Source organism: Clavibacter davisi (assembly GCF_052751415.1).
This window is the reverse complement of the sequence record NZ_CP199882.1, coordinates 775794-833464: the sequence shown is the minus strand read 5'-3', so window position 1 is coordinate 833464 and position 57671 is coordinate 775794. Positions and strand designations below refer to the sequence as shown.

At 73.0% G+C, this 57671-nt stretch carries 51 protein-coding genes (1 of these 51 only partly in view); 19 read left to right on the top strand and 32 right to left on the bottom strand.

Translation table 11 applies throughout. The features are described from left to right. The first annotated feature begins 520 nt into the window (after positions 1-520). The 3 genes from ACU4ZT_RS04115 (at position 521) to ACU4ZT_RS04105 (ending at position 4861) form a co-directional block, all read left to right on the top strand. The gene (locus ACU4ZT_RS04115; RefSeq protein WP_445338039.1) at positions 521-3034 is read left to right on the top strand and encodes a right-handed parallel beta-helix repeat-containing protein; all 2514 of its coding nucleotides are present in this window, start codon (positions 521-523) and stop codon (positions 3032-3034) included. A 227-nt stretch (positions 3035-3261) separates the two neighbouring features. Next, entirely contained in the window at positions 3262-3744 is a 483-nt protein-coding gene (locus ACU4ZT_RS04110) for an FAD synthase family protein (RefSeq protein ID WP_270979915.1), read from the top strand. Between the two features lie 10 nt (positions 3745-3754). Continuing rightward, on the top strand, positions 3755-4861 hold the full coding sequence (locus tag ACU4ZT_RS04105) for an acyltransferase family protein (RefSeq protein WP_414748291.1): 1107 nt from the start codon (positions 3755-3757) through the stop codon (positions 4859-4861). Positions 4862-4939: 78 nt separating this feature from the next. Here the strand turns inward: ACU4ZT_RS04105 and pip are convergent, their stop codons facing one another. After that, positions 4940-5914: a prolyl aminopeptidase gene (gene pip, locus ACU4ZT_RS04100; protein WP_063070247.1), complete on the bottom strand. Its 975-nt coding sequence runs from the start codon at positions 5912-5914 to the stop codon at positions 4940-4942. Between the two features lie 114 nt (positions 5915-6028). Here pip and ACU4ZT_RS04095 point away from each other — a divergent pair, with 114 nt between their 5' ends. From ACU4ZT_RS04095 to ACU4ZT_RS04085, 3 genes are read left to right on the top strand one after another with little or no spacing between them, the layout of a single operon-like run. Further along, a complete protein-coding gene (locus ACU4ZT_RS04095; RefSeq protein ID WP_063070246.1) occupies positions 6029-6817 on the top strand; it encodes a GDSL-type esterase/lipase family protein in 789 nt (262 codons plus the stop codon). A 45-nt stretch (positions 6818-6862) separates the two neighbouring features. Further along, a complete protein-coding gene (locus tag ACU4ZT_RS04090; protein WP_063070245.1) occupies positions 6863-7114 on the top strand; it encodes a ribbon-helix-helix domain-containing protein in 252 nt (83 codons plus the stop codon). Next, positions 7108-7455 carry a type II toxin-antitoxin system PemK/MazF family toxin gene (locus ACU4ZT_RS04085; protein WP_445338036.1) on the top strand — a complete coding sequence of 116 codons (348 nt, stop codon included), beginning with the start codon at positions 7108-7110 and terminating at the stop codon, positions 7453-7455. Before ACU4ZT_RS04090 ends, ACU4ZT_RS04085 begins: the two co-directional genes overlap by 7 nt. A 28-nt stretch (positions 7456-7483) precedes the next feature. On the opposite strand, the gene ACU4ZT_RS04080 is transcribed toward ACU4ZT_RS04085, so the two are convergent. The 27 genes from ACU4ZT_RS04080 to ACU4ZT_RS03950 form a co-directional block, all read right to left on the bottom strand. Then, a complete protein-coding gene (locus tag ACU4ZT_RS04080) occupies positions 7484-7657 on the bottom strand; it encodes a hypothetical protein (protein WP_445338034.1) in 174 nt (57 codons plus the stop codon). A 169-nt stretch (positions 7658-7826) separates the two neighbouring features. Continuing rightward, positions 7827-8228 (bottom strand): hypothetical protein, encoded by a 402-nt coding sequence (locus ACU4ZT_RS04075; RefSeq protein WP_445338032.1) that lies wholly within the window; start codon positions 8226-8228, stop codon positions 7827-7829. A gap of 104 nt (positions 8229-8332) precedes the next feature. Beyond that, positions 8333-9985 carry a DNA/RNA non-specific endonuclease gene (locus tag ACU4ZT_RS04070; RefSeq protein ID WP_445338030.1) on the bottom strand — a complete coding sequence of 551 codons (1653 nt, stop codon included), beginning with the start codon at positions 9983-9985 and terminating at the stop codon, positions 8333-8335. Between the two features lie 214 nt (positions 9986-10199). Next, on the bottom strand, positions 10200-10670 hold the full coding sequence (locus ACU4ZT_RS04065) for a hypothetical protein (RefSeq protein WP_445338028.1): 471 nt from the start codon (positions 10668-10670) through the stop codon (positions 10200-10202). 59 nt (positions 10671-10729) lie between these two features. Then, complete coding sequence (locus tag ACU4ZT_RS04060) at positions 10730-12073, bottom strand: hypothetical protein (RefSeq protein ID WP_445338027.1); 1344 nt, start codon at positions 12071-12073, stop codon at positions 10730-10732. 97 nt (positions 12074-12170) lie between these two features. Next, a complete protein-coding gene (locus ACU4ZT_RS04055) occupies positions 12171-12686 on the bottom strand; it encodes a hypothetical protein (protein ID WP_194665832.1) in 516 nt (171 codons plus the stop codon). 6 nt (positions 12687-12692) lie between these two features. Next, entirely contained in the window at positions 12693-14846 is a 2154-nt protein-coding gene (locus ACU4ZT_RS04050; protein ID WP_445338024.1) for a hypothetical protein, read from the bottom strand. Next, positions 14843-15235, bottom strand: a complete 393-nt coding sequence (locus ACU4ZT_RS04045) for a DUF6507 family protein (RefSeq protein WP_063070239.1) — start codon at positions 15233-15235, stop codon at positions 14843-14845. Before ACU4ZT_RS04045 ends, ACU4ZT_RS04050 begins: the two co-directional genes overlap by 4 nt. Before the next feature lie 214 nt (positions 15236-15449). Further along, positions 15450-17630 carry an acyl-CoA dehydrogenase family protein gene (locus ACU4ZT_RS04040; RefSeq protein WP_445338022.1) on the bottom strand — a complete coding sequence of 727 codons (2181 nt, stop codon included), beginning with the start codon at positions 17628-17630 and terminating at the stop codon, positions 15450-15452. A 182-nt stretch (positions 17631-17812) separates the two neighbouring features. Next, a complete protein-coding gene (locus ACU4ZT_RS04035; protein ID WP_414748294.1) occupies positions 17813-19327 on the bottom strand; it encodes an aldehyde dehydrogenase (NADP(+)) in 1515 nt (504 codons plus the stop codon). A gap of 28 nt (positions 19328-19355) precedes the next feature. Next, positions 19356-20357, bottom strand: coding sequence for a proline racemase family protein (locus ACU4ZT_RS04030; RefSeq protein ID WP_445338019.1), 1002 nt, complete (start codon positions 20355-20357; stop codon positions 19356-19358). A 7-nt stretch (positions 20358-20364) separates the two neighbouring features. Beyond that, on the bottom strand, positions 20365-21282 hold the full coding sequence (locus ACU4ZT_RS04025; RefSeq protein ID WP_270979935.1) for a dihydrodipicolinate synthase family protein: 918 nt from the start codon (positions 21280-21282) through the stop codon (positions 20365-20367). Beyond that, a complete protein-coding gene (locus tag ACU4ZT_RS04020; protein WP_445338017.1) occupies positions 21279-22949 on the bottom strand; it encodes an FAD-dependent oxidoreductase in 1671 nt (556 codons plus the stop codon). The genes ACU4ZT_RS04025 and ACU4ZT_RS04020 overlap by 4 nt, the downstream gene beginning before the upstream one ends. Beyond that, entirely contained in the window at positions 22946-23347 is a 402-nt protein-coding gene (locus ACU4ZT_RS04015; protein ID WP_270979938.1) for a (2Fe-2S)-binding protein, read from the bottom strand. The genes ACU4ZT_RS04020 and ACU4ZT_RS04015 overlap by 4 nt, the downstream gene beginning before the upstream one ends. Continuing rightward, a complete protein-coding gene (locus ACU4ZT_RS04010) occupies positions 23344-24570 on the bottom strand; it encodes an NAD(P)/FAD-dependent oxidoreductase (RefSeq protein WP_445338015.1) in 1227 nt (408 codons plus the stop codon). The genes ACU4ZT_RS04015 and ACU4ZT_RS04010 overlap by 4 nt, the downstream gene beginning before the upstream one ends. 153 nt (positions 24571-24723) lie before the next feature. Beyond that, positions 24724-25494 carry a GntR family transcriptional regulator gene (locus tag ACU4ZT_RS04005; RefSeq protein WP_414763811.1) on the bottom strand — a complete coding sequence of 257 codons (771 nt, stop codon included), beginning with the start codon at positions 25492-25494 and terminating at the stop codon, positions 24724-24726. 19 nt (positions 25495-25513) lie between these two features. Then, on the bottom strand, positions 25514-26959 hold the full coding sequence (locus ACU4ZT_RS04000; RefSeq protein ID WP_445338012.1) for an aminopeptidase P family protein: 1446 nt from the start codon (positions 26957-26959) through the stop codon (positions 25514-25516). Next, entirely contained in the window at positions 26956-28263 is a 1308-nt protein-coding gene (locus ACU4ZT_RS03995) for an alpha/beta fold hydrolase (protein ID WP_445338011.1), read from the bottom strand. The genes ACU4ZT_RS04000 and ACU4ZT_RS03995 overlap by 4 nt, the downstream gene beginning before the upstream one ends. After that, positions 28260-29237: an ATP-binding cassette domain-containing protein gene (locus tag ACU4ZT_RS03990; protein ID WP_414748301.1), complete on the bottom strand. Its 978-nt coding sequence runs from the start codon at positions 29235-29237 to the stop codon at positions 28260-28262. The genes ACU4ZT_RS03995 and ACU4ZT_RS03990 overlap by 4 nt, the downstream gene beginning before the upstream one ends. Next, complete coding sequence (locus ACU4ZT_RS03985) at positions 29234-30100, bottom strand: ABC transporter ATP-binding protein (protein ID WP_445338009.1); 867 nt, start codon at positions 30098-30100, stop codon at positions 29234-29236. The genes ACU4ZT_RS03990 and ACU4ZT_RS03985 overlap by 4 nt, the downstream gene beginning before the upstream one ends. After that, entirely contained in the window at positions 30097-31089 is a 993-nt protein-coding gene (locus ACU4ZT_RS03980) for an ABC transporter permease (protein ID WP_270979946.1), read from the bottom strand. Before ACU4ZT_RS03980 ends, ACU4ZT_RS03985 begins: the two co-directional genes overlap by 4 nt. Beyond that, complete coding sequence (locus tag ACU4ZT_RS03975) at positions 31086-32048, bottom strand: ABC transporter permease (RefSeq protein WP_063070229.1); 963 nt, start codon at positions 32046-32048, stop codon at positions 31086-31088. Before ACU4ZT_RS03975 ends, ACU4ZT_RS03980 begins: the two co-directional genes overlap by 4 nt. Positions 32049-32051: 3 nt before the next feature. Then, positions 32052-33731: an ABC transporter substrate-binding protein gene (locus ACU4ZT_RS03970; RefSeq protein ID WP_063070228.1), complete on the bottom strand. Its 1680-nt coding sequence runs from the start codon at positions 33729-33731 to the stop codon at positions 32052-32054. Positions 33732-33887: 156 nt separating this feature from the next. Continuing rightward, positions 33888-35852, bottom strand: a complete 1965-nt coding sequence (locus tag ACU4ZT_RS03965; protein ID WP_254654416.1) for a glycoside hydrolase family 127 protein — start codon at positions 35850-35852, stop codon at positions 33888-33890. A 402-nt stretch (positions 35853-36254) separates the two neighbouring features. Further along, positions 36255-38141 carry a DNA helicase RecQ gene (recQ, locus tag ACU4ZT_RS03960; protein ID WP_414763807.1) on the bottom strand — a complete coding sequence of 629 codons (1887 nt, stop codon included), beginning with the start codon at positions 38139-38141 and terminating at the stop codon, positions 36255-36257. Positions 38142-38251: 110 nt separating this feature from the next. Then, a complete protein-coding gene (gene trxA, locus ACU4ZT_RS03955) occupies positions 38252-38653 on the bottom strand; it encodes a thioredoxin (protein ID WP_191148364.1) in 402 nt (133 codons plus the stop codon). Between the two features lie 92 nt (positions 38654-38745). Next, positions 38746-40923: an ExeM/NucH family extracellular endonuclease gene (locus ACU4ZT_RS03950; protein WP_445338005.1), complete on the bottom strand. Its 2178-nt coding sequence runs from the start codon at positions 40921-40923 to the stop codon at positions 38746-38748. A gap of 286 nt (positions 40924-41209) precedes the next feature. On the opposite strand from ACU4ZT_RS03950, the gene ACU4ZT_RS03945 reads away from it, so the two are divergent. From ACU4ZT_RS03945 to ACU4ZT_RS03885, 13 genes are all read left to right on the top strand, one after another. Then, positions 41210-42127 carry a sugar phosphate isomerase/epimerase family protein gene (locus ACU4ZT_RS03945; RefSeq protein WP_445338003.1) on the top strand — a complete coding sequence of 306 codons (918 nt, stop codon included), beginning with the start codon at positions 41210-41212 and terminating at the stop codon, positions 42125-42127. A 65-nt stretch (positions 42128-42192) separates the two neighbouring features. Continuing rightward, positions 42193-43200, top strand: a complete 1008-nt coding sequence (gene iolG, locus ACU4ZT_RS03940; RefSeq protein ID WP_063070223.1) for an inositol 2-dehydrogenase — start codon at positions 42193-42195, stop codon at positions 43198-43200. A gap of 183 nt (positions 43201-43383) precedes the next feature. Next, complete coding sequence (locus ACU4ZT_RS03935) at positions 43384-44364, top strand: sugar ABC transporter substrate-binding protein (RefSeq protein WP_063070222.1); 981 nt, start codon at positions 43384-43386, stop codon at positions 44362-44364. A gap of 79 nt (positions 44365-44443) precedes the next feature. After that, a complete protein-coding gene (locus ACU4ZT_RS03930) occupies positions 44444-45487 on the top strand; it encodes an ABC transporter permease (RefSeq protein WP_445338001.1) in 1044 nt (347 codons plus the stop codon). Next, complete coding sequence (locus tag ACU4ZT_RS03925; RefSeq protein ID WP_445337999.1) at positions 45484-46293, top strand: ATP-binding cassette domain-containing protein; 810 nt, start codon at positions 45484-45486, stop codon at positions 46291-46293. Before ACU4ZT_RS03930 ends, ACU4ZT_RS03925 begins: the two co-directional genes overlap by 4 nt. Before the next feature lie 52 nt (positions 46294-46345). Then, the gene (locus ACU4ZT_RS03920) at positions 46346-47107 is read left to right on the top strand and encodes a GntR family transcriptional regulator (RefSeq protein ID WP_445337997.1); all 762 of its coding nucleotides are present in this window, start codon (positions 46346-46348) and stop codon (positions 47105-47107) included. Positions 47108-47607: 500 nt separating this feature from the next. Then, positions 47608-47931 (top strand): DUF7882 family protein, encoded by a 324-nt coding sequence (locus ACU4ZT_RS03915; RefSeq protein WP_414763800.1) that lies wholly within the window; start codon positions 47608-47610, stop codon positions 47929-47931. Between the two features lie 44 nt (positions 47932-47975). Continuing rightward, the gene (locus ACU4ZT_RS03910; RefSeq protein WP_254654414.1) at positions 47976-48254 is read left to right on the top strand and encodes a hypothetical protein; all 279 of its coding nucleotides are present in this window, start codon (positions 47976-47978) and stop codon (positions 48252-48254) included. A 48-nt stretch (positions 48255-48302) separates the two neighbouring features. Then, a complete protein-coding gene (locus ACU4ZT_RS03905; protein WP_063070217.1) occupies positions 48303-48998 on the top strand; it encodes a GAF and ANTAR domain-containing protein in 696 nt (231 codons plus the stop codon). Between the two features lie 79 nt (positions 48999-49077). Further along, the gene (locus tag ACU4ZT_RS03900; RefSeq protein WP_445337994.1) at positions 49078-50814 is read left to right on the top strand and encodes a dihydroxyacetone kinase family protein; all 1737 of its coding nucleotides are present in this window, start codon (positions 49078-49080) and stop codon (positions 50812-50814) included. 85 nt (positions 50815-50899) lie between these two features. After that, positions 50900-51361, top strand: coding sequence for a ribose-5-phosphate isomerase (locus tag ACU4ZT_RS03895; RefSeq protein WP_063070215.1), 462 nt, complete (start codon positions 50900-50902; stop codon positions 51359-51361). Between the two features lie 43 nt (positions 51362-51404). After that, positions 51405-52232: a triose-phosphate isomerase family protein gene (locus tag ACU4ZT_RS03890; protein WP_445337992.1), complete on the top strand. Its 828-nt coding sequence runs from the start codon at positions 51405-51407 to the stop codon at positions 52230-52232. Next, positions 52229-52951 carry a GntR family transcriptional regulator gene (locus tag ACU4ZT_RS03885; protein ID WP_254654412.1) on the top strand — a complete coding sequence of 241 codons (723 nt, stop codon included), beginning with the start codon at positions 52229-52231 and terminating at the stop codon, positions 52949-52951. The genes ACU4ZT_RS03890 and ACU4ZT_RS03885 overlap by 4 nt, the downstream gene beginning before the upstream one ends. 63 nt (positions 52952-53014) lie before the next feature. Here the strand turns inward: ACU4ZT_RS03885 and ACU4ZT_RS03880 are convergent, their stop codons facing one another. The 4 genes from ACU4ZT_RS03880 to iolB form a co-directional block, all read right to left on the bottom strand. Then, positions 53015-53983 (bottom strand): 3-hydroxyacyl-CoA dehydrogenase family protein, encoded by a 969-nt coding sequence (locus ACU4ZT_RS03880; RefSeq protein ID WP_445337990.1) that lies wholly within the window; start codon positions 53981-53983, stop codon positions 53015-53017. Further along, positions 53980-54975 (bottom strand): sugar phosphate isomerase/epimerase family protein, encoded by a 996-nt coding sequence (locus tag ACU4ZT_RS03875; RefSeq protein ID WP_414748316.1) that lies wholly within the window; start codon positions 54973-54975, stop codon positions 53980-53982. The genes ACU4ZT_RS03880 and ACU4ZT_RS03875 overlap by 4 nt, the downstream gene beginning before the upstream one ends. Before the next feature lie 100 nt (positions 54976-55075). Further along, positions 55076-56992 (bottom strand): 3D-(3,5/4)-trihydroxycyclohexane-1,2-dione acylhydrolase (decyclizing), encoded by a 1917-nt coding sequence (iolD, locus tag ACU4ZT_RS03870; protein WP_445337988.1) that lies wholly within the window; start codon positions 56990-56992, stop codon positions 55076-55078. After that, a protein-coding gene (iolB, locus tag ACU4ZT_RS03865; protein ID WP_414763795.1) for a 5-deoxy-glucuronate isomerase crosses the window boundary here: on the bottom strand, positions 56989-57671 show its 3' portion. Its footprint extends 265 nt past the window's final position; 683 of the gene's 948 nt are visible here — the last part of the coding sequence; the start codon falls outside the window, past its right edge — the gene reads right to left on this strand; it ends in the stop codon at positions 56989-56991. Before iolB ends, iolD begins: the two co-directional genes overlap by 4 nt.

The following is a 57671-nucleotide window of genomic DNA, read 5'->3' as shown; positions in this document are numbered from 1 at the left end:
GCCGGCGAGCGGCCCGCGGCACGCGGATCCGTCGCGGTCCTCCCGTCGTCCGGTGCGAGCGGCGACCGGTCCCCCGACCGGGCGCCCGTTGCCCGCCTGCCGTCTGATCCTCCGCGCTCCCGCGCGGACGGGGTCGGTCGCGATGACACCCGAGGACCTCTTGATCCCCCTGGCCGAGTCCCCCGTCCCCCTGCCCGCCCCCGCACCGCGCGGCCTCCTCGGGCTGCTGGCGCCACCGCCCTACTGGTGATGCGCGCGCCCGGTACTGATCGGCACCGGGCGACCCCGATCGCGCCCCGACGCGGACGTAGTGTCCTGCACATCGCGTCGCCACCCGCCGGACGCGGATGACCGATCCGCTCCGCGCCGCGCACCCGGGAGGGCCCGGGACGCCTGCGCGGGCGATCGCCCGTCTCGGGCCACCACGGGCCCCGACCATCCGGTCGGCCGCGCCCGCTCATCCCCCACGCCTGCCGGCTCGCCGGCGGGTCCCCGCTTTCCGAAGCAGAGGAAGAACGTCATGACCGCCTCCACCCCCCTCCCCCGCGCCCCGCGGGACCGCGCGCCGCGTCGCCGGCTGCGCGGCATCGCCGCCGCCGCCACCGTCGTCGCGGTCGCGCTCGGCGCCGTCGTCGCGTCCGAGACCGCACCGGCCGTCGCCGCCGCGACGAGCGACTCCTTCAGCCGCCAGAGCACGGGCGGCTGGGGCACCGCCGAGACGGGCGGCGCGTACACGTCGTACGGCCCGGCCGGCGCCGCCTTCTCCGTCGACGGCGGCCGCGCCCGCATCGCCGGGATCCCGGCGGGCACGTCCGCGGGCGCCTGGTCCGCCGGCACCGCGATGCTCGACGGCACCGCCGGAGCGACCGTCGCCCTCGTCGGCACGACGCCGCTCGGCCTGTACCAGGCGGTCGAGATCCGCCGCCAGGCCGACGGCAGCTCCTACCGCGGCAAGGTGGAGCTCGGCCGGTCCGGCGCCCTCCGCGTGAGCCTCTCCCGCACGGCGTCGAGCGGGGCGTCCACCGCGCTCGGCAGCGTCGTCGCGGCCGGCACCGCGGAGGCCGGGACGGACGTGAACGTGCGCGTGCGCGCCACCGGCACCGCGCCCGTCGCCCTCGCGGCGAAGGCGTGGGTCGCCGGCACGGACGAGCCCGACTGGCAGGCGACCGCGACCGACGCCTCGAGCGCCCGCATCGCGAAGGCCGGCGCCACGGGCGTGTGGTCCTACGCATCCGGCAGCAACAGCCGCACCACGACGGTCGCGTTCGACGACCTCTCGCGCGTCCCCGCCGGATCCACGGCGACGCCCGCGCCGAGCCCGACCCCGACGCCCACCGCATCGGCCGCGCCGTCTCCCGCCCCGACGCCCACGCCGTCGACGCCCGTCGCCGTCCCCGCGACCGGCGCGCGCGGCTCGGCCGCCGTCGGCTCCGCCGCCTACCCGGTGCCGTCCGGTGCGCTCTTCGTGAGCAGCGGCTCCGGGGACGACGGGGCCGCGGGCACGCAGGGCGCACCGCTCCGGACGATCGTCGCGGCGGTCGGGAAGGCACGCTCGGGCCAGACGATCGTGCTCCGCGGCGGCACCTACCACGAGGCCGTCGTGGTGCCCTACGCGAAGCAGCTCACCATCCAGGCGTACCCGCGCGAGGCCGTCTGGCTCGACGGATCCCGCACGTTCTCCGGCTTCGCGAAGAGCGGCAGCTCCTGGGTCGTGTCGGGCTACACGCCGAAGCACCCGACGACCATCGCCGGCATCCGCGACAACCCGCGCTTCGTCCGGCCGGAGGCGCCGCTCGCGGCCCGCCTCGACCAGGTGTTCGTGGGCGGCACGCAGCTGCGCCAGGTGGCGTCCGCGTCCCAGGTCGTGCCCGGCACCTTCCACGTCGACACCGCGGCGAAGACCCTCCGCATCGGCACGGACCCGACCGGCAAGGAGGTGCGCGCGAGCGACCTCCGGCAGGCGCTGCAGGTCCAGTCGGCCGGCACGACGCTCCGGGGCTTCGGCGTGCGCCGCTACGCGACCGCCTACGAGGACCGCGGCACGATCCGCTTCGACAACGTGCGCGCGACCGTCCGCGACCTGGTCGTGCAGGACAACGCCATGACCGGCATCACCATCGGCAACGACGGCGCCCTGCTCTCCCGCGTCACGGTGCAGCGCAGCGGCATGCTCGGCATCAGCGCCGCGTACGCCTACGGGATGGTCGTCGAGGACAGCGTCATCACGGGCAACAACTCCGAGCGCTTCAAGGCGGCGCCCGTCTCCGGCGGCATCAAGATCGGCCGCTCGCGCGACGTCACCGTCCGCGACAGCGACACCAGCCGCAACAACGGCAGTGGGATCTGGTTCGACGAGTCCTGCTACGACATCACCGTCACGGGCAACACGTCGAACGACAACGAGTACACGGGCATCCAGCTCGAGCTCTCCGACACCGCGGTCATCGCCGGCAACAGCACCACGGGCGGCCAGACGGGCATCAACGTCTTCGACACCGGCAACGTGAGGATCTTCAACAACACGCTCGGCGGCAACTCGAAGTTCGGCATGACGCTGCTCCAGGACGAGCGGCGCCAGTCGGTCGCGTCCTTCGAGGGGCAGGATCCGCGCCGTCCCGCGATCGACCCCACCGTGCCGTGGCTGACGCGCAACATCCAGATCAGCAACAACGTCTTCGCGACGGGCGGCAGCTTCCTCATCTACGCCCTCGACAAGAAGACGGGCATCGCCGTGGACCGGTGGAACCTGACGATCACGGGCAACCTGTTCGCGAAGCGCGTGGCGACGACCGACCCGGCCATGGTCGCGTGGGGCCAGGGCGACAACAGGACCCTCGTGCGCTACGAGACGCCCGCCGCGCTCGCGGCCGCGAAGGGCAGCGGCTGGCGGAACACGCAGACGACCGGCGCCACCACGGTGTCGGGCATGTCCGCGTACCTCGGCCAGGCGGCGTCCCTCGCGGTCGCGCTCCCGTCGGCGATCGCCTCGCTCCTCGGGCAGGCGACGGGCGTCAAGCGGGTCGGCATCTTCTAGGCCGCCCCCCCCCGTTCGCGGGCTCCCGCTTCCCCCGGCGGGAGCCCGCGACCTATGCTCGGGGTCAGATCCACCCGCTCCACGCCGCCCCCACCCAGGGCGGCCGACGTACCCGCGTCGCGCGAGCGGGTCGGCCTCCGCCCGGCGTACCCGCTCCGGGCTGCACCCGATCCCGCATCCGCGCGTACCCGCGCCCGGTCGCGGTCCACCCGGAAGAACGACGAGCCATGACCCGAATCGGCTACGCCGCTGGAGCATTCGACCTGTTCCACGTCGGCCACCTCAACATCCTCAAGCACGCGAAGAGCCAGTGCGACCTCCTCATCGCGGGCGTCGTCTCCGACGAGATGCTCGAGCTCACCAAGGGCATCACGCCCGTGGTGCCGCTCGCCGAGCGCCTCGAGATCGTGAGCCACATCAGCTACGTCGACCAGGCCCGCGCGGAGACGCTGCCCGACAAGCTCGACACCTGGCGCGAGGTCGGCTTCGACGTCTTCTTCAAGGGCGACGACTGGCGCGGCACCGCGAAGGGCGAGCGCCTCGAGGCGGAGTTCGCCGCCGTGGGCGTGGAGGTCGTGTACTTCCCGTACACGATGCACACCTCCAGCACCCGGCTCCGGCGCGCGCTCGACATCCTCAGCGGCATGGGCGCCCCCGCGGCGGCACCGCTCGCCGTGCCGGCCGCCGCGCCCGCGCTCGCCACGCCGTGACCCCGGGCCGATGACGCGCACGACTCCCCCGACGGCCGGCGCAGTGCCCGGCGCCGCGCCCGCGGCATCGCCGTCGATGGCCTACATGCCGCAGCTCGACGGCCTGCGCGGCATCGCGGTCGCGCTGGTGATCGTCCACCACGTCACGCCCCCGGTGGAGACCGGCGGCTGGATCGGCGTGCACGTCTTCTTCGTGCTGTCCGGGTTCCTCATCACGTCCCTCCTCCTGCGCGAGCACGCCCGCACCGGGCGCATCGACCTCGTGCGCTTCTCGCTGCGCCGGGCGCTGCGGCTGTACCCGCCGCTGCTCACCGCGCTGCTCGTGCTCGCGCCCCTCGGCATCGCCGTATCCGGCGTCGTGGGCTACGCGAAGGCGTCCGGCCTGTCGGCGCTCTACCTGATGAACCTCTACGCGACCGTCACCGGGAGCGGCGTGCAGGGCTGGGCCCACACGTGGACGCTCGCGCTCGAGGAGCAGTTCTACCTCGTGTGGCCCGTCGTGTTCCTGCTCGCGTTCGCGGGCGCCCGGCGGTCGCCGCGGATCGCGGTGGGCGTGCTCACGGCGCTCGCCCTGGCGTCGATCGTCGTCGGCAGCCTGCCCGGGACCGGGATCTCCAGCGTCAACCCGCTGGTGAGCGCGGGCGGCCTCGCGATCGGCTGCGTGCTGGCGCTGACCCGGTCGTCGTGGGCGGCCGCCGCCCGGCACGCGCTGGTCGCGCCGGCCGGCATCGCCGCGCTCGCCGCCGCCGTCGTGGTCGGCGGCGTGACCCCCAAGGCCGGCCCCGGCCTCGCCCTGGCGGCGCTCGGATCCGTCCTCCTGCTCGCCGCGCTGGTCGAGGGCGGCGGGCGCGTCACCCGCGCTCTCTCCTGGTCGCCCCTCGTGGCGGTCGGCGCCATCAGCTACGAGCTGTACCTGTGGCACTACCCGCTGCTGCAGTACCTGACGGCGATCACCGGGGGCACGCCCGCCTCCGTCGCGTGGATCGCCATCCCGGCGACCGTGCTCGCGTCCGTCCTCAGCCACCGCTTCGTGAGCGCGCCGCTGGATGCGCGGTTCAAGGCGCGGCTGGCCGCCAGAGAGGGCGCGCGGGTCGACGCGGGGGCTGCGCGGCGCTGATCGGCGCCGCCGGTCGATCGGCCGCTGATCAGCCCGCCGCCGTGGCCGCAGAGCCCGTGGCCGGGGGCCCGCCGCGGGTCAGCCCGCCGCCCCCAGCCGGTCCGCCGCGCGCTCGGTCGCCTCGAGGAGCGCCGCGAGGATCCCCGGCTCGTCGAACGCGTGCCCCGCATCCGGCACCATCGTGAAGCGCGCCTCCGGCAGCGCCCGGTGCAGGTCCCACGCGGTCGCGGGCGGCGTGCACATGTCGTAGCGGCCCTGCACGATCTCGGTGGGGATGCCGCGCAGGAGGTGCGCGTCGCGGATCAGCTGGCCGTCCTCCATCCACCCGCCGTGCATGAAGTAGTGGTTCTCGATGCGGGCGAACGCGAGCGCGTACGTCGGCTCGGCGAAGCGCGCCACCACCTCGGGCTTCGGGAGCAGCGTGATGCCCGACGCCTCCCACGTGCTCCACGCGACCGCGGCCGGCCCGTGCACCGCGGGATCCGGATCCGCGAGCAGCCGCGCGTACGCCGCGATGATGCCGCCGCGCTCCACCCCGGGCACGGGCGCCGTGAACGCCTCCCAGCCGTCCGGGTAGACCATGCCCGCCGGGCCCTCGTAGAACCAGTCGAGCTCGCTGGCGCGCAGCGTGAAGATGCCGCGGAGGATCAGCCCGGTCACGCGCTCGGGGTGCGTCTCGGCGTAGGCGAGCGCGAGGGTCGAGCCCCAGGATCCGCCGAAGACGAGCCAGCGCTCGACCCCCAGGTGCTCCCGCAGCCGCTCGAGGTCGGCGACGAGGTGCCAGGTCGTGTTGACGGACAGGTCGGCCGACGGGTCGGAGACGTGCGGCGTGCTCCGGCCGCAGCCGCGCTGGTCGACGAGGACGATGCGGTAGCGCGCCGGGTCGAACAGGCGCCGATGCGTCGGGCTGGTGCCGCCGCCGGGGCCGCCGTGCAGGAACACGACGGGGATCCCGTACGGGTTCCCCGAGGTCTCCCAGTGGAGGAGCTGCCCGTCGCCCACGTCGAGCATGCCGGTGTCGTACGGGTCGATCTCGGGGAAGAGGGTCTGCATGCGACGAGCCTAGGCGGCGGCGCGCCCCCGATCCGGGGCGGCGAGGGACGCGGGCGCCGGACGCCGCGTACCCTTCCCAAGACACCACCCTCCCCGCCGAGAGACGAGGACCCCTTGCCCGCCCTGCCCGAGAGGCGCCCGTCGACGCGGACCACACCGCGGGCGACGCTGCGGCCGCTGCTGCCGCTGGCCTCGTTCGCCGCCCTGGCCGTCGCGCGTCCCACGCTCCGCCTGCACCTGGCGCTGTACATGCGCGACATGGAGGCGGCGATCTTCCCCCCGCACGACGACGCCTCCGCCATCGCCGGGCCGGATCCGGAGCGCGTGCTCTTCGTGGGCGACATCGGCGTGGCCGGGTACGGCGTGCTCCTCGCGGGCATGGCGATGCCCGCCCAGGTGGCCGGCAGGCGGGCGGCCCGCACGGGTCGCGGCGTGGAGTGGGAGACGGTCGCGTCGTACGACATGACGGCGCGCAAGGCCGCCGCGGCGGTCGCCACCCGGACCGGCGGCCTCGATCTCGCCGTCGTGGCGCTCGGCATCCCCGACGTGCTCGTCGCGACCTCGGCCGCCGAGTGGACCGACCGGCTCACGGCCATCGTCCGGAGCATCCGCGCGCAGGCGGGCGACCGGTGCCGGATCGTGCTCTCGGGCATCCCGCCCATGGACCGCTTCCAGCCGATCCCGATGCTCGGACGGAAGCTCCTGCTCGCCCAGGTGACCCGGCTGAACCGGGCCACGAGCCTGCTCGACGACCCCGCCCGCGGGATCGTCTTCGCGCCGTACCCCGACATCTCCGGCACGCGCATGCACGTGCGCGACCGCTTCTCGTACCGCGTGATGCACGCGCACTGGGCGGACGCGACGATGCCGTTCCTGGGGGATCCGCGGTCACCGCGCGACTGACGCGCTCCAAACCCGCAAGCGGTATGACCGGTTATACTCGCCGCCATGAAGACCGCCATTTCCGTCCCGGACGCCGACTTCGAGAGATTCGATCGCCTCGCCAAGCGCCACGGCATGACCCGCTCCGAGTTCTACCGGGTCGCGGGCCAGAAGCTCGCCGACGAGCTGGAGGGGGCGGGCAAGGCCGAGCTGACCCGCCTCGCGGACGCGGCCATCGCCGAGGTCGGGCAACCCACCGCGGGCGAGGACTTCCTGCGCGAGTCGGAGCGCATCGCGCGGACCGGCTCGGAGTGGTGATCTCGCGAGGCGACGTCGTGTGGGTCGACTTCGGCGCTCCGCGCGGGTCGGAGCCCGCGAAGATCCGACCGTCCCTCGTCATCCAGGACGACTGGCTCACCGAGAGCGCCAACGCCACGATCGTGCTCATCCCGTTCACCTCGCAGGTGCGCCTCCAGGTCTTCCCCGGGAACGTGTTCATCCCGGCGGCGGCGTCGGGGCTGGGCAAGGACTCCGTGGCGGTGATCCCCCAGCTCGGGCCGGTCGGTCGTGAGTTCATCGACCCCTACCCCGTGGGCCATCTCCCGGGCTACCTGATGGCGGAGGTGTCGGCCGCGGTGCGGCTGCTCCTCGCGGTGTGACGTCCGGCCCGCGGCGCGGCTGTCGTGACTACCCCCGGTGCCGGGCGATCGCATCCCACTGCTCGAACTCCGGGACAGGATCCCAGTTGCCGGAGAGGTCGACGTCGTGGTGCTCCCACTGCTGGACGTCGGGGCGGGACTTCGATTTCAGCCGGCGCGTCATCGAGCCGTCCAGCTTGTAGAGGATGGTCTCGACTGCCAACCATGCGTGCCGTCACCGAGAAATAGACTCGTTACCCTGCACCAAGACTTCCTCTCGTCAGGTGCCATCCCCTGTACTTGCCGAGAGCCGCCAATTGCCCGAATTCGGGAACGGGCTCCCAGTTGTCAGACATGTCCACATTGCCGTACTCCCACTCCTCAAATCCTGGCTAGATCTTTCGCTTTCGTCGGTACTTTGGCCATTCCTCTTCAGGAGGCAGCAGCTTGCCGAATACTTTTTCCAGTCGACCATCCAGCCAGTCCTCCGGACCGTTCTGCAACGTCTTCACTGGATGATCCGTGTACTTGATCTCGCGAGAGAGCTGAACATCCAATCTTCCCGGACCCGGCTCATAGATGATGCGGTACTCCGTCGGATGCCCTGCGCCTTGCAGCGCAAGCCGCTTTTCCACTTCTCGCAGGTCTGCGACCATGTGATGCTGCATGCGGAGCACTCGTGAAGAACTGACATCGACACCAGACAGGTCATCCGGGTAGACAACTCGGCCGTCCTGCTCGAAGAAAATATTCGCATATCGCTGCCCGGGTTCCGATGCCGCGTAGATGTACATCGCGCTCACCCCTTCGGCCCCGTCTGCGTACTCGACACCAAGTGGTATCCAACTGTTGATGAGACCCTGTATGGCTTCTCGCTCAATGCTTGACACTCTCGCCCCTATTGATAGAATTCCGCGAATACAGACTTCCCGTTGACCACAGAATCAACATGGAAACTATTTGGTCGGCCCGTGAGGGCGTTGGTATCGATTCGTATGTCGACGCCGACGTGGCCGGGAGGAGTAGATTTCAGCGCTCTCGCCCATTGCCGTTCGATGTTCGCATAACCGCGCCTGTTTATATCCCCGAATTGGGAGACGAGATTATCGAGCTGGGGTGACCCGCCGAACCAGTCCGCGATCAGGTGTCCCGCGTGGTCGCCGAAGAGCTTGCCGATCGTGCGTCGCACGTATCGTAGTCGGCCGATGTGCGTCTTGAGTTGCAGGTTCTCCGCGATCACCCGGTCGATGTGGCCGTGCTCGTTGGTGCGATACAGGTAGTCGTGCTCGCCCGTCTGATACCAGATGTTCGGCCGCAGGGAGCCATCCGCATTGAGGTGGCTCCCGTCCCTAACCACGGGAAGATCCTGGATCTCCTCGTGACTGAGCGGCCGCCAGTAATCATCGGCCTCCGGGCCCCGCGGCGCGCCGGGCTGGTCCACGTCCGGGATCGAGTACTCAGACTTCGGCTGCGCATCCTCAGGGACACCGTCATGGCCAGGCTCATGCCCGTCAGGATGCATGACCTCGTCGGAAGCATGCTCGCCTCCACCAGCCGCGCGCCCGCCATCGTGCGCAGGCGACGCGCCTCCGTGGTCACCGTGGTCACCGTGGTCACCGTGACCGGCATCGTGCTCGCCCTGCGCGCCCTCGTGTGCCGCACCTCCGCGAGCATCCTCCCCACCATGCACCCCGCCAGGACGCTCCACCACATCCGTCGACGCCGCATGACGCCCACCCGCGTCGGTCGCATGATGCTCGACCCCGCGCACCGCGTCGACCACCGCACCACGCCCGACCGCAGACGCGCCCGCCGAAGCGGACTCACCACCCACATGCGCACCCGCCGCACCACGCTCCAGAGCACCCCGCTCGGCCACGTCCGCCGAATTCGACATCGTGCGGGTACGCGCGCCGTCCCCGAATTCCACATGCAACGTCGGGATCCGGAACCCGTCCGGCGTCACCATGTGACGCACCACGACCGACGGCACCCGATCCACCGCATCCCGCAGCGCATTCATCACCGGAGCCGTCGCCGCGTGACCCAGCGCATCGGCCCGCGCCGCCACCTGCGTCATCAGATCCCCGACCCGCACCAGCCCCGACCCCGCCACCACGCTCGCCCGCGCACCGGCACCCACCACACGCCCCGCGATCGACGCCGCATCCGCCGCCTCCGCCACACGACCACCGACCGACGCGACCCGCGCCCCGACCGACACCACCTTCGCCCCCGCCGCGACCTCACCGGCCCCGGGGATGAACAACGACCCCACGTTCACGAACAACGACCCCGCCGCCCGCGCCGGATCCGTCTGCCACTGCTCCTTGCTGCCGACGAACCCGTCCACCATCTGCTGCTGCTTCTCCAACGTCGACTTCGAGAAGTCCCGCATCCACCCCGGCGTCACACCACTGGAATCATCCGCGAGCACCTGGAACAACGGCGTCGGCGCGATCAGGGAACCGAGCCCCTCCACCACGCCCAACGCCGCCTTGCCCGCGTGATCCCAGTCGCCCCACTGCCCCGTCTCCGGGTTGTACGACACGAGGCTCCCCAGCCCCTCACGTCCGTAAATCCGGGGATAATTGCTTGCACGCCCGCTGTGGCACCTCAGGCTCGGGCTGTTGCATCCGAAATGCAGTTCAGTTTGTTCACATGAAGGAATTCACCTGGACTCACCCCGGCAATCGCATTGCCATAAATCAACAAGCTATTTGCAACATTCGACAAGATAACCGTATCGTGCCTATTTCTACCGTCTAACGCTCGAAACGACCGAATCCCTCCCAATCACCAAAAACGGGCACCTTCTCCCAATTTCCGGACACATCGACGCCGCGATATTCGGAGATATGCGTCTCGTTAGTTGTATAATCGTTGACAAACTGCTTAACATACCCGTCAGGACGTATGACCATCTCCTCGACGAGCCGTGATTCATTCATGCGGTGGAAGCTCGTATCGTCGGCGTAGCGATGCTCAACGACACTCTCCATGAACATCCGGGAGTCGCTCTTTCTGAACCCGTAAGAGAAACGCTTCGAATGGTGCTGGTCTAGGAACTGGACACCAATGAACTCTGCGTGCGGTAGCACCTCCAAAACGAACTCAGGCGCAGCATGCGGACCGGCACCATCTCGCATGGCGGCGACGGAGAACCAATGATGTGGCTGCTCCACCAGCCCATCGAATCGCTGGCGCGCCTCATCTTCCGTCAACGACTTGAGCATGCCGCGCTTGTTCCCGCTCCACCGCGTACCGTAGATGTAAAGCAAATCGATCGTCTCCCTCAGTTATATATGCGACCGGCGCTGTCCCGAATAATGACATCATTATCCCGGGCGTAATCAAGCACCTCCTGGGGTATCTTATTCAGCTGCGGCGGCACCTCTAGAATCATTTCACCCTGCAGGGTGCGGCCACCTAGAATGCGGTTCGCGTCACTGAACATCGTAGGTGCTCCGTATCGCTTGGGTACTTCAGCGATGACTGTGCCAGGGGAGTACTTCAATATGAACTCGTCAACGTAATCTTTACCCGTTTTCGCCAGAATCTCACTGAATTGCGTAAATTTACGTGAGACAATTTCGTGGTTAGGTATATACGAGTCCACCCGGGACCCGTCCGCGAGCCGCACTTCGTTGTGCGGAAAGAATCGATGACGCTCGTAGTTGAAGCGAATGCCCTCAAAGAGCCTTCGGGTCTTCCACGAGATATCGGGCCTGTCCAGCAGCTTGTTGAGCCACTGCGGAACGTCGTCGACATTACCAGCGTGGGCACTCGACCCTTCGTGATGCTCGTGACCATGCGCGTCACCGGCATCGTGGGCACTCGGCTCGTGGGTCGGGTCCGCTCCCGGATGGCTGCTCTCGTGCACGGCCCCCGGATCGTGGTCGGCATGGCCGACGCCTCCGTGGCCGTCCTGGACGGTTCCCGGCTCCACACGATGGGAAGCTGCGTCGCCTGCGTCCGCCGCGTTGGACATCGCGCGTGCACGCGCGCTGTCCCCGACCTCCACATGCAACGTCGGGATCCGGTACCCGTCCGGAGTCACCACGTGACGCACCGCCACTTCCACGTGCGGCACACGAGCCACCGCATCCCGCAGCGCATTCATCACCGGGGCCGTCGCCGCGTGACCCAGCGCATCCGCCCGCGCCGCCACCTGCGTCATCAGATCCCCGACCCGCACCAGCCCCGACCCCGCCACCACGCTCGCCCGCGCACCAGCACCCACCACACGCCCCGCGATCGACGCCGCATCCGCCGCCTCCGCCACACGACCACCGACCGACGCGACCCGCGCCCCGACCGACACCACCTTCGCCCCCGCCGCGACCTCACCGGCCCCCGGGATGAACAACGACCCCACATTCACGAACAACGACCCCGCCGCCCGCGCCGGATCCGTCTCCCACTGCTCCTTGCTGCCGACGAACCCGTCCACCATCTGCTGCTGCTTCTCCAACGTCGACTTCGAGAAGTCCCGCATCCACCCCGGCGTCACACCACTGGAATCATCCGCGAGCACCTGGAACAACGGCGTCGGCGCGATCAACGCACCCAACCCCTCCACCACGCTCAGCGCCGCGTACGACAGATGTAATGCCGGACCGGAGACGCCCGGGCTCATAATTAGGACGCGAAGCTACTACCACACAAGACACCGCATCTACGCGGTTGAGGTATTCACCCTGTCCACGCGGTACCCGCGCCTACGTGCAACACATTCACCTGTCGAACTTACCGAAACGCTCCCAGTCTCCGAACTCGGGGACGTCCTCCCAGTTCGGACTTACATCAACACCCCGATACTCCGACAGGTGGCGCTCTTTCTCGACCAGATCGTAAGCGACCTCTTTGACGTATCCCGTCGGCTCAATGACGATTGACTCCGACCACACGGATTCATTAAGCGGATGGAAGCGCTCTGCGTCAGGGTAGCGATTCTCTTTGACATTTGTCATAAACATGCGCCCACTCAGATTCCTAAACCCGTATGCGAATCGCTGCGTATGGTGCTGATCCACGAATATGACTTTCACGTACTCAGCATGAGGCAAGACCTCGAGGATGAACTCGGGTGCAGCCAACTCACTCGCTCCGTCGCGCTTGACACCGACAGTGAACCAATGATCTGGTTCGGCGACTAAACCCTCGAATCTCCGGCGAGCCTCCGATTCGGCAATAGACTCAAGTGGACCTTTCTTTCGCCCACTCCACCTCGTGCCATATACGTACTTCAAAATTATTCACTCCAGCGGGTTGTAAATATGACCAGTAGCGTCTCTGATGACTACGTCATGCTCAGTCGCGTATTTAAGAACGTCTTCAGGAATGGGCTTGACCTGAGGTGGAATCTCAAGAACACTGGCACCCTGCAACTCGTCACCTCCGAGAATTTTATTAGCATCAGCGAATATCCTCGGGGGGCCGTGACGATCCGAGACGTGAGCGATCTGTTTTCCTGGCGCGTACTTGATACGCAACTCGTCTATGTAGTCTTTTGCGGTTCTGTCCAAAATGTCTGAGAGTTGCGTGTATTTACGTGAGACGATCTCCACGTCAGGGATATACGAGTCGACGCGAGAACCATCCGCGAGCCGCACTTCGTTGTGCGGAAAGAATCGATGACGCTCGTAGTTGAAGCGAATGCCCTCGAAGAGCCTTCGGGTCTTCCACGAGATGTCGGGCCTGTCCAGCAGCTTGTTGAGCCACTGCGGAACGTCGTCGACATTACCAGCGTGGGCACTCGACCCTTCGTGATGCTCGTGACCATGCGCGCCACCGGCATCGTGGGCACTCGGCTCGTGGGTCGGGTCCGCTCCCGGATGGCTGCTCTCGTGCACAGCCCCCGGATCGTGGTCGGCATGGCCGACGCCTCCGTGGCCGTCCTGAACGGTTCCCGGCTCCGCACGATGGGAAGCTGCGTCGCCTGCGTCCGCCGCGTTGGACATCGCGCGGGTACGCGCGCTGTCCCCGACCTCCACATGCAACGTCGGGATCCGGTACCCGTCCGGAGTCACCACGTGACGCACCGCCACTTCCACGTGCGGCACCCGATCCACCGCATCCCGCAGCGCATTCATCACCGGGGCCGTCGCCGCGTGACCCAGCGCATCCGCCCGAGCCGCCACCTGCGTCATCAGATCCCCGACCCGCACCAGCCCCGACCCCGCCACCACGCTCGCCCGCGCACCAGCACCCACCACACGCCCCGCGATCGACGCCGCATCCGCCGCCTCCGCCACACGACCACCGACCGACGCGACCCGCGCCCCGACCGACACCACCTTCGCCCCCGCCGCGACCTCACCGGCCCCGGGGATGAACAACGACCCCACGTTCACGAACAACGACCCCGCCGCCCGCGCCGGATCCGTCTCCCACTGCTCCTTGCTGCCGACGAACCCGTCCACCATCTGCTGCTGCTTGTCCAACGTCGACTTCGAGAAGTCCCGCATCCACCCCGGCGTCACACCACTGGAATCATCCGCGAGCACCTGGAACAACGGCGTCGGCGCGATCAGGGAACCGAGCCCCTCCACCACGCCCAGGGCCGCCTTGCCCGCGTGATCCCAGTCGCCCCACTGCCTCGTCTCCGGGTTGTACGACACGAGGCTCCCCAGCCCCTCGACCATCCCCTTCGCCGCATCGCCCACGCCGCCGCCGAACGACGTCACGCAGTTGGGCCGCCCCGCCGCCGTCTGCCCGAACGGCAGCGGCTTGCCCTCCTTCGCGGCGGTCGTGAAGTCCGTGCCGTGCACGGTCTGGGGGCACGAATTCGCCGGCGGATGCGCCGCCGCGATCTTGTTCACGCAGTCGGCCTGCGCCTCGTCCAACGCCGTCGCGAGCGTCGCGACCGCCATGATCAGCTTGTCGTTGCGCTGACTGTAGGGCGCGTACTCCGTCCATTCCACGTGATGCGCCGGTGCCGAGTACATGCCGCCGGGCGAGGATTGCACCGAGCCGTAGTCGGTGAGCTGCGTCGTGGGCTGCGGCCCGATCGCCGGCATGTCGTACCCCTGCTCCGCCTGCGCGACGAAGGCGACCGCCTCGGCCTTCAGCTCGACCAGCTTCGCGACGATGGGCGCCACGGTGTCGGCGAAGTCCGTGAGAGCCTTCCCCACCTTCGTGAACCCGTCCGCGAGAGCCGTGGTCTCCTGGCCGACCGGCCCCATCACGGCCAGCAGCGCCTCCGACTCCGGCGCCTCGTAGACCGTCGACATCGTCTGCCACTTGGTCACGGCCGTGGCGCCGTGCTGCGAGACGCCCGCCGACGCGGACGCGAGCGTCCAGGCGGCGCTGCGGATGAGCTCCGGCGCCATGTCGACGCCGGGGATGCCGTCGGGATCGATGAGTCCGTCCGCGCGGCGTGTGCCGCCGCCCGCGACCGCGGCCATCACCGGCCCCCGGCTCGGGAGGTGAACCAGCTGAAGTCGCCCGCCGCGCGCCCCTCGCCACCCACGGCCGCGTCGACCGCGGCCGTCTGCGCCTGCGTCACGTCGGACGCCATCGTGTCGTCGGCCTCCACGTAGTCCGTGGTCGCTGTGGCGGCGCCGAAGATGCATGCGGTGATGCGGTTCGTGACGTCCGTGACCGACGCGGTCTGCGCGTCGAGGAACGCCGACAGCGCCGCGGGCACCGCCGAGCAGGTGGACGACGCCCCGGTCTCCACGTCGGTCTGAGCACCGCCGATGCCGCTGATCGCCGCCGACAGATCCTGCGATGCCTGCTGCACCGCGGTCAGGACGTCCTGGACGCCCTGCGGATCGATGCGGTAGCCCTCCGCCACGGACGTCTCCTCCCGGTCGTCCGTCGGCCGCCGCGCGATCGCGCTCGGGGCTCCCGCTCCGGCGCTCGCGCACCCGGTTCCCCATGGCATGCCGAGCACCCCCGCTCGGGGGCGCTGCTCGGACGAGATCAGTCTCCGGGCGTCCCGCAGGCGCTGTCAAACGGTGCGGGAGACGCCGCCGCGTGGTGTATGCGCGGCGGCGCCTCAGCTGCTGCTACTTCTTCGCGGTCTTCTCCATGCGCGGCGCCGAGCCGTCCGCGATCCGGGCGTCGCGGTACGCGCGCGCCTCGTCCTGGCGGTCCCTCTCCTCGCCCGACGCCACGGGGGCGCGCACGTGCGCCTGCGTGTAGCCGAACGCGTCCACGAGGTCCTGCGCGTGCGGGCGCAGGCGCGCGACGAGCCGGTCGATGTAGGCCGTCACGGCGCGGGCGCGCGGCGAGCTGATGCGGCCGTGGATCAGGTACCAGGCCAGGTCGTCCTCGATGAGGCGGAGGCCGAACAGGTCGCGGGTCCAGGTGAGGATCCGGCGCGTGCCGTCGTCCATGGCGCGGCCGGTCTCCGACGCGGGGTCGAGCGCCTCGGTGAACGCCTCCCACTGCAGCAGCTGCGCGTGCGCGCGGGCCGCCTCGATGAGCGCGTCCTGGTGCCGGTTGAACAGCGCGGCGGCCTCGGCGGGCGGCATCGTGCGGGTGGCCCGCAGCGCCGTCGCGATCTCGGCGACCATCGTCTCCACGCGGCCGGTCAGGAGCGCGCGCTGCGTCTCCGGCTCGCGGAGCTGGCCGACCGAGCGGGCGGTGGATCCGCGGTCCGCGAGCGCCTGCCCGATCCGGCGGAGGCCCGTCGAGCGGAGCGTGCGGTCGGTGGCCTGCTCCACGGCGTAGCGCGCGAGCACCCCGAAGTCGGCCTTCGCGAACCGGCGGTTGACGTCGGTGAGCAGGCGCTTGGCGACGAGCTGGAGGAGCACGGTGTTGTCGCCCTCGAAGGTCGCGTAGACGTCGAGGTCGGCGCGGAGCCCGACGAGCCGGTTCTCCGCGAGGAAGCCCTGGCCGCCGCACGCCTCGCGCGCCTCCTGGATGGTGTCGAGCGCGTGCCAGGTGCTGAGCGGCTTGAGCGCGGCGGCGAGGGTCTCGAGGTCCTGCCGGTCCTGGTCGGTGTCGGTCTTCCCGGAGAACACCGAGTCGAACTGCGCGAGCAGCTTCTCGTGCGCGAACGAGGCCGCGTAGGTGGTCGCGATGCGCGGGATCAGCCGGCGCTGGTGCCGCTGGTAGTCGAGCAGCACCTCCTCGTCGGTGCCGCCCGCGACGAACTGGCGGCGCTCGTTGCCGTACGTGACCGCGATCTGCAGCGCGATCTTCGCGGCGCTCGTGGCGGCGCCGTCGAGCGAGACGCGGCCCTGCACGAGCGTGCCGAGCATCGTGAAGAAGCGGCGGCCGGGGCTCGTGATCTCGGACGTGTACGTGCCGTCCTCGGCCACGTCCCCGTAGCGGTTGAGGAGGTTCGCGCGCGGCACGCGCACGTGGTCGAAGTGGAGCCGGCCGTTGTCGATGCCGTTGAGGCCGCCCTTGAGGCCGTCGTCCTCGCCGCCGACGCCGGGGAGGAACGCACCGGTCTCGTCGCGGAGCGGCACGAAGAAGCAGTGCACGCCGTGGTTCACGCCCTGGGTCACGAGCTGCGCGAACACCGTGGCGGCGCGGCCGTCGACCGCCGCGTTGCCGAGGTAGTCCTTCCACGCCGCGCGGAACGGGGTGTGCAGGTCGAACTCGCCGGTCTCGGGGTCGTACGTCGCGGTGGTGCCGATGCTCGCGACGTCGGAGCCGTGCCCGGTCTCCGTCATCGCGAACGCGCCGGGCGTCTCGAGCGTCATGATCCCCGGCAGGAGGTCGCGGTGGTGGCGCTCGGTGCCGAGGTGCATCACCGCGGAGCCGAAGAGGCCCCACTGCACGCCGGCCTTGATCTGGAGCGACGGATCCGCGGCCACGAGCTCCTCGAAGCCCGCGATGTTGCCGCCGTGGTCCTCGAGCCCGCCGACGGACACGGGGTAGGCGCGGTGCACGCCGCCGTGCTCGACGAGGATCTTCAGCTGCTCGCTCACGCGCGCCCGGTGCTGGTGCATGTCGAGGCCCTCGACGCGGTGCAGCTCGGGGCGGCTCGTCAGCTCGCGGGACGAGCGGCGGACGTCGGCCCAGCGCCCGAGGAGGACGCGGCCGAGGGCCTCGACGTCGATGCGCGGCCCGCGGCCCGGGGCGTCCTGGCGGCCGTCGGTGCGGTCGAGGTCCTGCGCGACCTCGGCGTCGACGTCGCCCGCGACCGGGACGGGGGTCCCCCGGAGCGCGCCCGCAGCGGGACCCCGCCCCCTCGTGCCGCGGGTGGTGCTTCGTGCCGCCGTGTCGACCATGGATCCTCCGTGCCGTCGTCTCGGCCGGCGTCCCTGCCGGCATCGGCCACGCTACGTTCGGATCCTCCACCTGCCGAAAAACACGTGCCGGGCCTCCAACGCGCTCCCGCGGGGATGCCCGCGGCTTGTGGGAACCCTCAGCCGCGGGCGCCCGCGCGGTCTCGGCGCGCGCTGCCCGGCCCCTAGGCGCGGTGCCCGCGGGCGCTCACCCGCTGCGGCACGCCCCACGGGTTCGCGGTGCGCAGCGGCTCGGGCAGGAGCGCGTCGGGCACGCCCTGGAACGCGACGCCGCGGAGCAGCCGGTCGAGCGAGGCGGTGCCGACGCTCGTGCCGCGGTCGAGCGTGGTGGCGGGCCAGGGCCCGCCGTGCTGCTGCGCGTCGGTGACGGAGACGCCCGTGGGCCAGGCGTCGACGAGCACGCGGCCGGCGCGGGCGGCGAGCACGCGGATGAGGTCGGCTGCCGCATCGGCCGCGTCGCCCGCCTCGGACTCGTCGGCGCCGAGGTGCACGCTCGCGGTCAGCTCGCCCGTGAAGGTGCGCGCGGCGAGCTCGGCGAGGTCGGTGCCCGCGGGGTACTCGACGAGAAGCGCGAACGGGCCGAACACCTCGTGGCGGAGGGCGTCGCCCGCGGCCTCGAAGTCGGCGAGGGCGACGGCCGCGAGGGTGGGCGTCACGGATCCGTCGTCTCCCGCGGGCGCGCGGCCCTCGGCGACGAGGCGCACGCCGTCGACCGCGATCGCGGCGGCGCGGCCTCCCGCGTAGCCCTCCGCGATCCTGGCGTTGAGCATCCCGTGCGGCGCGACGGCGCCGGCCTCCTCGGCGAGCACGGCGTCGAGTCCGTGGCCGGCGGGGATCAGCACGATGCCGGGCGCGGTGCACAGCTGCCCGGCGGATCCGGCGGCGCTCGCCACGAGGGCGCGCGCGATGTCCGCGCCGCGCTCGGCGGCGGCCCGCTCGGTGATGACGACGGGGTTGACGCTGCCCAGCTCGCCGAAGAACGGGATCGGGTCGGGGCGGGCCGCGGCCACGTCGGCGAGGAAGCGTCCGGCGCGGAGCGAGCCCGTGAAGGTGGCGGCGCGGATGCGCGGGTCGCGGAGCACGGCGAGCCCGGCCTCCTCGCCCTCCACCAGCTGGAGCGTGCCCTCGGGCAGCCCCGCGGCGACGAGCGCGGCGGACGCGGCCGCGGCGACCCGGCGCGACAGCTCGGGGTGCCCCGGGTGCGCCTTCACGACCACCGGGCAGCCGACCGCGAGGGCCGATGCCGTGTCGCCGCCCGCGACGGAGAACGCGAACGGGAAGTTCGACGCCGCGAAGTTGAGGACGGGGCCGACGGGCACGAGGTAGCGGCGGAGGTCCGGGCGCGGGGTGGGCGCGGCGTCGGGATCCGCGTGGTCGATGCGCGCATCGAGGTAGCGGCCGTCGCGCACCGCGGCCGCGAGGATCCGCAGCTGCACGGTCGTGCGCGTCAGCTCGCCGCCGAGGCGGCCGGGCGCGAGCGCGGTCTCCCGCTCGGCGACGGGCAGCAGCTCGGGCCGGATCGCCTCGAGCGCGTCGGCGACGGCCTCGAGCGCGCGGGCGCGGACGGCCGGGGCGAGGGCGGCGAGCGGAGCGGCGGCCTCGGCGGCGGCCGCCGCGACGGCCTCCACGGTCGCCGCGACGGCGGGGTCGGTGGTCGCGTCGGTCTCGTGCGGGGTCATGTCTCTCCTCGTGTTCGTGCGCGCCGGTTCAGAACCGGAAGCCGCTCGGGAACGGGTCGGTGGGGTCGAGCAGGTACTGGCCCATGCCGGTGATCCAGGCGCGGCCGGTGATGGCGGGGACGATGGCGGGCCGGCCGGCGACGGTCGTCTCCCGCAGGATCCGCCCGGTGAAGCGGCTGCCGATGAACGACTCGTTGACGAACTCGTCGTCCACCGCCAGCTCGCCGCGCGCCCACAGCTCGGCCATGCGCGCGGACGTGCCGGTGCCGCACGGCGACCGGTCGAACCAGCCGGGGTGGATGGCCATGGCGTGCCGCGAGAGCCGGGCGTCGGATCCGGGTGCCAGGAACTCCACGTGGTGGCAGTGGTCGACGCCTTCTATCTCCGGGTGCGAGGGCGGCGCCTGCTCGTTGATCGCGCCCATGATCGCGAGCCCGGCCTGGACGATCTCCTGCTGGCGCTCCCGGTCGAACGGCAGCCCCAGGCGCTCGAGCTCCACGACGGCGTAGAAGTTGCCGCCGAACGCGAGGCTGTACGGCACGGCGCCGAGGCCGGGCACCTCGATCGTCGCGTCGAGCCGCTCCACGTAGGAGGGGACGTTCTCGATCGTGACGGATGCGGCCCGCCCGTCCTCCACGTCGACGCGCGCGATCACGAGCCCGGCCGGGGTGTCGAGCCGGATGGTCGTGACCGGCTCCTGCACCTCGACGAGCCCGGTCTCCACCAGCACGGTCGCGACGCCGATGGTGCCGTGGCCGCACATCGGGAGGCAGCCGGACACCTCGATGTAGAGGACGCCCCAGTCGCAGTCGTCGCGCGTGGGCGGCTGCAGGATCGCGCCGCTCATCGCCGCGTGGCCGCGCGGCTCCGTCATGAGCAGCAGCCGCAGGTGGTCGAGGTGCTCGATGAGGTGCAGACGCCGCTCGTTCATGGTGAAGCCGGGGATCACGCCGAACCCGCTCGTGACGACGCGGGTCGGCATGCCCTCGGTGTGCGAGTCGACGGCGTGGAAGACGCGGGAGGACCTCATCCGTCGATCATCGTCCGGCGAGGTGGTCGAGCGCGCGGCGCGTGTCGCGCGTGACCTGCTCGGCGACCGCGGCGGGCAGCGGCGCGCGCGGCGGACGCGTGGGGCCGCCCGTGCTCTCGCCGGCCACGTCGATCGACAGCTTGATGGCCTGCACGAACTCGGTGCGCGAGTCCCAGCGGAACACGGGCACGAGGTGCTGGTACAGCGCCTTCGCCTCCTCGATGCGACCGCTCGTCGCGAGCCCGTACAGCTCCACGGCCTCGCGCGGGAACGCGTTCGGGTAGCCCGCGAACCAGCCGACGGCGCCCATGATGAGCGACTCCAGCAGCAGGTCGTCGGCGCCCGCGATGACGTCGAGGCCCGTGAGGTCCTGGATCTCCGTCACGCGCCGGATGTCGCCCGAGAACTCCTTGATCGCCACGACGTTCTCGAGCGCGTCGAGGCGCTGGAGGAGCTGGGGCGTCAAGTCGACCTTGGTGTCGAACGGGTTGTTGTAGGCCATGATCGGCAGGCCCACCTCGTCGACGCGCGCGTAGTGCTCGACGACCTCGTCGTCGCTCGCCCGGTAGAGGGTGGGCGGCAGGAGCAGCACGCCGTCGGCGCCGTCCTCGGCCGCGACCTCGGCCCACTTCTTCGCCTGGTGCCAGCCGACGCCGTGCACGCCGGCCACGACGACGCCCCGCCCGCCGACCGCCTCGACCGCGACCTGCACGACCTTCCGGCGCTCCTCGTCGGTGAGCGAGGAGTACTCGCCGAGCGAGCCGTTGGGGCCGACGCCGCGGCAGCCGTTCGAGATGAGCCAGTCGCAGTGCGCGGCGTACGCGTCGTAGTCGACGGCGAGGCCGGCGGGAGCGGCGGCGTCCTCGCGGAACGGCAGCGTGGTGGCGACGACGACGCCTCCGAGGTCCAGGGCGGGTGCGGTCATGGCGTGTCCTTCCGGTCGGTGGTGCTAGGGGATGCGGGGGTGGTCGGGGGTGCGGGGTCGGGCGGCGGGGCGTCGTCGGGCGGCGGGTCGTCGACGCCGGGGGCCTGATCGTCGACCTCGATGGCCGGGTCGTCGACGCCGGGCGCGGCGAGGGACGGGGGCCCGGCGTCGCGGAGGTCGTAGGCGGCGGCGAGCTCGCCGAGGCGCACGGGCGAGGCGATGGGGCGGCGGTCGGAGCCGGGGCCGAGGGCGGCGGGCGTGGCGGCGGGACCCGCGCCGGGCGCGGATCCGGCGGGCGCGCATCCGGCGGGCGGCGCCTCCCCCGCGAGCAGCTCCTCGACGGTGCGTCCGCACACGCGGCCCTGGCAGATGCCGAGGCCGGCGCGCGTGGCGAGCTTCATCGAGCGCAGGTCGGTGGAGCGCGCGGCGCGGGCGGTGGCCCGGATCCGGCCGACCGGCACCTCCTCGCAGCGGCAGGCGAGCGTGTCGTCGCGCAGCCAGCCGGTCCAGCCGGGGCGGATGCCGTGCGCGGCCTCGATGCGGCCGGCCACGTCGTGCGCGACGGCCCGGCGGCGGACGGCGGGCGCGACGGCGGCGTCGGACGGGGATCCGCCCGCGGCGCAGTGCCCCGCGACCTCGCCCTCCGCGAGCGCCTGGTCCACTCCCCCGATGCCCGTGATCTCGCCCGCGGCGAACACGCCCGCGGGCCCGGCGCCCTGGTCGGCGTCGACCTCGACGAAGCGGTCGGACCCGATGCGGCAGCCCGCCGCGATCGGCAGCTCGAGCCGGGGCGTGAAGCCGTGGCCGACGCACACGGCGTCCACCGCGACCCGCCGCTCGGTGCCCGGGACGGGCGCCCACGACGCGTCGAGGCGCTGCACGGTGACGGCCTCGACGCGGTCGGTCCCGTGCGCGGCGACGACCGCGCTGCCCGTGGCGTACCCGATCCGCTCGCGCGCCAGCACGGAGACGTAGCCGGCGAGCTCGGCGGCCTTGTGCGGCGCGCGGGCGAGGCCGAGCGGATCCCGCAACCAGCCGCGGGCGAGCGACGGCACGCGCGCGGCCTCGTGGATCCCGACCACGCGCGCCCCGGCCTGCACCAGCGACACGGCGACGGGGAGGAGGAAGGGTCCGGCGCCCGCGACGATCACGCGGTCGCCGATCGCGACACGCTCGCCCTTCGCGAGGGCCTGCGCGGCGCCCGCGGTGAAGACGCCCGGCAGGTCCCAGCCGGGGAACGGCAGCGTGCGGTCGTGCGCACCGGTGGCGAGCACGAGCGCGTCCGGGCGGAGGGTCCGGGGCGCGCGACCGGATCCGTCGACCGGGCCGACGAGCACGTGGACGACGGCGGCGGGCGCCGGCGCCTCCACGTCGGCCGAGGGCACCTCGATCGCCCACACCTGCGCGCCCGTCACGATCTCGCAGCCGTCGTCGGCCGCCAGCCGCGCCCGCATCCCGGTGAACGCGTCCCAGCCGTGGTGCAGGATCCGCTCGCGCGCCGCCGGTCGCGACGCCGGGAGGTGCCGCCAGTACTGGCCACCCAGCTCGTCGGACGCGTCGAGCAGCGTGACGCGCGCCCCGCGCGCGCGGGCGGCGACCGCGGCGGCGAGCCCCGCGGGCCCGGCGCCGATCACGACGACGTGCCGCCGGTCGTCCCCGGCGCTCACGAGGCGTCCCCGTCGGTGGCAGGCGCGGCGGCGGCGGCAGACCCAGCGGCGGCCGACCCAGCAGCGGGCCCCGCAGCGTCCGCGTCCGGCACGGTCGCCCCCGGCCCCGTCTCCACGACGTCGCCGTCGACCGCGCGCCGCTGGCAGGCGCGCACGTCGGGCAGCCCGTTCACCGTCACGGTGCAGTCGAAGCACACGCCGATCCCGCAGAAGACGCCGCGCGGTCGGCCGGCGCTCGCGGTCGTCCGCCAGGCGAGCGTGCCCGAGGCGAGCAGCGCGCCCGCGATGGTCTGGCCGCGCAGGCCCTCCACCGGATCCCCGTCCACCGTGAAGCGCACGGCCTCCGCGGGCTCGGGGCGGATCGGGTCGCGCGCCGGATCCACGCGCCGCGGCGTCACGCGCGCACCCCCGCGGAGGAGGGGGACGCGGCCCCGGGCACCGGGGCACCCGGCATGTCCAGCCCGAGCGACGCCCGCGCGACCGAGAACGGCGTGACGTCGAGCGGCGTCGCGGCCCCGGTCATCAGCGCGGCGATGAGGTCGGCCGTCGCGATCGACAGCCCGATCCCGGCGCCCTCGTGCCCGCTCGCGTGCCAGAGCCCCGGCAGCCGCGGGTCGGGCCCGACGACCGGCAGGTGGTCGGGCAGGTAGGGCCGGAAGCCGCCGTAGGAGCGCATCGCGTTCGCCTCGGCGAGGAAGGGGAAGAGCCGCACGGCCTTGGCGGCGAGCTCCTCGAGCACGGCCACGCGCAGCGACGCGTCGAAGCCGACGCGCTCGCGGCTGGATCCGATGAGCACGGTCCCCGACGGCGTCGACTCCACGACGCCCGAGGTCTGCAGCGCCCCGTCGCCGGAGCCGACGGCGCCCACGTAGTCGCCGTCGTAGACCTTGTGGTGGATGCGGTGCGGCATGCGCGTCGTGACCAGCACGACCCCGCGCCGCGGCAGCACCGGCAGCTCCACGCCGAGGGCGCGCGCCACCTCGCCCGACCAGGGGCCGGCCGCGACGAGCACGTCGTCGGCTGCGATGTCGCCCGCGGTCGTCCGCACGCCGCGGAGCGCGCCGTCGGGTCCGAGGACCGGCCCGGTCACCTCGACGCCGGTCCGCACTACGGCGCCGGCCCGGCGGGCGGACGCGGCGAGCGCCTCGGTCGCGATCGCGGGCTGCACCTGCGCGTCCTCGGGGTAGTGCACGGCGGCGGTGATGCCGGGGTTCAGCCACGGCTCCAGCTCGAGCGCGCGGCGCACGTCGACGGGGACCGCGTCGACGCCCGCGGCGCGCTGGGTGGCGGCGAAGGCGAGGAGCGGATCCGCGCCCTCGGCCGTGGTCGTGACGACGAGCCCGCCCTTGGGCTCGTACTCGATGGAGGGGAGCGCGTCGCCCAGCTCCTCGGCGATCTCGGCGGCGACCTCGGGCCAGCGGCGTGCGGCCAGCTGCGCCAGCTCCAGCTCGGCGCCCGGGCCCTTGTCGGAGACGAGGATGTTGCCCTCGCCCTGCGCGCTCGTGCCCGACGCGACGGCGGCCCGCTCGACGACCGTGACGCGGATCCCGGCGCGCGCGAGCGACCGGGCGCAGGCCGCGCCGACGATGCCTCCCCCGACGACCACCACGTGTCGCGTCATGCGGTCCCTGCTCTCACGGGTCATGGCGCCCGATGTCGGGCGACGGGGCGGGTGGCGGTGTCAGTAATATGTCACACATCAGCGACGAGGGGAAGTCGGGACCCGCGATACCCGGCAGACGCGCGCGTCAGGCCCGCGCGTCAGTCCCGCGCGTCAGTCCCGCGCGACGGGTCCGGCTGCCGGATCCACGGCGACCCGGTCGACGTGGCCGCCGCCAGCAGCGTCCCCGCCGTCGTCGCCGTCCCCGGCGTCCGCGTCCTCCTCGCCGTGCCCCGCCCACCAGCCGGTGGCGTGCCGGATGTGCCGCACCATCACCGCGTGCGCCTCCCGGCCGGCCCCGCGCACGAGGGCGCGGAGCAGCTCGTGGTGCTCGGCAGCCGACGCGTCGAGGTGGCTGCTCTCCTTCATCGACGCGAGCCCGACGAGCCGCGTGCGCGAGCGGAGGTCGGCGATGGAGGCCGTGAGCACGGGATTGCCGAGCATGCGCGTGAGGGACAGGTGGAACTCCTGGTCGGCCTCGAGGTAGGCGCGGAGGTCGCCGTCGCGCGCACCCTGCTCGATGCGGTCGGCGAGCGCCTCGAGCGTGGGCAGCGCGTCGTCCGGCACGCGGCCCGCGAGCCGCTCCATGGCGGGCGCCTCGAGCAGCTGGCGCACCTGCACGAGGTGGCCGAGCTCCTCGTCGCTCACGGCCGTGACCCGGAACCCCTTGTTGCGCACGGTCTCGACGAAGCCGCGCTTCTCCAGCTCCAGCACGGCCTCGCGCACGGGCGTGGCCGACACGTCGAAGCGCACCGCGAGCGTCGGCACGGTGATGAGCGTGCCGGGCTCGAGCTCCCCGGAGACGATGGCGGCGGAGAGGGCCTGGTGGACGTGCTCGCGCAGGCTCGCGCGCGGGGGTGCGGGACGCAGGGCCGAGAGGCTCACGCGGGACCTCCTCGGGGTGTCAGGACGGGGACCGCTGCTCCCGCATCCAGGACTCCAGGCCGAGGGCGTCGATCGGCAGCGCGTCCGACAGCACGTCGGACCCCGTCTGCGTCACCACGATATCGTCTTCGATCCGCACGCCGATGCCGCGGAGCTCGGGCGGCACCATCGCGTCGTCCGGCTGGAAGTAGAGGCCCGGCTCCACGGTGAGCACCATGCCGGGCTCCACGAGGCGGTCGTACCCGGCGACGCCGGCGCCCGAGCAGTCGTGCACGTCGAGGCCGAGGTGGTGCCCGATCCCGCACACCAGCCAGCGCCGGTGGTGCTGGCCGGCGGGCGACAGGGCCTCGTCGACCGAGACCGGCAGGAGCCCGAGGTCGTGGAGGCCCTGGGCCACCACCTCCATCGACGCGTGGTGGAAGTCGACGAGCGGACGCCCGGGCGCCACGGCGTCGAGACCCGCGCGGTGGGCGCGCTCGACCACGTCGTGCACGAGCCGCTGCTCGGGCGTGAAGGTGCCGGAGACGGGGATCGTGCGCGTGACGTCGGCCGTGTAGAGGCTGCGCGCCTCCACGCCCATGTCGAGCAGCACGAGCTCGCCGTCGCGGAGCGGGCCGTCGCAGCGCACCCAGTGCAGGATCGTCGCGTGCCCGCCGCCGCCCACGATGGTGGCGTAGCCGGGGCCGTTGCCGACCGTGCGCGCGTGCCGGTCGAACGTGCCCTGCAGCCAGCGCTCGCCGCCGGACGCCTGGGCCCGCGGGATCGCCCGCACCACCTCGGCGAAGCCCTCGACGGTGTCGTCGACCGCGCGGCGGAGCTCCTGGAGCTCCCACGCGTCCTTGATCACGCGCAGCTCGCCGAGCGCCGCCACGAGCGCGTCGTCGCGCGGCACGTCGGCGAGCGCGGAGGGGACGCCCGTGACGGCACCCGCCCGGCGCACGTCGCGGACGCCCGCGAGGTCGCGCGCGATGCGGTCGGGGTCGCGCACCGGGATCCCGAGGGCGCGCTGCCAGTCGGCGTGCGCGGGCGCGGGCCCCACCCACAGCTCGCCGTGGTCGGCGTCGGAGAAGAAGCGCGGGTCGCCCGGATGCGCGGGCGCGGGCACGTGCAGGACGGCGTCGTGGCCGCCCGGCACCGCGTGCATCACGAGCACGGCGCCCTCGACCTGCACCCCCGTGAGCCAGACGAAGTCGCTGTCCGCGCGGAAGGCGTAGCGGCAGTCGTCGTTGCGCGTGGGCGCGTAGCCGCTGACGACCGCCATCGTGACGCCGGGCATCGCGGCGCTCAGGCGGTCGCGGTGCGCGGCCGCCGCCTCGACCGCGCCGGGCACGGTCGGCGGCGTCCGGTCGGGCGCGATCCAGCCGCCGGCCATGAGCTCCCGGAACGCGGGCACCTGGGCGAGCCGCGGCGGGCGGCGCTCCTCGGGGGTGACGCCGGTGGGCGTCTGGGGGGTCGTGTCGGTCATCGGGGGATCCCTCCTCCATCGCGGGCGATCATGTCCATCAGCCGGCCGAGGACGCCGGGCGCCCCCAGGCCGTCGTGCTCGTGCTCGTTCGTGATCCACGCGCGGGCGTTCGCCACGCGCGCGACCGTCTCCTGCTGCAGGCCGGCGTCCACGTACATGTCGTCGTGGTAGATCGCGGCGGCGACGGGCACCTCGTTGGCCGCGAGCCGATCCGGGTCGTAGAGCTCCGGCCAGTCGTCGCGGCGGGCCATCTCCTCGACGGCGCCGCGGAACGGGCGCAGCAGGCGGATCTCCTCGAACATCCAGGGGTACATCATCTCGCCGGTGAGCAGCAGCGGCCGGGCGTCGGGCGAGAACGCCGGGTGGCGGGCGCGCTCCCGCGCGGCCGCCCACGCCGTCGCCGGCCGGGTGCCGGAGGCGTAGATGCTCTCCTGCAAGCCTGCGAACAGCGGGTTCGCCGCGTACGAGGTGAGGCGGAGCACCTCGGCGAGCAGCACGTCGGTGGGATCGCCGCGGTCGTCGAGGGCCTCGTCGAGGAGCGCGTGGATCCGCTCCCGTCCCGGCGCCATGCCGAGGTCGATGCCGAGGGTCTGCAGGCGCCGGACCGTGAGGACGTCGCCGTCGGGCAGCGTCACGTCGCCCGCGGCGAGGCGGTCGGCGAGCCGGGACAGGATCGCCACGTCGCCCGGGTAGCGCGCGTGGTACCCGGCGTTCTTGGCGGCCGTGCGCGGGTAGGTGCGCCGGTACACCTCCTCGGCGTCGGGGTCGAGCGACGCGAGCCCGCCCGTCACGTAGCACGCCGACAGCGCCTCGGGCGCGTGCGACAGGTACGTGAGCGTGAGGAACCCGCCGTAGCTCTGGCCGAGGGTCGACCAGCGGCGGCCGCCCTCCAGGTGCTGCCGGAGCGCCTCCGCGTCCTGCACGATCGCGTCGGCGCGGAACAGTGCGAGGTACCGGGCGGCGGATGCGTGGTCGTCGCCGAACCGCAGCATCGTGCGCGCCGTCACGGGCGTGCTCCTCCCGGTGCCGCGCTGGTCGAGCAGCACGACGCGGTGGGTGCGGAGCGCGTGGCCGATCCACCCGCCGTCATCGACGACCCGCGGCGACTTCCCGCCCGGCCCGCCCTGCAGGTAGAGGAGCGCCGGCAGGTCGTCCGCCCGGCGTCCGGGCGCGACGAGCTCGCGGGCGAACACGGTGATCGTCGGGGTCGGCTCCCCCGCGCGCGCCGCCGCCCAGTCGAGCGGCACCTCGATCTCGTGGTCGGTGACGTGCACGCCGGGGACGGTCGCGGATCCGACGATCACGCGGCCGACCCGCCCGCCGCGCCGCGGCCCGACGCGCGGCGAGCCGCCGCGTCGACGCTCGCCGTGTCGATGCTCGCCGTGTCGAGGCCGGCCGCGCGCCGCGAGGCGAGCCGCTTCCGGTCCCACTCGGGGTCGATGCGCGGCACGGCGTCGAGCAGCGACCGGGTGTACGGGTGCTGCGGCCGCTCGAACACGTCGTCGCGCGTGCCCTCCTCCACGACCTTGCCGGCGCTCATCACGGCGACGCGGTCGGAGAGCTGCCGCACGACGGCGAGGTCGTGCGCGATGAAGACGTAGCTGAGTCCGCGCTCGCGCTGCAGGTCGCGCAGCAGCGCGATGACGCGGGCCTGCACCGTCACGTCGAGCGCGGAGACCGCCTCGTCGCACACGATGAGGCCGGGCTGCACGGCTAGCGCCCGCGCGATGCCGATGCGCTGGCACTGGCCGCCCGAGAACTGCGCGGGGTAGCGCTGCGCGTGGTCGGGGTCCAGGCCCACCCGGTCGAGCAGGTCGCGCACGAGCTTCCCGTGCCCGCCCGGCGTCGTGATGCCCTGGTACCGCAGCGGCGCGCTGATGATCTGCTCCACCGTGTGCCGCGGGTTGAGCGACGACGCCGGATCCTGGAACACCACCTGCACCTGCCGCCGGAACTCGCGGAGGCGCGCGCCGGACGCGTGCGTCATGTCCTCGCCCTTCAGGGCGAAGGTGCCGGAGGTGGGGTCGAGCAGGTGCGCGATGATGCGCGCGGTCGTCGACTTGCCGGATCCGGACTCGCCCACGATGGAGAGCGTCTGCCCGGTCGGCACGTCGAGGTCGACGTGGTCGACGGCGAGGAACCGGCGCACGGGCGGGCGGAGGCCGGGGCCGCCGCGCGTCACGTACTCCTTGGTGAGGCCGCGGGCCGAGAGGAACGGCTCGGGCGCGGCCGGGGCTGCCGGGGTCGGCGCGGCCGGGCTGCTGGCGTGGGTGCTCATGAGGCGGTTCCCGTCGTCGGTCGGTCGTAGGCGGCGTCGATGCGGGGGATCGCCTCGAGCAGCGCGTGCGTGTACGGGTCCTCGGGCGCGGTGAACACGCGCTCCGTGGTGCCGCTCTCGACGCGGTGCCCGCCCTGCATGACGAGCACCTCGTCGGCGAGGGAGGACACGACGGCGAGGTCGTGGGTGATGACGAGCATGCCCATCCCGGTGTCGCGGCGGATCTCGCGGAGCAGGTCGAGGATCTGCGCCTGCACCGTCACGTCGAGCGCGGTGGTCGGCTCGTCGGCGATCAGCAGCTCGGGCTCCAGGCACAGGGCCATCGCGATCATGATCCGCTGCCGCATGCCGCCCGAGAACTGGTGCGGGTAGTGGTCGATCCGCGTGCCGGCCTCGCGGATCCGCACCCGCTCGAGCGCCTCCACCACCACCTGGCGCACGGCCCGGCGGGATCCGCCGCGGTGCGCCCGGTAGGCCTCCTCGATCTGGAGCCCCACCGTGTAGTACGGGTTGAGCGACGAGAGCGGATCCTGGAACACCATCGCCATGCGGTCGCCGCGGAAGCGGCGGAGCTCCGCGTCCGGCCGGCCGACGAGCTCCTCGCCCGCCAGCTTGATGCTGCCGGTCACCCTCCCGCCGCGGGGCACGAGGCCCATCACGGCGAGCGAGGTCATCGACTTACCGGAGCCCGACTCCCCCACGATGCCGAGCGTGCTGTCCGGCTCCACCCGGAACGACAGGTCCTTCACGACCTCGACGGGCCCGCGCGAGGTGGGGAACGCGATGGTGAGGCCCTCCACCTCGAGGAGCGGGGTCCCGGGGACGGCCCGGGCGGGCGGCTGGTGCGGTGCGGTGGCGGTCACGCGGTGATCCTCACTCGGGGGTCGAGCACGGTGTACAGCACGTCGACGACCACGTTCCCCACCACCACGAAGGCCGCGGCGAGGAGCGTGACGCCCATGATGACGGGCTGGTCGTTCTTGGCGATGGAGTCGGCCGCGAGCTTGCCGACGCCGTTGAGGCCGAAGACCTTCTCGGTGATCACGGCGCCGCCGAGCAGCCCGGCGAAGTCCATGCCGAACAGGGTGACGACGGGCGTGAGCGACGGCCGGAGCGCGTGTCGGCGGATCACGAGCGCCGCCGGCAGGCCCTTGGCGCGCGCGGTCCGCAGGTAGTCCTCCTGCAGGGTGTCGATCACGTTGGCCCGCACGATGCGCGCGTAGATCGCCGCGTAGCCGAGCGCGAGCACCAGCCACGGCATGATGTACGACTCCAGCCAGCCGACGGGGTCGTCCGAGAACGCCACCGCCTCCGGGAACGGCAGCACCTGCAGCTGCACGACGAGCACGTACTGCAGGAGCAGCGCCGCGAAGGTGATCGGCACGCTGATCCCGGTGAGCGCCGCCGCCATCGCGGTCCGGTCCCACACGCTGCCCTGGCGGATGGCGCTGACGAGGCCGCCGGCGACGCCGAACACGAGCCAGAGGACCGCCGCGCCGACCGCGATCGTGATGCTCACGGGGAGGCGGGACAGCATCAGGTCGAGCACGGACTGCTGCGTCTGGAAGCTGAAGCCGAGGCAGGGCGCCGAGCACTGGATCGCCGTCGGGCCGTCGCCGTAGGTGCGGCCCGTGAAGATGCCGGCGATGAAGTCGCCGTACTGCGCCCAGAACGGCCGGTCCAGGCCGAGGAGCTGGCGGATGGAGTCGATCTTGTCCGGCGTGCAGGTCTTGCCGCAGATGGTGACGGCGGGGTCCGGCTGGAGCAGGAAGAAGATCATGTAGGTGAAGAGGCTGATGAGCGCGAGCACCACCAGGGCCGCGCCGGCCCGGCGGATCAGGTAGCCGATCATGCCGCCTCCCCCTGCTCGAGCGCGGTGCGGAGGTGGTCACCGAAGACCGTGAACGCCAGCACCGTGAGGAAGAGGAACGAGCCCGGCACGATGAAGTACGCGGGGTCGACCGTGTACCAGTTCACCGAGTCGGCGATCATCTGGCCCCACGACGGCGTCGGGGGCAGCACGCCGACGCCGAGGAAGGACAGGCCCGCCTCCGTGCCGATGTACCCCGGCACCGCGAGCGTGGCCAGCACGATGATCGTGCCGCGCAGGTTCGGCATCACCTCCCGGAAGATCACGCCCATCGAGGAGGCGCCGGACGCCCGGGCCGCCTCCACGAAGTCGCGCGTGCGGATCGTCATGGTCTGGCCGCGCACGATGCGGGCCGTGTACGGCCAGCCGAAGACGCTGAGCGTGAGGACGAGCAGCGCCGGCCGGCTGCCCGCGGGCAGCGCCGACAGGATCGCGATCATGAAGATCAGCGCCGGGAAGGCCATGAGGAAGTCCATGACCCGCGACACGACCTGGTCGACGATGCCGCCGAAGTAGCCGGCGACCATGCCCGCGATCACGCCGACGGTCGTGGTGACGATCGTGGCGGAGACCGCGATGAGCATCGAGACGCGGGCGCCGTAGGCGATGCGGGCGAAGATGTCGCGCCCGTTCTGCGGCTCCACGCCGAACCAGTGCGAGGCGCTGACGCCGCCGAACGGGCCGATGGGGAGGCCGCCGAGGACGGGGTCCACGGCCGTCGCGTCGAAGGTCGTGGGGCCCCAGCCGGTGATCCCGGACAGGAGCGGCGCGAACACCGCGAGCACCAGGACCAGCACGACGAACACGACGCTGGCGATGACGGACGGCTTCGACCGGAGGGCCTGGACCACCCGCTTGGCCGGCGTGACGGCGGGCGGCCGTCCCGTCGGGTACGGGGATGCCGAGTCGGGCACCGAGGCGCCCTGCAGCGTGGCGGTCACGGCCTACTTCCCCGTGTGGAGGCCGATGGTGGCGAAGTCCGGGGCGCCGTCGTAGATCGGGCTCGAGTACGCGTTCCGCACGTTCTGCCCCAGCACGAGGACGGCCTGGCCGTAGAGCAGCGGCACCACGGGCGCGAGCTGCTGCACCTGCTCGTCGAGGTCGCCCCAGGCGGCGTCGGCGGCCTTCAGGTCGGTCATGGCCGAGACCTCGTCGATCTTCGCGTTGATGCCGGGGTCGTTGATCTGCGAGAGGTTGCTGTTGCCCTTCTCGGGGATCTGGCGCCCGTCGAACAGGATCGGCAGCACCGTGCTGGCGGAGTTCCAGTCGGGGCACCAGCCGGCCTCGGCCGCGTCGTGCTGCTGCGACGTGGTCGCGATGGTCTCGTTGTAGGTCGCCGTGTCGAGCAGGTTGATGGCCACCGTGATGCCGACGCGGGCGAGGGACTGCTGGAGCGCCTCCGCCGCCTTCTGCGAGGTGGGGACGCTGGCCACGTCGAGCGTGATCGTGAAGCCGTCCGAGAGGCCCGCCTCGGCGAGGAGCGCCTTGGCCTTGTCGACGTCGCCCGAGCTGTCGGTGCTGGGGTAGAGGTCGAAGTCCTTGTGGCCGGGGACGCTGCGCGTGAGGACCGTGGACGCGGGCTCCGCGATCATGGGACCGCCCGCCACGTCGGCGAGCGACTTCTTGTCGACCGCGTACGCGATGGCCTGCCGCACGCGCACGTCGCCGAGGTGCGGCTTCGTCGTGTTGAGCGCGAGGTACGTGGTGCACCCGGTGTCGCCCGAGACGGTGCGCGCCTTGATCTGCGGGGTCTGGATGCGGGAGACGGATGCCGCGGTGATCCCGTAGGCGAGGGCGTCCTGGTCGTCGCCCTGTCCGGCGATCATGCGCTCGTCGATGGTCGCCTGGTCGAGCCCCATCGTGAACTGCCACTCGTCCGGCTTCGCCGTCCGGACCTCGTCGGTGGAGGCGTCCCACTCGGGGTTGCGCACGAGCGTGAGCGACTGTCCCTGCGTGCGGGCGCTCACCTTGTACGGCCCGGAGGAGATGGGCTGCTGGTCCATGTTCGTGACCGTGACGCGGTCCTTGTCCACCGGGAACGGCACGAAGGTGCTCTGCGCGGTGACGCTCGCGAACTCGGGCACGGAGCGGTTGAGGTGGAAGACGATGGTCTTCTCGTCGGGGGTCTCGATGGAGGCCAGGTCGCCGGACTGGTACGGGCCCTTGTAGGCGTCGCCGCCCTCGAGGTACATGCGGGCGTAGGGCGAGCCGATGGCGAGCGCGGGGTCGAAGGACCGCTCCACGCCGAACTTCATCGACTGGCTCGTGATCGGGGAGCCGTCCTCGAACTTCACACCGTCCTTGAGCGTGAACGTCCAGACGGTGTCGTCGGCGTTGGGGGTGCCGGTGTCGGTGGCGAGGTCGGGCGCGATCGTGGCGCCGTCCTTGCCCGTGGTCGTGGTGAGCGAGCGGTAGATGAGCCGGTAGAGGTCGGCCAGGTCGGTCTCGTAGCCCATCGCGGGATCGAGGTGCGGGAAGTCCGCGACCTGCAGGACGTGCATCGTGCCGCCCGTGTCGGCGGGGCCCGTGATGTCGGAGGTGGACTTCGCTCCTGCGCCGGCGCAGGAGGTGAGGGCGAGGCTGGCGGCGACGGCCAGCCCGACGGCGGTGATTCGTCTCTTCATCGGACTCTCGTTTCGTGGATGGCGGCCGGAGCGCACCGGGGCGGGAATGACGGACGGGGTCGTGCGATGGGAACTGCGGGAAGGAGGTGCGGGAGGAGGTGCGGGCGTCCGCCCCGGGTCGGGTGGACCCGGGCGGCGCGCGTGCGGGGCGGCGGATCAGCCGGTGTCGGCCGCGCGGATCCAGACCCGCATGGCCCCCGGCGCCCGGTTGCCCCAGAGGGCGTAGGGCACGAGGACCGCGTCGACGGGATCGGGTGACGCGGCGGGGGCGGGGGTGCCGGGGACGACCTCGGGGTAGAGCTCGTCCGGGGCGGGGGCGGAACGTCGGAGGCGCACGGCGAGCGCGACGCCGGGTGCGGGTGCGGCGGGGTCGGCGGCTGCCGGGTCGGCGACCGGACCCCACGGCTCGGCGATCGGGAGCGGCACGATCCGTGCCGTCGCGAGGTCGCGCGGGTCGAGGAGCAGGTCGTCGACGGACGCGCCCGCGTCCTGCTGCTCGACGGCGTAGACGACGGGTCCGCGGGCGACCGCGAGGCTGCCGCGCGTCGCGTCGAGGTGCGGGTGGGATCCGAGGGCGCGCACGGGCATGTCGAGCTCGACCACGAGGGCGTCGCCGGCGGCCCAGGGGCGGGTGACGCGGATCCACCCGTCGCCCGCCCTCGCGTCGACCGCCGCGGTCGTGCCGTCGGCCGCCTGCACGGAGGCGGTCGCGGTGCGGCACCAGCCGGGCCGGCGGATCACGAGCCCGGTCGCGGCACCGGATGCGCGCAGCACCTCGATGCGCACGGCGCCGTCCCACGGGTAGTCGGTGGAGACGCGCACGTCGAGCGCGTCCGTGCGGATGACGCAGGCGGCGGGATGCGCGATCACGAGGTCGTCGCCGTCCTGCACCGCCACGTGGTCCTGCAGCTCGCTCATCCAGCGCACGATGTTCGGCGGGCAGCACGGGCAGGTGAACCACGGGCGGCGCATGAGCTCGCCCTCGGTCTCGGCGCCCGACTGCGCGTGGTGGTCGGGGCGCCGCTGCAGCGGGTTGTCGTAGAAGAAGCCGGTGCCGTCGGCGGAGAGGCCGACCGCGTAGGCGTTCAGCAGCACGGTCTCGTGCGTGTCGAGGAAGCGCGGCTCGCCCGTGGCGAGGAACAGGCGCCAGGCCCACTGCATGACGGCGATCGCGGCGCACGTCTCGCTGTAGGAGCGCTCGCTCGGCAGCTCGTACGCGTCGCCGATGGCCTCGTCCGAGTGGCGGCTGCCGAGGCCGCCGGTCACGTAGAGGCGGGTGCGCACGGCGTCGTCGAAGAGGCGGACGGAGGCGGCGAGCAGCTCCGCGTCGCCCGTCTCCACGGCCACGTCGGTGGCGCCCGCGGCGAGGTACGCCATCCGGACGGCGTGGCCCGTGACGGCGGGCATCTCGCGGAACGGGTGCGCGTCCTGGAAGTACTCGGCCGGGAAGATGCGGATGGCGACGGTGCCGTGCCCGCGCCGGTCGACGAAGGCGGATGCGAGGTCGAGGTACGCGCGCTCCCCCGTCTCGCGATGGAGCTCGACGAGCGCCATCTCGACCTCGGGGTGCCCGCACACCTCGACGCGGCCGTCCGGCCCGAACTCGCGGACGGCGGCGTCCGCGAACCGGCGGGCGACGGCCAGGAGACGGCCGTCGCCGCCCTGCCGGGAGTCGGCGACGGCCGCCTGGATCAGGTGCCCGAGGTTGTAGAGCTCGTGGCCCCAGGCGAGGTCGGTCCAGGGCTCACGGTCGGATCCCGGTCGCTGCACGTACGAGCCGATGTACCCGTCAGCGGCCTGCACGCGCTCGAGCACGTCGGTCGCCTCCGCGAGGAAGGCGCGCGACGCCGCGTCCGCGGTGCCGCGGCCCACCTCGTAGGCGATGCCCTCGAGGGTCTTGTAGACGTCCGTGTCGAGGAACGGGTAGCGCGGGACCGGGCGCTCCCCCGGGCCGTCGACCGCGGCGCGGAGGTCGTCGAGGTTGCCGGCGGCGGTCATGGAGGCGATGGCGTGCGGGATGGTGCGCGCGCGGTTGCGCTCCTGCCACGCGGCGAGGAGCCCGGCCTCGAGGGTGACGGCGGCGGAGCCGAGCGGGCGGCGGCGGCCCGTCCTCGGGTCCACCGCGGGACGCCCGGCGGCCTCGCCTGCCGCACGCGCATGAGCTCCTGTCACAGCCATCCCGCTCCCTCGCTCGGCCTCGGGCGGCCGGTGGTAGGTGACATATTACAAATACGCCATGCGTTGTTGGCAATGGTGATGAAGCGTCTGCGGCCTCCTGTTACACGCTGTTTACACGAGAGGCGTCCGGCGCCGTCTCCCTCTTGCACGGTCCGCTAGCGGCAACGACGACTCCCCACAACCCGCGCCGACGGCCGTGGGCGGACCAGTACGATCGTGGGCAACGGCGACAGCTCTTCGGGTGAGCTGTCCCGCCAGCGCCGGACCGGTCTTCGGGTAAAAGTCGGTCGTGTGCGCGGCTCGGTCCCGCAGCCCTCGAGGCTCGGGACCGGGTCCCTCTCCCGGTCAGACGGTCGGCGCGGCCTCCGCCCGGACGACCTGGAGGAGCCCCTCGCCGTACGTGTCGAGCTTCTTCTGGCCCACGCCCGTGATGCCGGCGAGCTGCCCGAGGTCCTGCGGGCGCACGGTCGCGACCTCGCGCAGGGTGACGTCGGCGAACACGACGTACGCGGGCACGCCCTGCTCCTTCGCCTGCTCCGACCGCCAGGCGCGGAGGGCCTCGAACAGGCCCTGCGCCTCCTCGGGCAGGTCGACGACCTGGCCGCCCTTGGCCCGCGTGGTGCGGGTGCCGCGGCCGCGCACGATGCGCTCCGGCTCCTGCCGCATGGGCACCTTCCGGGCGCCCGTGAGCACGTCGCCGCTGCCCGCCGTGATCACGAGGGTGCCGTAGCCGTCGTCGCTCACGCCGAGGAGGCCCTGCGCGAGCAGCTGCCGGACGACCCCGCGCCACTGCACGTCGGTGAGCTCGCCGCCGATGCCGAACGTGGTGAGCTGGTCGTGCCCCTGCTGCCGCACGCGGTCGGTCTCGTTGCCGAGCAGGATGTCGATGAGGTGCGCGGCCCCGAAGCGCTGGTTCCGCTCCCGCTGCAGCCGCACGATCGTGGACAGCAGCTTCTGCGACGGCACCGTGGCGTCCCACGTCTCGACGGGCTCGAGGCACGTGTCGCAGTTGCCGCAGGGCCCCGTCTCCTCGCCGAAGTAGCGGAGGAGCTGCACGCGCCGGCAGCCGACGGTCTCGCAGAGGGCGAGCATCGCGTCGAGGTGCTGCGACAGGCGCCGGCGGTGCTGCGCGTCGCCCTCGGACTGGTCGATCATGCGGCGCTGCTGCACCACGTCCTGCAGGCCGTAGGCGAGCCACGCGGTGGACGGGAGGCCGTCGCGGCCCGCGCGGCCGGTCTCCTGGTAGTAGCCCTCGATGGACTTGGGCAGGTCGACGTGCGCGACGAAGCGCACGTCCGGCTTGTCGATGCCCATGCCGAACGCGATGGTGGCGCACATGACGATGCCGTCCTCGCGGAGGAAGCGCGCCTGGTTGCGCTGGCGCACGGCGGCGTCGAGGCCCGCGTGGTACGGCAGCGCGGTGATGCCCTGCTTGTTCAGCGCCTCGGCCGTCTGCTCCACGGTCTTCCGCGAGAGGCAGTAGACGATGCCCGCGTCGCCCGCGTGCTCGTTCCGGATGAGGTCGATGAGCTGCTTGCGCGGCTCGGCCTTGGGCACGATGCGGTAGCGGATGTTCGGCCGGTCGAACGAGGAGACGAAGTGGCGCGCGTCCTGCAGGCCGAGCCGCGCCGTGATGTCGGCGTGCGTGGCCTCGTTGGCCGTGGCCGTGAGCGCGATGCGCGGCACGTCCGGCCAGCGCTCCTGGAGCATGGACAGCGCGAGGTAGTCCTTGCGGAAGTCGTGGCCCCACTGGGAGACGCAGTGCGCCTCGTCGATGGCGAAGAGGGCGATGGGCGCCTCGTCGAGCAGGCGCCCCATCCGGTCGAGGATGAGGCGCTCGGGCGCGAGGTAGAGGAGGTCGAGGTCGCCGTCGAGGAGCGCGCGCTCCACCTCGCGGCTGGTCTCGAGGTCTTGCGTGGAGTTGAGGAACGCGGCCTTCACGCCGACCGCCCGGAGCGCGTCGACCTGGTCCTGCATGAGCGCGATGAGGGGCGAGATGACGACGCCGGTGCCCGCGCGCACGAGGCTCGGGATCTGGTAGCAGAGCGACTTGCCGCCGCCCGTGGGCATGAGCACGAGGGCGTCGCCGCCGCCGATGACGTGCTCGACGATCTCCTGCTGGTCGCCGCGGAACGCGTCGTAACCGAAGACCGTGCCGAGGCGCTCGAGGGCGGGGGCCAGCGCGGGGGACGACGGCGCGGCGTCGACGGGAGCGGGAGGGGAGTTGGTCATCGGGGCAATGGTATCCGGGGCGCCCGGCGCGGACGGGGGCGATGCGGTGGCTCGGGACGACGACGGCCCCTCCCGGGTGGGGAGGGGCCGTCGGAGCGGATCGGGCGGGATCAGATGGCGGTGGGGTCCGCGCTCGCGCCGGGCGTCGCCTGCGCGGCCTCGGCGGCGGCCTGCTCCTTGAGGGCGGCCACGTCGACGGCGCGCACCTCCTCGATGAGGGACTCGAGCGCCGGGGCGGGCAGCGCGCCGGCCTGGCTGAAGATGAGGGTCTGGTCCTTGAAGATCATGAGCGTGGGGATGGCGGAGATGTTCGCCTGCTGCGCGAGGAACTGCTGCGCCTCGGTGTCGACCTTGCCGTGGACGATGTCGGCGTGCTTCTCGCTCGACTTGTCGAAGACGGGGGCGAACTGCTTGCAGGGGCCGCACCAGTCGGCCCAGAAGTCGACGACGACGATGCCGTTGGAGTCGACGATGCTCTCGAAGTTCTCCTGTGTGAGCTCGGTGGTGGCCATGGTGCGTCCTCTTCTCGTGTCGCTCGTGCGGTCAGGGGGTCCAACCGGGCGGGACCCGCGGGCATTCCACGCGGGTCCCGTCGGCGGACGGTCTACCAGACGAGGACGATCGACGGCCAGAGCGTGCTCGCGCCGCGCGCCGCGGAGTCGCCCGCGTAGGCGGCGGTGAGCAGGTGGATGCCGCGGGACAGGCGCGGCAGGGTGACGGTCGCGCGGCCCGCGTCGGCCGCGGTCAGGTCGACGGAGGCGATGGCGCGGCCCCCGTCGAGGATCTGCACGCGGCCGGTCGGCGCGGTCGCCGCCGAGGCGAGCTTGACCGCGTACCTCACCGGCTGCCCGCCGCGCACGAGCAGGCGGTCGGCGTACCCGACGAGGTGCGCGGCGTCGCGCACGGTGTCGAGCCCGACCTTCACGGGGTCGTGGTCGCTCGAGCGGAAGGCGCTGGATCCGTCGGTGGCGGCGCCGCCGTACTCGCGCGCGGCCCACTCGGGCGCGTTGACGTCCCAGACGCCCACGCCCGTGACGCGGTCGGCGCCGGCGCGCGTCGCGAGGACGTGGTCGAGGGATCCGACCTCGCCGTCGAACGAGTACGTGCGCTCCCCCGGGGCCTTCGCGGGCACCAGGTCGACGAAGCCCGCGTCGCGGAGGACCTGGATCGGGTCCTCCTCCGAGTACGCGTTGAAGTCGCCGAGGAGGTAGACGAGGTCGGATCCGCTCGACGCCTGCAGCTCGCCCGCGAAGCGCGCCACGGCCTTCGCCTGCGCGACGCGGTCGGCGTTGAAGAAGCCCTGGCCGTCGGCCGGCTGCGTGCCCGAGCCCGACTTCGACTTGAGATGGTTCGCGACGACCGTGAAGGTCTGGTCGCCGCCGCGGAACGACTGCGCGATCGGCTCGCGGGCGTTGCCCCAGACCGACTCGTCGATCTGCGTGGCCGCAGCGCCGACCGGCGTCACGGCGTCCGTGCGGTAGATGATCGCGTTCTGGATCTCGTCCGTCGGCGTCGACTGCAACGCGGCCGGGGTGCGCACGTAGTCCCACACCGGCTTCCCCGCCGCGTCGTTCAGGCCGCGCACGAGGTCGGCGGTCGCGGTGTCGGCCGGCTCGCCGAAGCGGGTCGAGTTCTCGATCTCCATGAGGGTCACGACCTGCGCGTCGAGCCCCGTGATGGCCGTGACGATCTTGGCCCGCTGCCGCTGGAACTCCGCGGCCGTCTTCGCGCCGCGCTCGCCGAGCGTCGTGAAGTAGTTGAGGACGTTGAAGCCGGCGATGTGCACGTCGCCGCCCACCTCGGGCGAGGACGCGGGCCGCGGGTTCGCGCTCGTGAAGGTGGGCACGCGGCCGGTCGCGTCGAGCGAGGTGAGGGGCGTCGTGGGCTGGAGGCGCCAGTCGTCGAAGCCGTAGGCGAGCACGTAGGGCGTGGTCGGGAAGACCGGCGCGTCGCCGTTGCGGACGACCCGATCGGCCGAGTAGTAGGGCTGCGTCGCGCCCGCGGGGTAGGCCGCGTTCGTGAGCTGGATGTTGTAGCCGTCGTCCAGCAGGAGGCGGCGCGCGCGGTTGTCGGCGGCGATCCGGTCGGCCTCGGCGCCCGGGCGCACGACGTCGGTGGCCTTGACGGGGAGGTCGGCGCCGGCGCTCAGCCAGAGGGTGCCGTAGGTGTCGAGCTGATGCGCGGATCCGACCCGGTAGTCGCCCGTCGGGGTCACGAGCATGCTCTCGAGCGACTCGCGGTCGGCGCCGCGGAGCGTGTCGGGCAGCGCGGTCGGGGCCGGGACGCCGACCGCGGCCTCGACGAGGTCGGTCGCGGTCGCGGCGATCTGGGTCTGTCCCTGGCGCTCGGACGCGGTGCCCGTGACGCGCACGAGGTCGCCGATCGCGACGGCCGGGTCGGCGCTCGCGAGGTAGACGAATACGCCGTCGGAGGCGCCGGGCGTCGCGTCGGTCGGGCCGCCGGAGCCGCGGGTCTGGATCACGATCCCCGCGTAGCCGCTCGCGCCGCGGTAGTCGGCCGTGACGACGCCCTCGACGGTGACGGCCTTGCCCGCGAACGGGGTCGCGCTGCCGGTGCCCTGCACGTCGGCGATGGAGACGGTCGCGGCCTGGGCGGGACCGGCGACGAGCGCGGAGAGGCCGAGCGCCAGCGCGGTCGCGACGGCGAGCGGGCGGGCGATGCGGCGGGCTTGCCCCGATCGGCGCTCCGGGGATCCGGATGCGGGTGCGGTCTCGGTGCAGGTCATGGCGTCGTCCCCCTCGGCGTCGCGGTTCCCCCACATGGGGGATCCTCCTGCGAGCGTAGGCGGGCCGCGGGCCGGGCGGGAGGCCGCGGCCGGATCGTCACCGGGTCGTCATGCGCCCGTCATGCAGGGCGCCCGGCCGCCGGCCGCGGGGCATGCGCGCGGCGCGGATCGGACGACGACGGAGGCACCGGACCACGTACTATCGTCAGGACAAACATCCGCGCTCGACGGCCCGAGGAGCAGTGCGACGCCGCATGGTCCAGACCCGCACCACCCCCGCCGCGTCCGCGGCCCGCACGACCCGACCCCTGGGATCCGCCGCGTGAGGGCCACCGTCGCGGGCGCGCCCGTGAGCTTCGGCGTGTTCGAGCTGACGCCCGAGGGCGCCGAGGTCGTGACGCCCGACGACATGGTGGAGGCGCTCGCGGAGACCGGGTACGCGGGCATCGACCTCGGCCCCGTCGGGTACCTCGGCCGCGGGCGGGAGCTCCGGGACCGGCTCGCGGGAGCGGGCCTCGAGCTCGCGGGCGGCTGGATCCAGCTACCCCTCTCCGACGATGACGCGTTCGCGGCCTCCCTCCCCGATCTGCACGCGTCGCTCCGCGTCTTCCAGGAGGCGGCCGAGGCGGGGCCCGCGCGCCTGCCGCTCCCGACGCTCGCCGACGGCGGATCCGCGGCGCGCGCCGCCGCTCCCGGCCGCGGCCACGAGGCCGACCCGCTCGACGACGCCGCCTGGTCGCGGCTCGTGCGCAACACCGCGCGCGCCGCGGACATCACGCGCGCCGCGGGCTTCGAGCCGACCTTCCACCACCACGCCGGCACGTTCGTCGAGTCGCCCGCGGAGGTCGACCGGTTCCTCGACGCCGTGGACGTGGGCCTCACGCTCGACACCGGGCACCTCGTCATCGCGGGCGGCGACCCGGTCGCGGCCGTCGCGCGGTGGGGGTCGCGGATCACGCACCTGCACCTCAAGGACGTCGACGGCGCCGAGCTCCGGCGCGTGCTCGCGGCCGGCGGCGGCATGCGGGAGGTGTGGTCCTCCGGCGCGTTCGCGGCGTTCGGCCGCGGCGACGTCGACCTCGCGAGCGTCCTGACCGCGATCGAGGCCCAGGGCTACGACGGCTGGATCGTCGTGGAGCAGGACGTGCTCAACGCCCCCGACGCCGACATCCGCGCCTTCCGCGCCGAGCGCACGGAGGACCAGCGCGTGAACCGCGAGGCCCTCCGCGCCTGGGCCTGAGCCGCCCGATCCGCCCCGCACGCGCCCCCGCGCGCACGACCCCTGAGAGACACGAGGATGCCGCCATGACCACGACCCCCCTGCGCTTCGGCCTGATCGGCACCGGCCGCATCGGCCAGGTCCACGCCGCGAACATCGCCGCGGATCCGGACGCCGAGCTCGCGTGGATCTGCGACCCCTTCGTGGACGGCGCGCACGCCCTCTCCGCACGGCTCGGCGGACGGGTGACGGCGGACGCGACGGAGATGATGGCGTCCGGCGGCATAGACGCCGTGCTCATCGCGTCCCCCACGCCCACGCACGTCGACCTCATCGCGGCGGCGATCGACCACGGCCTGCCCGTGCTCTGCGAGAAGCCCATCGACCTCGACATCGCCCGGGTGGACGCGCTCCTCCCCCGCGTGCGCTCCGCCGGCGTGCCCGTCGCGCTCGGCTTCAACCGGCGGTTCGACCCGGCCTTCGCGGAGGCGCGCGCCCGCGTGGCGGCCGGCGAGGTCGGCGAGCTGGAGCAGCTGTCGATCGTGAGCCGCGACCCGTCCGCGCCGCCCGCCGCGTACGTCGGCGTCTCCGGCGGGATCTTCCGCGACATGACCATCCACGACCTCGACATGGCGCGCTTCTTCCTGCCGGACATCGTGGAGGTGCAGGCCACCGGATCCACGACCTTCGACCCCGGCGCGCGCGAGCACGGCGACTTCGACACGGCCGTCGTGACGCTCCGGGCGTCCACCGGCGCGCTCGTCGTCATCACGAACTCGCGGCACAGCGCGGTCGGGTACGACCAGCGGATCGAGGCGTTCGGCTCGCGCGGATCCCTCCAGGTGGCGAACGCGCTCACGAGCCTCGTCAGCGTCTCGACCGCCACGAGCGTCGAGGGCAAGCCGCCCTACCAGGACTTCTTCCTCGAGCGCTACGCCGCCGCGTACGTCGCCGAGCTGCGCGCCTTCATCCGCCTGGCCCGCGGCGAGGAGTCCGACAGCCCGACGTTCGAGGACGGCCGCGCGGCCCTCGTGCTCGCGGACGCCGCGCAGCGCTCGGCCGTCGAGCGGGTGGCGGTGCCCGTCTCGCTCTGACGCCGGACGCCCCGCGGGACGCCCCGCCGGATGACGCCCTCCGCCCCCGACGGCGGACGGGCGGCGTCGTCGCGCGCCGACACGGCCCGGCGAGAGGGCAGACTGGCATGTCGGGCCGGCCCAGTCGGCCCGCCGACGACGTCATGGACCCCGCGCGGGCGTCCGCTCGACAAGGAGCCTTCGATGAAGAACCGATTCCTCGCCCCCCTCGGCCTCGCGGTCGCCGCGGGCCTCCTCCTCACCTCGTGCGCGGGCACCGGCCAGGATCCCGCACCCGCCGCGGGCGGCGGCAGCGGCGGCGGCGGGGACCTCACCTTCGCGGTGGTCACGCACTCGGGTCCCGGCGACGCCTTCTGGGACCGCGTCAAGGCGGGCGCGGAGAAGGCCGGCGCGGGCGACGGCGCGAAGGTCACCTACAGCGCCGACCCGGATCCCGCCAAGCAGTCCCAGCTCATCGACAACGCGGTCGCGCAGCGGGTGGACGGCATCGTCGTCTCGATGGCGAACCCCGACGGCCTGAGGGACAGCGTCGAGAAGGCCGTCGCCGCGGGCATCCCCGTGGTCACGATCAACTCCGGGATCGAGCGCTCGGCCGAGTTCGGCGCCCTCGTGCACGTCGGCCAGAGCGAGACGGTCGCGGGCGAGGCGGTCGGGAAGCGGCTCGGCGACGCCGGGCTCGGGAACGTGCTGTGCGTGATCCAGGAGGCCGGCAACGTGGGCCTCGAGGAGCGCTGCGCGTCCGCGGCGAGCGCCTTCCCCGGGCGGATGGCGAACCTCCAGGTCGACGGCACGAACGACGCCGACGTGAAGGCGACCATCAAGTCGAAGCTGCAGGCGGATCCGTCCATCGACGGCGTCCTCACGCTCGGCGGCCAGTACGCGATGGACGCGGTCGGCGCCGTGGACGAGTCCGGCAGCGGAGCGCGGATCGGCACCTTCGACCTCTCGGAGGACGTCGTCGCCGCGGTCGAGTCCGGCTCGATCCTCTTCGCGGTCGACCAGCAGCCCTACGTGCAGGGGTTCATGGGCATCACGGCGCTCGACCTCCACGCCACCACCGGCACCGTCTTAGGCGGCGGCCAGCCCGTGTACTCGGGGCCCGCGTTCGTGACGAAGGACGACGCGGCCGAGGTCGCCGAGTTCGCGAAGGACGGCACCCGCTGACCGGCCCGGCCGGGCCCGCCCGGCCCGGCACCCCCGATCCCCCATCCCCGCACCGCACCCCTCACCCAAGGAGCACGCGTTGACCCCGACGGACACCGCGCCGACCGCCCCGAGGCCGCGCCTCGGCGACGGGCCCATCCGGAAGATCCTCGCCCGGCCCGAGATCGGCGCCCTCGCCGCCGCCCTCGCCGTGCTCGTGTTCTTCTCCCTCTCCACGCCGCAGTTCCTCACCCTCGGCGGGGCGGGAGTGTGGCTCGAGTCGGCGTCGACCTTCGGGATCATGGCGGTCGCCGTCGCGATGCTCATGATCGGCGGCGAGTTCGACCTCTCGGCCGGCGTGATGACGGGGTTCTCGGCGCTCGTGGTCGGCATCCTCACGTCGCACTACGGCCTGAGCATCTGGGTGTCGGTCGTCGTCTCGCTCGCGGCGGCCCTCGCGATCGGGGCGCTCAACGGGTTCCTCGTGATGAAAACGGGGCTGCCGAGCTTCATCGTCACGCTCGGCACGTTCTTCGCGCTCGCGGGCGTCGACCTCGCGGTGACCAAGGCCATCACCGGCCAGGTCGCGATCCAGGGCATGACCAAGGTGCCGTCCTACGACCAGATCCAGCCGATCTTCGGCTCGTCGCTCCAGATCGGCGGCGGCAACTTCTACGTCTCGGTGCTGTGGTGGCTCCTGGTCGCGGCCGTCGCCACGTGGATCCTGCTGCGCACCCGCGCCGGCAACTGGATCTTCGCGGTCGGCGGCGCGAAGGAGTCCGCCCGCCAGGTGGGCGTGCCGGTGTTCAAGACCAAGATCGGCCTCTTCATGGGGACCGCGGGCGCGGCCTGGCTCGTCGGCATGATCTCGCTGTTCCGCACCTCCACGGTGCAGGCGAACACGGGCGTCGGGCAGGAGTTCATCTACATCATCTGCGCGGTCGTGGGCGGCTGCCTGCTGACGGGCGGGTTCGGCTCGGCGATCGGCGCGGCGCTCGGCGCGCTCATCTACGGCATGGTCTTCCAGGGCATCACCTTCGCCCAGTGGGACACGAACTGGCTGCGCACGATCCTCGGCGGGATGCTGCTCGCCGCGGTGCTCCTGAACGACCTGGTGCGCCGCCGCGCGGGAGGCGGACGGTGACGGCCATCCTCGAGGTGCGCGACCTCGGCAAGTCGTACGGCGCCGTCACCGCGCTCACGGGCGTCTCGACCGTCGTCGACGCGGGCCGGGTCACGTGCGTGCTGGGCGACAACGGCGCCGGCAAGTCGACCTTCATCAAGGTGCTCGCGGGCGTGCACGCGCCGAGCGCGGGCACGATGCTGCTCGACGGCGAGCCCGTGGTCCTCGCGTCCCCGCGGCAGGCGCTGCAAGCCGGCATCGCGACCGTCCACCAGGACCTCGCGGTCGTGCCGCTCATGCCCGTGTGGCGGAACTTCTTCCTCGGCTCCGAGATCACCACGGGGCGGGGGCCGTTCCGCCGGCTCGACGTGGCGGCCATGAAGGCGATCACCCGCGAGCAGCTCGCGCGGATGGGCATCGACCTCCGCGACGTCGACCAGCCCATCGGCACGCTGTCCGGCGGCGAGCGCCAGTGCGTCGCCATCGCCCGGGCCGTGCACTTCGGCGCCCGCGTGCTGATCCTCGACGAGCCGACCGCGGCCCTCGGCGTCACGCAGTCGGGCATCGTGCTCCGCCACATCGCCCGCTCGCGCGACCAGGGGCTCGGTGTGGTCTTCATCACGCACAACCCGCACCACGCGTTCCCGGTGGGCGACCGGTTCCTGCTGCTCAACCGCGGATCCAGCCTCGGCACGTTCGAGAAGGACGAGATCACGCTCGGGGAGCTCACGACCCTCATGGCCGGAGGGGCGGAGCTCGACTCCCTGGCGCACGAGCTGGCGCGCGACGGCGACCCGGACGGGGGTCGGACCCCGGCGGGCGCGTGAGCCGCCCCATGCCAGGATGAGGCGTTGACCTGACACCGAGGGAGCGATCCGGATGACGCAACCGGAGCAGATCCTGCCCCCCGACCTGTTCCTCGCGCTCGACCGCTCCGGACCCGTGCCGCTCTACTACCAGGTGGCCAACCTGCTGGAGACGGCGATCCACGACGGCACGCTCCCCGCGGGAGCCCGGCTCGAGAACGAGATCGCCCTCGGCGCCCGGCTCGGCCTCTCGCGGCCGACCATCCGCCGGGCCATCCAGGACCTCGTCGACAAGGGCCTGCTCGTCCGCCGCCGCGGCATCGGCACGCAGGTCGTGCACGGCCGCGTCACCCGCAACGTCGAGCTGACGAGCCTCCACGAGGACCTCGAGCGGCAGGGCCAGAAGCCGGCCACGCAGCTGCTGTCCTCCTCGCGCGGCGAGGCCGACGAGCGCGTCGCGGAGTCGCTCGGCGTCGAGGTCGGCAGCCCCGTGCTGCACCTCACGCGGCTCCGCACGGCCGACGGCGTGCCGCTCGCGATCCTCGACAACGTGCTCCCGGAGCCCTTCGTCGACCTGGATCCCGAGGAGCTCACCACCCGCGGGCTGTACCAGCTGCTGCGCGGCCGCGGTGTGATCATGCGGGTAGCCAAGCAGCGCATCGGCGCCCGCGCGGCCACCGCGTCCGAGGGCCGCCTGCTCGACCTGCCCCGGGGCGGCGCCGTGCTCACCATGTCGCGCACGGCGTTCGACAGCTCGGGCCGCGCGGTCGAGCACGGGCAGCACTGCTACCGGCCGGACCTCTATTCGTTCGAGATCACGCTCGTCGACCGCTAGGCCCGTCGGCCGGTCGCCCCGGCGGCAGAGGTCGGGGTCGGGTCCGGTAGCAGAATCGGCTTCCGCGAGTCAAGGGTCAGGCCCGGGCGAGCAGGACGACGCGACCTGCCGCTACCGTCGGCACCAGGATCGTGGACCCGCACGAACCCGAATCGGAGGACGCGACCGAGACCGCCCGCGAGGGCCGACGGTCGCGCGATCCCGCCCGCAGCGGACCCGGACGACGCTGCGGGCCGAGCCCGGGACGACCCCACCACAGCGTCGTCCCGGGCTCACCTCCGCCGGCCCGGCGAATGCCGACGCCTGGTCGGGAAGTGAAGAAGTCGGCCGCGCGCGCGGCGAGATGCGGGCCCGCGTGATTAGGCTCGATCCACGCCATCGAGCCGCTCCCCGCGAGCTCGTCGCGCGCCGCGTCCGAGGGCATCCCGCCGGAGGACCCGGCCGCGGACGGCGCGCACGCGGGACGGGCCCGCTGCTCCACACCCGAGAGAGAGCCGCGCATGGGCCACCTCGTCTACGACTCCGGCACCCGCACCGAGATGGACGACCGGGCGCTCGCCCACCTGCAGATCGTGATCCTCAACAAGCTCCGGCGGAAGGAGGCGTTCGCGTTCTCCTGGAAGAACCCCGCCTCCGAGGGCGACGGACGCCGCACGATCTGGATCGCCCCCGAGATCCCGCTCGAGTTCGTCTACCTCGGCGGACGCGCGCCCTCCATCAACATGGTGTGGGTCGAGGCGATGATGCTCGCCGCCAACACGTCCGCCGGCCTCCACCTCGTCCGCGAGCCCGCGGCCGCCCCGGACAGCTCGACCACCCCCTGACGCACCGCGTCCCGCAGACCCGCACCCCGATCGGAAGGGCCGCCATGGCCATCACCAACCTGCCCTACGACGACGACCGGATCCTGGAGGCCGTCGCCGAGGCGCACGTGCTCAGCCGCGAGACCCGCGACGTGCGCGTCGACTTCACCGGCACGGGCGTGTCCGAGGAGGACACGGCCACCGTGACGGCGACGCTCACGTGGACCGTCACGGCGGCGGAGGCGGTGCGGATCCTCGACGTGGCGCGCGTGCAGGCGGGGGACGAGGCGGGCGCGGCCGACGGCCCGAGCGCGATCCTCGCCGCCTGCGACGAGACGTCCTGACGCCTCCGCCCCTCCCCACCGCCGCGTTCCCGGCCTAACGTGGAAGGGGTGAGCGATCCCGACGACGTCTTCAGCGCGCTGGCCGACAGCCTCGCCGAGTCCGACATCCTCGACGCGCTGGCGGACCTCGTGACCGCCAGCACGCGGCACACCTCGGCGGCGGAGGGCGGCATCGTGCTCGCGGACGCGTCCGGGCGGCTGCACGTCGTCGCCTCGACGAGCGAGCGCGCGGCGGACGTGGAGGAGGCGCAGCTCGGCACCGACGAGGGCCCGTGCCTCGACTGCGTGCGCGACGGCGAGGCCATCGAGGTGGCGGACCTCGACGACCGGCTCGAGGACTGGCCGCGCTTCTCCCGCATCGCCGAGGCGCGCGGGTTCCGGGCCGTGCACGCGACGCCGATGCGGCTGCGCGGCCGCACCCTCGGATCGCTCTGCCTCTTCTCGACCGAGCCCGGCGCGCTCAGCGACCGGGAGGCGGCGCTCGTGCAGACGCTCGCCGACCTCGCGACCCTCAGCGTGCTCCAGCACCACGCGCTCGACCGCAGCCAGCTCCTCAGCGACCAGCTGCAGCACGCGCTCGACAGCCGCGTGGTCATCGAGCAGGCGAAGGGCGCGGTGGCGCAGCGGATGGGGATCTCGGTCGACGAGGCGTTCGCGGTGCTGCGCCGCGAGGCCCGGCAGACCTCCCGGCGGCTGCGCGAGGTGGCGGCCGAGGCGCTGCGGACGAGCACGACGGACGGCTGATCCGACCCGCCACCTCGGATCCAATATCCTATAGGATCTCCTCGGAACGTTCGCGTGCTCGACGAGGAGGACTGCACGGATGACCCGACTGTGGAACGACCCCGCGGACTTCGCGGACGACATGACGGACGGCTTCGTCCGCGCCAACGGCCGCTGGGTGCGCCGCGTGCACGGCGGCGTCTCGCGCTCGACCCGCTCGCCCGAGGCCGAGGTGGCCGTCGTCATCGGCGGCGGATCCGGCCACTACCCCGCGTTCGGCGGACTCGTGGGACCTGGCCTCGCGCACGGCGCCGCGATGGGCAACCTGTTCGCCTCGCCCTCGTCGCACCAGGTGGAGTCGGTGATCCGCTCCAGCGAGCAGGGCCGCGGCGCGCTCCTCCTCTACGGCAACTACGCGGGCGACGTGCTGCACTTCGACGACGCGCAGGAGACCGTCCGCGCCGACGGGATCGACTGCCGCACCGTCGTGGTCACCGACGACATCTTCAGCGCCTCCCCCGACGAGCAGGCCAAGCGCCGCGGCATCGCCGGCGACCTCACCGTGTTCAAGGCCGCCGGGGCGGCGGCCGCCGCGGGCTACGACCTCGACGACGCGGAGCGCGTCGCCCGCCTCGCCAACGCACGCACCCGCTCGATGGGCGTCGCCTTCACGGGCTGCACGTTGCCGGGCGCCGACGAGCCGCTGTTCTCGGTGCCGGAGGGGCGCATGGCGATCGGGCTCGGGATCCACGGTGAGCCCGGCATCGACGAGACCGACATCCCGTCCGCCGACGGCCTCGCCGAGCTGTTCGTGCAGCACCTGCTCGCCGCGGCCGAGGTCCCGGACGGCGTGGAGGTGCGCGGCGCCCGCGTCGTGCCCGTGCTCAACGGCCTCGGCTCGGTGAAGACCGAGGAGCTGTTCGTCGTCTACACCCGCGTCGCGGACCTGCTGGAGGAGGCGGGCGTGGTGCTCGTGGATCCGCAGGTCGGCGAGTTCTGCACCAGCTTCGACATGGCCGGCGCCTCCCTCACGCTGTTCTGGCTCGACGAGGAGCTCGAGCGGCTGTGGACCGCACCCGCGGACACCCCGGCGTTCCGCAGCGGCGCGTTCGACGGATCCGCGCTCGAGACCGTGGACGCGCGCGAGGCCGACGAGGCGGAGGACGCGATCCCGGAGGCGTCCGAGGCCTCGCGGCGGGCGGCGGGCCGGATCGCCTGCGCGCTCGACGCCGTCCGCGCCACACTGGAGGAGCACGCCGACGAGCTCGGCCGGCTCGACGCGGTCGCGGGCGACGGCGACCACGGGATCGGCATGCTCCGCGGATCCCGCGCGGCCTCCGCCCGGGCGACCGCGGCCGTCGAGGCGGGCGCCGGCGCGCGCACCGTCGTCCGGATCGCGGGCGAGGCCTGGTCGGACAAGGGCGGCGGCACGTCCGGCGCGCTCTGGGGGCTGATCCTCCGGGCGGTCGGCGATGCGCTGGCCGACGACGGCGACGTCCCCGCGACCGCGGAGGCGGTGAGCGCCGGGATCGGCGCCGCACGCGACGCGGTCATGGGCCACGGCAAGGCGGCGGTCGGCGACAAGACCATGGTCGACGCGCTCGTGCCGTTCGCCGAGGTGCTCGCCGGCCGGCTCGGATCCGGTGCCGGGCTCGGCGACGCCTGGGCCGCCGCGAGCACGGCGGCCCGGGAGGCGGCGGACGCGACGGCGGCCCTGAAGCCCGGCATCGGCCGCGCGCGGTCGCACGGCGATCGCTCGGTCGGGACCCCCGACCCTGGAGCGGTGTCGCTCGCGCTGATCGCCGCCGCGGTCGGCCGGAGCCTCGGCGAGGGCTGACCCGGGACCCGGCAGCCGCCGGCCCCCGCACGACGGGCACGACCAGCACGACACGCACCAGCAGGACCATCAGGAGGAGGAGCGCATGAGCAGGACATGGCGGATCGTCGTCGGCGCGGACGACGCGGGCTACGAGCACAAGGAGGCCATCAAGGCGGATCTCGAGGCGAGCGACCTCGTGGTGTCGGTCGTCGACGTGGGCGTCGACGCGGACGGCCACACCAACTACCCGACGGTCGCGACCACGGCCGCGGAGATGGTCGCGCGCGGCGAGGCCGACCGGGCCGTGCTCATCTGCGGCACGGGCCTCGGCATGGCCATCGCGGCGAACAAGGTGGCCGGCGTCCGCGCCGCCACCGCCCACGACGGCTTCTCGGTGGAGCGGAGCGTGCTCTCCAACGACGCGCAGGTGCTCTGCATGGGCCAGCGCGTCGTGGGGCTGGAGCTCGCGCGCCGGAACGTGCGCGAGTGGCTGACGTACGAGTTCGATGCGACGAGCGCGTCGAACGACAAGGTCGACGAGATCCGCGCGTACGAGGCGAAGTAGGGCCGTGCCCGCGCATCCGGCCCGGCGGCCGACGTTCGTCGGGGTGAGCCTGAAGATGCACCTCGGGCACGCGGAGACGGTCGCGTGGTGCCGGGCCGTCGCGGACGTCGCGCGGACGCACCCGGCGACCGCGGGCGGCGAGGCGGAGCTCGTGGTGCTGCCCTCGCACCTGTCGGTCCCGGCCGCGGTCGGGATCCTCGACGGTCTCGCCGCGGTGGGAGCGCAGGACCTCGCCGCCGAGGACTCCGGGGCCTTCACGGGTGAGGTGTCGGGCGGGCAGGTCGCCGAGGCGGGCTGCCGCTTCGTCGAGGTGGGGCACGCCGAGCGGCGGCGCCTGTTCGGCGAGACGGACGAGGTCGTGCGGCGGAAGGCCGATGCGGCGCTCCGGAACGGGCTCGTGCCGATCCTCTGCGTCGGCGAGGAGGAGCGCGGGGACGCGGATCGCGCGGCCTCCGCGTGCGGCCGGCAGCTCGACGACGCGCTCGCCCTGCCCCGGGAGCGCGGGCACGGCGGGCGCGGGCACGGCGGGCGCGGGCACGGCGGGCGCGTGCACGGCGGGCGCGTGGTCGTCGCGTACGAGCCGATCTGGGCGATCGGGGCCGAGGAGCCCGCGTCCGACGCGCACATCACGGCGGTGTGCCGCCGCCTGCGGGCGCGCGTCGACGAGCTCGACGCGCACCCCGGATCCGCCGTCATCTACGGCGGCAGCGCGGGGCCCGGACTGCTCACGCGCATCGCGGAGGACGTCGACGGCCTGTTCCTCGGACGCCGCGCGCACGATCCCGCGGGCCTCGCGGCCGTGCTGGACGAGGTGCACGCGCTCGCGTCCCGGCCGGACCACGACCCGGGTGACGGCAGACTGTCCTGGTGACCACCGGCCTCCCGCTCGACGCCTCCTCGATGCACGCGCGTCGCGGCCTCCGCGACCGCGTCTACGACCTCGTGCTCGACATGCTCCTCGGCTCCGAGATGGAGCCCGGCTCCCGCCTCGCCATCGACCAGATCGCCCGCGAGCTGCACGTCTCGCCGACTCCGGTCCGCGAGGCGCTCGTGCAGCTGGAGCGCACCGGGCTCGTGGCGCGCGAGGCGCACAAGGGCTACCGCGTGGCGCCGCCCATCGCGGGCGAGCAGCTGGAGGCGCTGTTCGACGCGCGCGTCGTGCTCGAGGGCGGGGCGACGGCGCTGGCGTCCGCGGATCCCGCGCGCCTCGTGCCCGCGCTCGAGGAGGCCCTCGCGGCGCACGAGGAGACGACCCGGCGGATCCGCGCATCCGGCGACGCCGCCGACATGCCGGTCGGCCTCATCCGCGAGTACTTCGTCGTGGACTGGGACTTCCACCACCGCATCTTCGAGGCCACCGGCAACCCCTTCCTCCTCGACATGTCCGACGCCATCTCCACGCGCGTGCACCGCATGCGCCAGAACCTCCGCACGGGCGTGCACGACGCGGACGACGCCGTGCACGAGCACCGGGCCATCATCGCCGCGGTCGCCGAGGGCCCCGAGGCCGCGGCCGCCGCGATGCGCGCGCACATCGAGCGGGTGCGCGAGCGGTCGCGACGGGACGCGGACGACGCACCCGCGAGCTGACGCCCGTGTCGCCCGGCAGGGCTCGCGCCGCAGGGCTCGCGCGGTCGGCGCGGCCCACCGCCGCTATCCGATCGGCGCCGGCCCCAGCTCGTCCATCAGCTGCTTGATCGCCACGTACGCCTTGTTCCGGTATGCGACGAGCGCCTCGGTGCGCTCGGCCGGCACGTCGAGGTAGCCGGATCCGGTCTTGGTGCCGTACTCGCCCGCGTCGACGTGCTCCTGCAGCGACGCCGGCGTCGCGAAGCGCTCGGGCCAGCGGGTCTGCAGCGACGCGTAGCAGAACGCGTACACGTCGAGGCCGGCCATGTCCGCGATGGCGAACGGGCCGAAGACCGGGAGGCGGAAGCCGAAGGTGGTGCGGACGATCGTGTCGATGTCCTCGGGGGTCGCGATTCCCTCCTCCACGATCTGCGTCGCCTCGTGGAAGAGCGCGTACTGGAGGCGGTTGAGCACGAAGCCCGTGGAGTCCGTGACGCGCGCGGTCTCCTTGCCGGTCGACGCGACGAGCGCCTCGGCGGCCCGGATGGCGGACTCGTCGGTGCCCGCGTGCGGGATCAGCTCGACGCCCGGGATGAACGGCGCCGGGTTCGAGAAGTGCACGCCGAGGAACCGCTGCGGGTTCGTGACGGCCTCGGCGAGCGAGCCGATGAGGATGGTGGAGGTGTTGGACCCGATGATCGCGTCGGGCCGCGCGGCCGCCGAGATCCGCCGGAGCGTCGCGTGCTTGATCTCGAGCTTCTCCGGCACGGCCTCCTCGATGAGGTCGGCGTCGGCGACGGCCTCCTCGATGGACGCGGCGGGCGTCACGGCCGCCCGGATCCGCTCCACGGCGTCCGTCGGGAACAGGCCGTCCGCGACGAACCGCTCCGCCTCGGCGATGAGGCGCGCGTGGTTCGCGACCGCGATCTCCTCCGAGATGTCGGCGATGCGCACGCGGGCGCCCGCGAGCGCGAGCACCTGCGCGATGCCGCCGCCCATGTAGCCGGATCCGACGATGGCGATGTCCTTCGGCGTGCTCTGCGCGTCGATCATGACGCCCCTTCCCCTCGTGCGCCCTGCGGGAGCAGGGTGCGGATGTAGTCGCGGTTCTCCGCGCAGACGCCGAGGCTGTCGCCGCCGTACTGCTCGGTGAGGATGATCCCGTCGAAGCCGAGCTCGACCGCGTCGCGGATGACCTGCCGGTAGTCGATGAGGCCGGCCCTCATGGTGGTGGGCACGCTCGTGGCCCAGCTGCCGTCGGCCGCCTCGTCGCGCATGTAGTTCTTCACGTGCCAGTAGTTCGCGTACGGCAGCGTCTTCGCGTACAGCTCGCGCCAGCTCTCGACCGGGCGGTGCAGGCGGATGAGGTTCGCGACGTCGGGGTTGAGGCCGACGTTGTCGAGGCCGATCTCCTGCACGAGCCGCACGGCGCTGTCGGCCGTGCCGAGGTAGGTGTCCTCGTACATCTCGAGCGCCATCCGGAGGCCCAGGTCGGCGGCGTGCCGGCCGAGCTCACGGAGGCGCGTGACGGCGGCGGCCCACACCTCCGGATCGTCGGGGTCCTTCGGGCCCTCGGCGGTCCAGAACCACAGCGCCTTCCGCTGCGCGTCGCTGAACGGCTGGTGCAGCCCGGTCGAGAAGACCTCCATGCCCATCTCGGCGATCGCGTCGATGGTGCGATGCGCGTAGGCGAGGTTGCGCTCCTCGTGTCCCGGCATGATCACGCTCTGCCGCTGCAGGTGCACGGACGGGATGCCGACGCCGTGGCCTCGGGCGACGGCGACGAGCTCGTCGCGGCGGGACGGGTCGAGGTCCGCGGGCCGGATGTGGCTGTCGGCGAGCTCGGCGAGGGTGAAGCCCTCGCGCGCGATGTCGGCGAACATGCGGTCCCAGACCGCGGTGTCGGCGTCGTGCAGGGCGACGCCGTCGCGGCCGACCGTCGCGAAGCCGTGCAGGCAGGTGGCGATGGGCCAGTCCGCCGCGGTGAACGCCGGCGCGGCCGGGGATCCCGGGGTGGTCACGGTCGTCGCGGTCGTCTCCGGCATGCTGCTCCATCGCGGTCGTCGGGTCCCGGATGCCCGGGATCCAGATCCTATAGGAAATAGCATTCGGGCGGCCAGGGCCGTCGCTACGACCGCGACCCCGTCAGCCGAGCAGCGGCCGCTGCGCCCTCTTCCGCTCCACGTACTCGGCGTGCGCCGCCTGCGTCGACGGCATCTCGGAGACGCCGGGCACGGGCACGTCCCACCAGCCCTCGCCGTCGGGGCCGTAGACGAGCGGGTCGCTCTCCACGTGGATCACGGTGGTGCCGTCGGACGCCTTCGCGCGGCGCACGGCATCGCCGAGGTCGCGGGCGGCGTCGGGACCGGGCGGGACCTCGATCACGTCGACGCCGTAGCTGCGCGCGTTCGCCGCGAGGTCGACGGGCAGCGGCTCGCGGCCCTCGAAGTTCCGCGTCGCCGGGTCGAGCTGGCGGTAGCGCGTGCCGAAGCGCTCGGTGCCGACCGTCTCGGAGAGGTGGCCGATGGACGCGTAGCCGTGGTTCTGGATCACGACCACGATGATCTTGATCCCCTCGGCCACCGCGGTCACGAGCTCGGTGTGCAGCATGAGGTACGAGCCGTCGCCGACCATGACGATCACGTCGCGGTCGTCGCCGTACGCCTCCGCGCCGCGCTTGACCCCGAGCCCGCCGGGGATCTCGTAGCCCATGCACGAGAACGCGTACTCGACGTGGTAGCCGAGCGCGTCGCGCACGCGCCAGAGCTTGTGGAGGTCGCCCGGCAGGGATCCGGCCGCCTGCACGACGACGTCGCGCGGGTCGCTCGCGGCCTGGACGGCGCCGATGATCTCGGGCTGGCCGGGCAGCGCGCCGCCCGTGGGCGCGAGCGCGCGGTCGACGAGCGCGTCCCACTCGCGCTTCTCGCGGGCGATGCGGTCGGCGTACGCGGCGTCGACGCGCGTGCCGGCGAGCGCGTCGGTCAGCGCCTGGAGGGTCTCGCGCGCGTCGGCGACCACGGGCAGCTGTGTGCCGTGCTTGTAGGCGTCGAACGCGGCGACGTTGACGTTCACGAAGGTCACGTCCGGGCGCTGGAACGCCGTGCGGCTCGCGGTCGTGAAGTCGGAGTAGCGCGTGCCGATGCCGATGACCACGTCGGCCTCGGCGGCCAGGCGGTTCGCGGCGGTGGATCCGGTGGCGCCGATGCCGCCGAGGTACTGCGGGTGGTCCCACACGAGCGCGCCGCCGCCGGCCTGCGTGGTGCCGACCGGGATGCCCGTGGCCTCGGCGAAGCGGAGGAGCGCCTGCTCGGCCGCGGAGTAGATGACGCCGCCGCCCGCGACGATGAGCGGGGTGCGCGCGTCGCGGATCGCCTGCACGGCCCGGGCGAGCGGCCCGCGCTCCGGCAGGGGCCGGCGCAGGTGCCACTCGCGCGGCGCGAGGAACGCGAGCGGCACGTCGAGCGCCTCCGCCTGCACGTCCTCGGGCAGCGCGATGGTCACGGCGCCCGTCTCGGCCGGGTCGGTGAGCACGCGCATGGCCGCGAGCGCGATCGAGTACAGCTGCTCGGGCCGCTGCACCCGGTCGAAGAAGCGCGAGAGCGGACGGAACGCGTCGTTCACGCTGATCCCGGTGTCGTGCGGGTGCTCGAGCTGCTGCAGCACCGGATCCGCGACCCGGGTGGCGAAGGTGTCGCTCGGCAGGAGCAGCGCCGGCAGCCGGTTCGCCGTGGCGAGGGCGGCGCCCGTGAGCATGTTCGCGGCGCCGGGCCCGACCGAGGCGGCGCTCGCGTAGGTCGCGAGCCGCCGGTGCATGCGCGCGAAGCCGACCGACTGGTGCACCATCGCCTGCTCGTTGCGGGCCTGGTGGTACGGCATGAGGTCGGGATCCTGCGCGTTCGCCTGCATGAGCGCCTGGCCGATCCCGGCGACGTTGCCGTGGCCGAAGATCCCGAAGACGCCCGGGATGGTGCGCTCGCGGTGGTCGCCGTCGACCGTCCACTGGGCCGCGAGGAACGCGACGAGCGCCTGGCTGACGGTCATCCGGGTGGTGGGCTCGGTCATCGGGTCGGGGCTTCCTGGTCGTGTGCGGGCGTCGCGTCGTCGGCGAGGTACGGCAGGCGCGGGTCGATCTCCTGCCCGGCCCAGGTGCCGCGGATCCAGCCGTGCGCCGGGTGGTCGCTGATGAGCCAGGCGCGGTCGGCGCCCGGGCCGGCCATCACGTTGAGGTAGTAGAGGTCGTAGCCGGGCGCCGCGACCGCGGGCCCGTGGTAGCCGTAGGGCACGAGCGCGACGTCGCCCGTGCGCACGACGGCGTCGATCGCGATCTCCCCCGCGGGCGACGAGGACGTGTGGAACAGGCCGAAGGGATCCGCGTCGGCCGGCGCCTCCAGGCCCTTCCCGACGGCGGTCTCGAAGTAGTAGACCTCCTCCAGCTCCGACTCCTCCCCCGGCCTCTCCTCGTCGTGCTTGTGCGCGGGGTAGCTCGACCAGTTCTCGGCCGGGGTCACGACCTCGCAGACGATGAGGCGCTCGGCGTCGAGGGACCCGGGCGTGCCGGGGGTCCCGAAGTTGTGCACCTGGCGGCTCGACCGGCCGGCGCCGCGCAGCTCCACGGGCACCTCCTCGTGGGCGATCCGGCGGCTCGGCACGCGCCGGGTGGCGGGCGACTCGGCGACGGCCACGCGGCCGGATCCGGTGAGCACCGCGCTCGACGTGCACGACAGGTAGAGCACGTCGGTCG

Coding starts and splice junctions, on each gene's coding strand:
- ACU4ZT_RS04060 (WP_445338027.1), bottom strand. CDS start 12,073: ATGAGCCCGGGCGTCTCCGGTCCGGCATTACATCTGTCGTACGCGGCG.
- ACU4ZT_RS03935 (WP_063070222.1), top strand. CDS start 43,384: ATGAAGAACCGATTCCTCGCCCCCCTCGGCCTCGCGGTCGCCGCGGGC.
- ACU4ZT_RS03895 (WP_063070215.1), top strand. CDS start 50,900: ATGAGCAGGACATGGCGGATCGTCGTCGGCGCGGACGACGCGGGCTAC.
- ACU4ZT_RS04010 (WP_445338015.1), bottom strand. CDS start 24,570: ATGACGCGACACGTGGTGGTCGTCGGGGGAGGCATCGTCGGCGCGGCC.
- ACU4ZT_RS03950 (WP_445338005.1), bottom strand. CDS start 40,923: ATGTGGGGGAACCGCGACGCCGAGGGGGACGACGCCATGACCTGCACC.
- ACU4ZT_RS03900 (WP_445337994.1), top strand. CDS start 49,078: ATGACCCGACTGTGGAACGACCCCGCGGACTTCGCGGACGACATGACG.
- ACU4ZT_RS04075 (WP_445338032.1), bottom strand. CDS start 8,228: ATGTACATCTACGCGGCATCGGAACCCGGGCAGCGATATGCGAATATT.
- pip (WP_063070247.1), bottom strand. CDS start 5,914: ATGCAGACCCTCTTCCCCGAGATCGACCCGTACGACACCGGCATGCTC.
- recQ (WP_414763807.1), bottom strand. CDS start 38,141: ATGACCAACTCCCCTCCCGCTCCCGTCGACGCCGCGCCGTCGTCCCCC.
- ACU4ZT_RS04115 (WP_445338039.1), top strand. CDS start 521: ATGACCGCCTCCACCCCCCTCCCCCGCGCCCCGCGGGACCGCGCGCCG.
- ACU4ZT_RS04105 (WP_414748291.1), top strand. CDS start 3,755: ATGACGCGCACGACTCCCCCGACGGCCGGCGCAGTGCCCGGCGCCGCG.
- trxA (WP_191148364.1), bottom strand. CDS start 38,653: ATGGCCACCACCGAGCTCACACAGGAGAACTTCGAGAGCATCGTCGAC.
- ACU4ZT_RS03990 (WP_414748301.1), bottom strand. CDS start 29,237: ATGAGCACCCACGCCAGCAGCCCGGCCGCGCCGACCCCGGCAGCCCCG.
- iolD (WP_445337988.1), bottom strand. CDS start 56,992: ATGACCGAGCCCACCACCCGGATGACCGTCAGCCAGGCGCTCGTCGCG.
- ACU4ZT_RS04035 (WP_414748294.1), bottom strand. CDS start 19,327: ATGACCCCGCACGAGACCGACGCGACCACCGACCCCGCCGTCGCGGCG.
- ACU4ZT_RS04030 (WP_445338019.1), bottom strand. CDS start 20,357: ATGAGGTCCTCCCGCGTCTTCCACGCCGTCGACTCGCACACCGAGGGC.
- iolG (WP_063070223.1), top strand. CDS start 42,193: ATGACCACGACCCCCCTGCGCTTCGGCCTGATCGGCACCGGCCGCATC.
- ACU4ZT_RS04090 (WP_063070245.1), top strand. CDS start 6,863: ATGAAGACCGCCATTTCCGTCCCGGACGCCGACTTCGAGAGATTCGAT.
- ACU4ZT_RS04065 (WP_445338028.1), bottom strand. CDS start 10,670: ATGCTCAAGTCGTTGACGGAAGATGAGGCGCGCCAGCGATTCGATGGG.
- ACU4ZT_RS04040 (WP_445338022.1), bottom strand. CDS start 17,630: ATGGTCGACACGGCGGCACGAAGCACCACCCGCGGCACGAGGGGGCGG.
- ACU4ZT_RS04025 (WP_270979935.1), bottom strand. CDS start 21,282: ATGACCGCACCCGCCCTGGACCTCGGAGGCGTCGTCGTCGCCACCACG.
- ACU4ZT_RS03970 (WP_063070228.1), bottom strand. CDS start 33,731: ATGAAGAGACGAATCACCGCCGTCGGGCTGGCCGTCGCCGCCAGCCTC.
- ACU4ZT_RS03910 (WP_254654414.1), top strand. CDS start 47,976: ATGGCCATCACCAACCTGCCCTACGACGACGACCGGATCCTGGAGGCC.
- ACU4ZT_RS04110 (WP_270979915.1), top strand. CDS start 3,262: ATGACCCGAATCGGCTACGCCGCTGGAGCATTCGACCTGTTCCACGTC.
- ACU4ZT_RS03915 (WP_414763800.1), top strand. CDS start 47,608: ATGGGCCACCTCGTCTACGACTCCGGCACCCGCACCGAGATGGACGAC.
- ACU4ZT_RS03920 (WP_445337997.1), top strand. CDS start 46,346: ATGACGCAACCGGAGCAGATCCTGCCCCCCGACCTGTTCCTCGCGCTC.
- ACU4ZT_RS04000 (WP_445338012.1), bottom strand. CDS start 26,959: ATGACCGACACGACCCCCCAGACGCCCACCGGCGTCACCCCCGAGGAG.
- ACU4ZT_RS03880 (WP_445337990.1), bottom strand. CDS start 53,983: ATGATCGACGCGCAGAGCACGCCGAAGGACATCGCCATCGTCGGATCC.
- ACU4ZT_RS03875 (WP_414748316.1), bottom strand. CDS start 54,975: ATGCCGGAGACGACCGCGACGACCGTGACCACCCCGGGATCCCCGGCC.
- ACU4ZT_RS03980 (WP_270979946.1), bottom strand. CDS start 31,089: ATGATCGGCTACCTGATCCGCCGGGCCGGCGCGGCCCTGGTGGTGCTC.